General features: G+C 45.3%; 58 protein-coding genes and 3 pseudogenes (1 of these 61 only partly in view). 5 read left to right on the top strand and 56 right to left on the bottom strand.

Features of this window, described 5'->3' with window-relative positions; all coding sequences use genetic code 11:
* From flgD to QMA13_RS12855, 20 genes and pseudogenes are all read right to left on the bottom strand, one after another.
* Positions 1 to 286, bottom strand: the 5' portion of a protein-coding gene (gene flgD, locus QMA13_RS12950; RefSeq protein ID WP_282941814.1) for a flagellar hook assembly protein FlgD. 164 nt of this gene lie to the left of the window's left edge; only the first 286 of its 450 coding nucleotides appear in the window; its start codon is at positions 284 to 286; the stop codon falls past the left edge of the window.
* A gap of 33 nt (positions 287 to 319) precedes the next feature.
* A complete protein-coding gene (locus QMA13_RS12945) occupies positions 320 to 1780 on the bottom strand; it encodes a flagellar hook-length control protein FliK (RefSeq protein ID WP_282941813.1) in 1461 nt (486 codons plus the stop codon).
* A 27-nt stretch (positions 1781 to 1807) separates the two neighbouring features.
* Positions 1808 to 2731 carry a MotE family protein gene (locus QMA13_RS12940; RefSeq protein ID WP_282941812.1) on the bottom strand — a complete coding sequence of 308 codons (924 nt, stop codon included), beginning with the start codon at positions 2729 to 2731 and terminating at the stop codon, positions 1808 to 1810.
* Positions 2732 to 2755: 24 nt separating this feature from the next.
* Positions 2756 to 3196, bottom strand: coding sequence for a flagellar export protein FliJ (gene fliJ, locus QMA13_RS12935; RefSeq protein ID WP_282941811.1), 441 nt, complete (start codon positions 3194 to 3196; stop codon positions 2756 to 2758).
* Between the two features lie 9 nt (positions 3197 to 3205).
* Positions 3206 to 4528 carry a flagellar protein export ATPase FliI gene (gene fliI, locus QMA13_RS12930; protein ID WP_282941809.1) on the bottom strand — a complete coding sequence of 441 codons (1323 nt, stop codon included), beginning with the start codon at positions 4526 to 4528 and terminating at the stop codon, positions 3206 to 3208.
* Positions 4529 to 5347 (bottom strand): FliH/SctL family protein, encoded by an 819-nt coding sequence (locus QMA13_RS12925; RefSeq protein WP_282941808.1) that lies wholly within the window; start codon positions 5345 to 5347, stop codon positions 4529 to 4531.
* Entirely contained in the window at positions 5340 to 6356 is a 1017-nt protein-coding gene (fliG, locus tag QMA13_RS12920) for a flagellar motor switch protein FliG (RefSeq protein ID WP_079910269.1), read from the bottom strand. The genes QMA13_RS12925 and fliG overlap by 8 nt, the downstream gene beginning before the upstream one ends.
* A gap of 11 nt (positions 6357 to 6367) precedes the next feature.
* Entirely contained in the window at positions 6368 to 7960 is a 1593-nt protein-coding gene (fliF, locus tag QMA13_RS12915; protein ID WP_282941805.1) for a flagellar basal-body MS-ring/collar protein FliF, read from the bottom strand.
* Between the two features lie 49 nt (positions 7961 to 8009).
* Positions 8010 to 8309: a flagellar hook-basal body complex protein FliE gene (gene fliE / locus QMA13_RS12910; RefSeq protein ID WP_282941804.1), complete on the bottom strand. Its 300-nt coding sequence runs from the start codon at positions 8307 to 8309 to the stop codon at positions 8010 to 8012.
* Between the two features lie 35 nt (positions 8310 to 8344).
* A pseudogene (gene flgC, locus QMA13_RS12905) lies at positions 8345 to 8790 on the bottom strand (flagellar basal body rod protein FlgC).
* A 3-nt stretch (positions 8791 to 8793) separates the two neighbouring features.
* Positions 8794 to 9198 (bottom strand): flagellar basal body rod protein FlgB, encoded by a 405-nt coding sequence (flgB, locus tag QMA13_RS12900; protein ID WP_282941803.1) that lies wholly within the window; start codon positions 9196 to 9198, stop codon positions 8794 to 8796.
* 217 nt (positions 9199 to 9415) lie between these two features.
* Entirely contained in the window at positions 9416 to 10189 is a 774-nt protein-coding gene (codY, locus tag QMA13_RS12895) for a GTP-sensing pleiotropic transcriptional regulator CodY (protein ID WP_282941802.1), read from the bottom strand.
* A 51-nt stretch (positions 10190 to 10240) separates the two neighbouring features.
* Positions 10241 to 11635 carry an ATP-dependent protease ATPase subunit HslU gene (hslU, locus tag QMA13_RS12890; RefSeq protein ID WP_282941800.1) on the bottom strand — a complete coding sequence of 465 codons (1395 nt, stop codon included), beginning with the start codon at positions 11633 to 11635 and terminating at the stop codon, positions 10241 to 10243.
* 22 nt (positions 11636 to 11657) lie between these two features.
* The gene (hslV, locus tag QMA13_RS12885; RefSeq protein ID WP_282941799.1) at positions 11658 to 12203 is read right to left on the bottom strand and encodes an ATP-dependent protease subunit HslV; all 546 of its coding nucleotides are present in this window, start codon (positions 12201 to 12203) and stop codon (positions 11658 to 11660) included.
* A 217-nt stretch (positions 12204 to 12420) separates the two neighbouring features.
* Positions 12421 to 13749: an FADH(2)-oxidizing methylenetetrahydrofolate--tRNA-(uracil(54)-C(5))-methyltransferase TrmFO gene (gene trmFO, locus QMA13_RS12880; protein WP_282941798.1), complete on the bottom strand. Its 1329-nt coding sequence runs from the start codon at positions 13747 to 13749 to the stop codon at positions 12421 to 12423.
* 31 nt (positions 13750 to 13780) lie between these two features.
* Positions 13781 to 15865 carry a type I DNA topoisomerase gene (gene topA / locus QMA13_RS12875; protein WP_282941796.1) on the bottom strand — a complete coding sequence of 695 codons (2085 nt, stop codon included), beginning with the start codon at positions 15863 to 15865 and terminating at the stop codon, positions 13781 to 13783.
* Positions 15866 to 15907: 42 nt separating this feature from the next.
* Positions 15908 to 17011: a DNA-processing protein DprA gene (dprA, locus tag QMA13_RS12870; RefSeq protein ID WP_282941794.1), complete on the bottom strand. Its 1104-nt coding sequence runs from the start codon at positions 17009 to 17011 to the stop codon at positions 15908 to 15910.
* 115 nt (positions 17012 to 17126) lie between these two features.
* The gene (gene sucD / locus QMA13_RS12865; protein ID WP_282941792.1) at positions 17127 to 18056 is read right to left on the bottom strand and encodes a succinate--CoA ligase subunit alpha; all 930 of its coding nucleotides are present in this window, start codon (positions 18054 to 18056) and stop codon (positions 17127 to 17129) included.
* A gap of 61 nt (positions 18057 to 18117) precedes the next feature.
* Positions 18118 to 19278, bottom strand: a complete 1161-nt coding sequence (gene sucC, locus QMA13_RS12860) for an ADP-forming succinate--CoA ligase subunit beta (RefSeq protein WP_282941790.1) — start codon at positions 19276 to 19278, stop codon at positions 18118 to 18120.
* 340 nt (positions 19279 to 19618) lie between these two features.
* A complete protein-coding gene (locus tag QMA13_RS12855; protein ID WP_282941788.1) occupies positions 19619 to 19879 on the bottom strand; it encodes a hypothetical protein in 261 nt (86 codons plus the stop codon).
* A 166-nt stretch (positions 19880 to 20045) separates the two neighbouring features.
* Here QMA13_RS12855 and QMA13_RS12850 point away from each other — a divergent pair, with 166 nt between their 5' ends.
* Positions 20046 to 21602, top strand: a complete 1557-nt coding sequence (locus QMA13_RS12850; protein ID WP_282941787.1) for a YifB family Mg chelatase-like AAA ATPase — start codon at positions 20046 to 20048, stop codon at positions 21600 to 21602.
* 93 nt (positions 21603 to 21695) lie between these two features.
* On the opposite strand, the gene QMA13_RS12845 is transcribed toward QMA13_RS12850, so the two are convergent.
* The 25 genes from QMA13_RS12845 to QMA13_RS12725 form a co-directional block, all read right to left on the bottom strand.
* The gene (locus QMA13_RS12845; RefSeq protein ID WP_282941786.1) at positions 21696 to 22070 is read right to left on the bottom strand and encodes a YraN family protein; all 375 of its coding nucleotides are present in this window, start codon (positions 22068 to 22070) and stop codon (positions 21696 to 21698) included.
* Positions 22063 to 22392 (bottom strand): EscU/YscU/HrcU family type III secretion system export apparatus switch protein, encoded by a 330-nt coding sequence (locus QMA13_RS12840; protein ID WP_282941779.1) that lies wholly within the window; start codon positions 22390 to 22392, stop codon positions 22063 to 22065. The genes QMA13_RS12845 and QMA13_RS12840 overlap by 8 nt, the downstream gene beginning before the upstream one ends.
* On the bottom strand, positions 22389 to 24461 hold the full coding sequence (locus QMA13_RS12835; RefSeq protein ID WP_282941778.1) for a hypothetical protein: 2073 nt from the start codon (positions 24459 to 24461) through the stop codon (positions 22389 to 22391). The genes QMA13_RS12840 and QMA13_RS12835 overlap by 4 nt, the downstream gene beginning before the upstream one ends.
* Before the next feature lie 117 nt (positions 24462 to 24578).
* Positions 24579 to 25208 carry a ribonuclease HII gene (locus tag QMA13_RS12830; protein ID WP_481858217.1) on the bottom strand — a complete coding sequence of 210 codons (630 nt, stop codon included), beginning with the start codon at positions 25206 to 25208 and terminating at the stop codon, positions 24579 to 24581.
* Between the two features lie 107 nt (positions 25209 to 25315).
* Positions 25316 to 26203, bottom strand: coding sequence for a ribosome biogenesis GTPase YlqF (gene ylqF, locus QMA13_RS12825; RefSeq protein WP_282941775.1), 888 nt, complete (start codon positions 26201 to 26203; stop codon positions 25316 to 25318).
* 34 nt (positions 26204 to 26237) lie between these two features.
* A complete protein-coding gene (lepB, locus tag QMA13_RS12820; protein WP_282941774.1) occupies positions 26238 to 26810 on the bottom strand; it encodes a signal peptidase I in 573 nt (190 codons plus the stop codon).
* An 86-nt stretch (positions 26811 to 26896) separates the two neighbouring features.
* Positions 26897 to 27238: a 50S ribosomal protein L19 gene (gene rplS, locus QMA13_RS12815; protein ID WP_282941773.1), complete on the bottom strand. Its 342-nt coding sequence runs from the start codon at positions 27236 to 27238 to the stop codon at positions 26897 to 26899.
* Positions 27239 to 27420: 182 nt separating this feature from the next.
* Positions 27421 to 28170, bottom strand: coding sequence for a tRNA (guanosine(37)-N1)-methyltransferase TrmD (trmD, locus tag QMA13_RS12810; RefSeq protein ID WP_282941771.1), 750 nt, complete (start codon positions 28168 to 28170; stop codon positions 27421 to 27423).
* Positions 28170 to 28691 carry a ribosome maturation factor RimM gene (rimM, locus tag QMA13_RS12805; protein ID WP_282941770.1) on the bottom strand — a complete coding sequence of 174 codons (522 nt, stop codon included), beginning with the start codon at positions 28689 to 28691 and terminating at the stop codon, positions 28170 to 28172. Before rimM ends, trmD begins: the two co-directional genes overlap by 1 nt.
* 175 nt (positions 28692 to 28866) lie before the next feature.
* Positions 28867 to 29097 carry a KH domain-containing protein gene (locus tag QMA13_RS12800; RefSeq protein WP_028550398.1) on the bottom strand — a complete coding sequence of 77 codons (231 nt, stop codon included), beginning with the start codon at positions 29095 to 29097 and terminating at the stop codon, positions 28867 to 28869.
* Positions 29098 to 29118: 21 nt separating this feature from the next.
* Positions 29119 to 29391 carry a 30S ribosomal protein S16 gene (rpsP, locus tag QMA13_RS12795; protein WP_282941768.1) on the bottom strand — a complete coding sequence of 91 codons (273 nt, stop codon included), beginning with the start codon at positions 29389 to 29391 and terminating at the stop codon, positions 29119 to 29121.
* A gap of 57 nt (positions 29392 to 29448) precedes the next feature.
* The gene (gene ffh / locus QMA13_RS12790; RefSeq protein WP_282941767.1) at positions 29449 to 30822 is read right to left on the bottom strand and encodes a signal recognition particle protein; all 1374 of its coding nucleotides are present in this window, start codon (positions 30820 to 30822) and stop codon (positions 29449 to 29451) included.
* 74 nt (positions 30823 to 30896) lie between these two features.
* Complete coding sequence (locus QMA13_RS12785; RefSeq protein ID WP_282941765.1) at positions 30897 to 31247, bottom strand: putative DNA-binding protein; 351 nt, start codon at positions 31245 to 31247, stop codon at positions 30897 to 30899.
* Positions 31248 to 31363: 116 nt separating this feature from the next.
* Entirely contained in the window at positions 31364 to 32371 is a 1008-nt protein-coding gene (gene ftsY / locus QMA13_RS12780; RefSeq protein ID WP_282941764.1) for a signal recognition particle-docking protein FtsY, read from the bottom strand.
* Between the two features lie 69 nt (positions 32372 to 32440).
* Positions 32441 to 36013, bottom strand: coding sequence for a chromosome segregation protein SMC (smc, locus tag QMA13_RS12775; protein WP_282941763.1), 3573 nt, complete (start codon positions 36011 to 36013; stop codon positions 32441 to 32443).
* A 228-nt stretch (positions 36014 to 36241) separates the two neighbouring features.
* Complete coding sequence (gene rnc, locus QMA13_RS12770) at positions 36242 to 36940, bottom strand: ribonuclease III (RefSeq protein ID WP_282941761.1); 699 nt, start codon at positions 36938 to 36940, stop codon at positions 36242 to 36244.
* A 66-nt stretch (positions 36941 to 37006) separates the two neighbouring features.
* Positions 37007 to 38242 carry a beta-ketoacyl-ACP synthase II gene (gene fabF / locus QMA13_RS12765; protein WP_282941760.1) on the bottom strand — a complete coding sequence of 412 codons (1236 nt, stop codon included), beginning with the start codon at positions 38240 to 38242 and terminating at the stop codon, positions 37007 to 37009.
* Between the two features lie 133 nt (positions 38243 to 38375).
* Positions 38376 to 38609: an acyl carrier protein gene (acpP, locus tag QMA13_RS12760; RefSeq protein ID WP_028550390.1), complete on the bottom strand. Its 234-nt coding sequence runs from the start codon at positions 38607 to 38609 to the stop codon at positions 38376 to 38378.
* A gap of 126 nt (positions 38610 to 38735) precedes the next feature.
* Complete coding sequence (gene fabG, locus QMA13_RS12755; protein ID WP_282941759.1) at positions 38736 to 39476, bottom strand: 3-oxoacyl-[acyl-carrier-protein] reductase; 741 nt, start codon at positions 39474 to 39476, stop codon at positions 38736 to 38738.
* Positions 39477 to 39541: 65 nt separating this feature from the next.
* Entirely contained in the window at positions 39542 to 40468 is a 927-nt protein-coding gene (gene fabD, locus QMA13_RS12750) for an ACP S-malonyltransferase (RefSeq protein ID WP_282941757.1), read from the bottom strand.
* 73 nt (positions 40469 to 40541) lie between these two features.
* A complete protein-coding gene (locus tag QMA13_RS12745) occupies positions 40542 to 41528 on the bottom strand; it encodes a beta-ketoacyl-ACP synthase III (RefSeq protein ID WP_282941755.1) in 987 nt (328 codons plus the stop codon).
* 3 nt (positions 41529 to 41531) lie between these two features.
* A complete protein-coding gene (gene plsX, locus QMA13_RS12740; RefSeq protein ID WP_282941753.1) occupies positions 41532 to 42530 on the bottom strand; it encodes a phosphate acyltransferase PlsX in 999 nt (332 codons plus the stop codon).
* A complete protein-coding gene (gene fapR / locus QMA13_RS12735; protein ID WP_282941751.1) occupies positions 42514 to 43140 on the bottom strand; it encodes a transcription factor FapR in 627 nt (208 codons plus the stop codon). The genes plsX and fapR overlap by 17 nt, the downstream gene beginning before the upstream one ends.
* Positions 43141 to 43445: 305 nt before the next feature.
* Positions 43446 to 43619, bottom strand: coding sequence for a 50S ribosomal protein L32 (gene rpmF, locus QMA13_RS12730; RefSeq protein WP_028550384.1), 174 nt, complete (start codon positions 43617 to 43619; stop codon positions 43446 to 43448).
* A 39-nt stretch (positions 43620 to 43658) separates the two neighbouring features.
* On the bottom strand, positions 43659 to 44168 hold the full coding sequence (locus tag QMA13_RS12725) for a YceD family protein (RefSeq protein WP_282941748.1): 510 nt from the start codon (positions 44166 to 44168) through the stop codon (positions 43659 to 43661).
* A 124-nt stretch (positions 44169 to 44292) separates the two neighbouring features.
* On the opposite strand from QMA13_RS12725, the gene QMA13_RS12720 reads away from it, so the two are divergent.
* On the top strand, positions 44293 to 45528 hold the full coding sequence (locus QMA13_RS12720; protein ID WP_282941747.1) for a nucleotidyltransferase: 1236 nt from the start codon (positions 44293 to 44295) through the stop codon (positions 45526 to 45528).
* On the opposite strand, the gene QMA13_RS12715 is transcribed toward QMA13_RS12720, so the two are convergent.
* Positions 45525 to 46628 carry a SepM family pheromone-processing serine protease gene (locus QMA13_RS12715; RefSeq protein ID WP_282941746.1) on the bottom strand — a complete coding sequence of 368 codons (1104 nt, stop codon included), beginning with the start codon at positions 46626 to 46628 and terminating at the stop codon, positions 45525 to 45527. The two genes, QMA13_RS12720 and QMA13_RS12715, sit on opposite strands and share 4 nt — an antisense overlap.
* Before the next feature lie 134 nt (positions 46629 to 46762).
* On the opposite strand from QMA13_RS12715, the gene QMA13_RS12710 reads away from it, so the two are divergent.
* A complete protein-coding gene (locus QMA13_RS12710; RefSeq protein WP_282941745.1) occupies positions 46763 to 48061 on the top strand; it encodes a nucleoside recognition domain-containing protein in 1299 nt (432 codons plus the stop codon).
* On the opposite strand, the gene coaD is transcribed toward QMA13_RS12710, so the two are convergent.
* Positions 48058 to 48564 (bottom strand): pantetheine-phosphate adenylyltransferase, encoded by a 507-nt coding sequence (gene coaD, locus QMA13_RS12705; protein WP_481858166.1) that lies wholly within the window; start codon positions 48562 to 48564, stop codon positions 48058 to 48060. The genes QMA13_RS12710 and coaD overlap by 4 nt on opposite strands.
* Positions 48565 to 48600: 36 nt before the next feature.
* Positions 48601 to 49161 (bottom strand): 16S rRNA (guanine(966)-N(2))-methyltransferase RsmD, encoded by a 561-nt coding sequence (rsmD, locus tag QMA13_RS12700; protein ID WP_282941744.1) that lies wholly within the window; start codon positions 49159 to 49161, stop codon positions 48601 to 48603.
* Positions 49162 to 49655: 494 nt separating this feature from the next.
* On the opposite strand from rsmD, the gene QMA13_RS12695 reads away from it, so the two are divergent.
* Positions 49656 to 50318, top strand: a complete 663-nt coding sequence (locus tag QMA13_RS12695; protein WP_282941743.1) for an SOS response-associated peptidase family protein — start codon at positions 49656 to 49658, stop codon at positions 50316 to 50318.
* Between the two features lie 205 nt (positions 50319 to 50523).
* On the opposite strand, the gene QMA13_RS12690 is transcribed toward QMA13_RS12695, so the two are convergent.
* The 7 genes and pseudogenes from QMA13_RS12690 to QMA13_RS12660 all read right to left on the bottom strand — a co-directional run bounded on the left by QMA13_RS12690 (position 50524) and on the right by QMA13_RS12660 (position 55572).
* Positions 50524 to 50898 (bottom strand): transposase, encoded by a 375-nt coding sequence (locus QMA13_RS12690; RefSeq protein WP_481858165.1) that lies wholly within the window; start codon positions 50896 to 50898, stop codon positions 50524 to 50526.
* Positions 50862 to 51845, bottom strand: coding sequence for a transposase (locus QMA13_RS12685; protein WP_282941741.1), 984 nt, complete (start codon positions 51843 to 51845; stop codon positions 50862 to 50864). Before QMA13_RS12685 ends, QMA13_RS12690 begins: the two co-directional genes overlap by 37 nt.
* A 171-nt stretch (positions 51846 to 52016) precedes the next feature.
* Positions 52017 to 52904, bottom strand: a complete 888-nt coding sequence (locus tag QMA13_RS12680) for a sigma-70 family RNA polymerase sigma factor (protein ID WP_282941740.1) — start codon at positions 52902 to 52904, stop codon at positions 52017 to 52019.
* Between the two features lie 35 nt (positions 52905 to 52939).
* A complete protein-coding gene (locus tag QMA13_RS12675; RefSeq protein ID WP_282941739.1) occupies positions 52940 to 53374 on the bottom strand; it encodes a DUF350 domain-containing protein in 435 nt (144 codons plus the stop codon).
* Positions 53371 to 54659, bottom strand: a pseudogene (locus tag QMA13_RS12670) (glutathionylspermidine synthase family protein). Before QMA13_RS12670 ends, QMA13_RS12675 begins: the two are co-directional and overlap by 4 nt.
* A 14-nt stretch (positions 54660 to 54673) precedes the next feature.
* The gene (locus QMA13_RS12665) at positions 54674 to 54961 is read right to left on the bottom strand and encodes a hypothetical protein (RefSeq protein WP_282941738.1); all 288 of its coding nucleotides are present in this window, start codon (positions 54959 to 54961) and stop codon (positions 54674 to 54676) included.
* 149 nt (positions 54962 to 55110) lie between these two features.
* Entirely contained in the window at positions 55111 to 55572 is a 462-nt protein-coding gene (locus QMA13_RS12660; protein WP_282941737.1) for a hypothetical protein, read from the bottom strand.
* A gap of 282 nt (positions 55573 to 55854) precedes the next feature.
* On the opposite strand from QMA13_RS12660, the pseudogene QMA13_RS12655 reads away from it, so the two are divergent.
* Positions 55855 to 56348: pseudogene (locus QMA13_RS12655) on the top strand (Crp/Fnr family transcriptional regulator).
* Positions 56349 to 56359: 11 nt separating this feature from the next.
* Here the strand turns inward: QMA13_RS12655 and hmpA are convergent.
* Positions 56360 to 57607, bottom strand: coding sequence for an NO-inducible flavohemoprotein (gene hmpA / locus QMA13_RS12650; RefSeq protein ID WP_282941736.1), 1248 nt, complete (start codon positions 57605 to 57607; stop codon positions 56360 to 56362).
* Positions 57608 to 57671 lie beyond the last annotated feature (64 nt).

The following is a 57671-nucleotide window of genomic DNA, read 5'->3' as shown; positions in this document are numbered from 1 at the left end:
ATTTGCCAATGAGACCTGAAGCAAAACCTAACGATTGCCGCAGCAATTTCATTTCATTACTCATATTGGTCAGCTGTTCAACAGAAGTGAACTGAGCCATCTGAGCAATGAATTCCTTATCCTGCAGTGGTTGCGATGGATCCTGGTTTTTCAACTGAGCGATCAGAATCTTCAAGAACTGGTCTTTCCCTAGATCATTGCTTTTCGTTTCTTTTGCCACGTTGCTTACATTTGTTTTTGCATAATAGGGCCAAACATTTTTGGTGCTTACGGATGAATCCGACACGGTTTCACCTCCCAGGCGTTCACATAGCTTTCTTTATGCCGTTACATCGATTGAAGTTCGTCCCATCCCAGATAGGATTTGGGCAGCCTTCGTTTCTTGCTCTAGCTCTTCTTCAAGAGAAACGGCTTTGTTCGTATTATTATTTTTTTGTTGTTTAGCAAATTGCTGCTGCTGTTGTCTCTGTTCCTGGAATAAGCTTGATTGTAAAGATGGACTTTGTGTTACTTCCAGCTTATCTACTTGAATGCCTTGATTTTGCAGCGTTGCTCTAAGCTGTGACATTTGACTTTCAAGCATTTCTTTACCACTCATGCTTTCTGCAACGAACTGAGCAATTAATTGTCCGTTATGCATAGTAAGCTTGACATCAACTTGACCCAAATGCTGTGGATAAAGCGACAACTTCGCTTCCGTAATCCCTTCAGCAATCGCATTAACTGTAAACGACTTCATAACGAATTGACTCATATCTTCGGTAAATGTAGGAGCCTGCATCAACAAAACCGGAGTTTTAGCAGCATGAGTGCCACTAGAGACTTGCTTAAGATATTCATGCATCGGAACAGCAGGGCTATCCGAAGCTGCTTCAGCAAGATCCACCAACGGTTCAAAAAGCGGTCCATCATTCATGTCTTGTGGTACTTCGACCTTCAAAGGAGCCGTCTTTGCGGCCAAATATTCAAGATTGGCGTTAACCGCCGGTGCAGCTACTGCTTGCTGCAGGGTGTTATCCTGAACAGGCTGTACGAGAACATTATGGCTGTTTACGATATTTTTCAAACCTGTAACGATATTCTGCAACGATGGAGAGTTTGTTTTAGTTTGAATCGTTGCTTGATCTTTCCCGGGTTCAAGAAGCTGCTTAAGATCCTTTAGAATGTCCTTCGCTTCTTGTTTGGAAATAGGCTTAAGCATTTGCTCTACCGCAACAGCAGGCTGCTGCTCAAGCACAGTTTCAGTGTCTAGCGGAATGAATAATGCTTGCGCTGTACCAGCATTTTTACCCGCTTCAGCAACTTCTGTTGAAGGATCAAGAAGAAGATCAGAACTTGAATCGTCATTAGATAGCTGAGATGTAACTGCTTGAGGTTGCTGTTGTAGCAATAATGCTTGGATTTGCGAGAGCCAAGCTTGTACATCGGGATTTTGCAGTAAAGCCGCAGCATCCTCCGAATTTGAATTCAAAAGATCTATTAAAGCATCAAGCTGCTTCAATGAATCTTCGGAAACTGGCGATTGCTGTGGTGCAGCATTGGCCGTTGTGCTCCCCAACTGTTGAATCAAAGCATTCAAACCAGGAATTAACGCTTGAGCCGCAGTACCTTCCGCAGCAGCTGCTCCCGAAATCATTCCAACTAAGGCAGCCGAGAAGCCTCCTGAGGCTTGACCAGATGTTGAATTCGATAATCCTGCACCAGCCGCATTGGTACCTGCACTTGCACTAGAAGAACCAGATGTCGTAACATTGGCTGGCATCTGAGCTTGAATTTCCATTATGTGTATTCACCTCCTTCCCCTTATTTATTGTACGAGTCGAGCCGAAATGAGCGCTGCTGTTTCTTTAGATTGTTCGGATATTGCCGTTAACACTTTGGAACGTCCAGCGCTATCCATTGAGCTCAAAATCGAGATCACTTTGTCAGAATTCGAAGTTTGCATTTCCAACAATACGGTTGCTGCACTCTTAGGTGTCATATTGGAAAAGGTCGCTCCCAGATCATCTTTGCTAATTTTTTGCGTGGCTTTCGGATCTGGCACCGCTACTTGTTTCAATCTTTCCTGCAATGCAGCTATTTCACGATCCTTTACCGGTGTCTGATCCTTTAACAAAATCGATGCATCCGCTGCTTTTTTCGGATCCATTTTTTCCAATACTTTCACCCGGTCATCCGTTTTCATCATGCTCAGAACCAGCACGAGCTCAGAGGTTAACAATTCCTCCATTATAGGTGCCGATTTTGAAGGAGTCATCTTAGCGTACATCGATGCTAATTGTTGAATTTGTGTTGCATACTCGTCATCCGAGAGTGTCTTACTTTTTACTTGTTCCTCAAGGGTACTGTTTTTCAACTGCAGCTCTTTAATCGCTTGATCCCGTTGATTGAGCAAGCTGTTCGTTTTGCTAATTTCTTGATCTTTTTCGTTCAGTTTTGCATTTAATGCCTGGATCGTGTCTTCCTGAGACTGAGCAGGCGCCGCATCCTGTCCTGCTGATCCTGTTGCTGCTTTATTATCCGTCCCTTTAGTTTTTGGTTCGGGAACAATACTGCTGATTACCGGAATTTTGTTCGCTGTTCGCAGCACATTATTCATGACATCGTAATCAAAAATAGTCAACAATACGCCAAGAAGTACAGCTGTAAAAACAAACGGGATTAAAAACCAGATGAGAAACCGTTCCATTGCCCCATACGAAGAGGTATTTTCCACATCCATATCTGACATTATCCTCACCTCCATGTCCTTGGGTTATGACAATCTCCGGAACCGGTTCGTTGCCATTTCGTCCAGTTGATCCTGCTCTTTTTTCAGAACATTCATTGTAAATCGCTGATAGGCCTTTTCCTTCGCTTTGCTCCAAACCTTTTCTTCCAATACTCTTCCAGCCAATACATCTTGCTTTACATTGACAACTTGCTTGGCTTGTATAAGATCTTCATTCTTCAAAACAATTTGTTGGTCGATATGCTCAACATACTGCTGAAGCAGCAACATCTGTGAAATCGTAGCCTTATTGGCGGAAACTTCATGAATCTGCTCATACACTCCGTCTTTAGCTGTATGCAGCTCGGATAAGCTCGATTCCTCCTCGCGCATTTTGCCAATGGCTTGTGACAATAACCATTCCGCTTGCGTCTTTTCATTGGTTTTCAGATCGACAATTTTTTGAAATGCATAACGGAAACGCATAGATTATGTTCACCCTTTGCTAAATTCTACAATAAGTCTTTCCTGAGCTTCGCTAAATGTGAGCTTTTCATCGACTGTCTGCTTGGTATAATCCCATATGGATTGTATATATTGCAGCGAAGTATCAATTTCCGGATTTGAACCTTTTTGGTACGCCCCTATATTAATCAAATCCTCCGAATCCTTGTAAATAGATAAGAGACGTTTTAGATTTTCCGCTGCCAGTTGATGCTCCTTGGAAACAATTTCCTTCATGACACGACTGACACTGGATAATACATCAATGGCTGGATAATGGCCTCGGTTGGCAATGTTACGATCAAGCACAATGTGCCCATCTAAAATACCGCGAACCGCATCAGCAATAGGCTCATTCATGTCGTCTCCATCCACCAGCACAGTATAAAATGCCGTAATGGAACCTTTTGGCCCCGTACCTGACCGCTCAAGTAGCTTAGGTAATGTAGCAAATACGGAAGGTGTATAACCGCGAGTTGCAGGCGGTTCACCGACAGCCAATCCAACCTCACGCTGAGCCATAGCGTAACGTGTAACCGAATCCATCATCAGCATGACATTCAATCCGCGATCTCTAAAATATTCAGCAATACTCGTGGCAATCAATGCACCTTTGATTCGGATTAATGCAGGTTGATCAGATGTAGCAACGATGACGACGGATCGAGCAAGCCCTTCCGGGCCAAGATCTCGTTCGATGAAATCCAATACTTCCCGGCCACGCTCCCCGATAAGGGCGATTACGTTAACGTCGGCTGAAGTATTTCTCGCAATCATGCCCATGAGAGTACTCTTACCAACACCCGATCCGGCAAATATACCTACACGCTGACCTTTACCGATAGTAAGCAGTCCATCGATACAGCGTACTCCAACACTGATCGGATCGAGCACACGAGGGCGTTTTAGCGGATTGCTTGGCGCATTGTGTGTTGAATACTGTGTCATTCTCGATGACAAGAAAGTACCGTCCAGCGGTTGCCCAAGGCCATCGAGCACTTTGCCTAATAATTCATGACCAACCTGTACGGTCAGCGGCTTTCCAGTCCCTACTACATCGCAACCAGGTCCGATGGAATGCAGCTCGCCTAGAGGCATTAGCAAAACCTTGTTATTTTTAAATCCAACGACTTCCGCTTTCAAAGGCTCGCTCGACTTTAATGGGTAAATATAGCATACATCGCCAATACTGGCATCGGGTCCTTCCGATTCAACCGTAAGTCCGATAACCTGCGTTACCTTTCCGTTCACTCGAACAGGATCAATTTGTCTCAGATGTTCGATATATTTGAATACGTCTGGCACCTGATTCATCTATGCTCCCTCGTTTCTAACCGCAAGATGCTGAAGTACATTCTTAATTTCATTTAATTGCGTATCTATCTTCGCATCGATACTGCCAAAATTAGAACGGACAACGCAGCCATGATCATGTACGGAAGGATCTGGGATGATCTGTAATTCCGCTTGAGAATCAATATGCAGCAGCAATTCTTCACGGGCATCCTGAATATAGGAGAAGTGTGCCGGTGCTACGCAAAGCGTTATGATTCCTTTTTCTCTCCTGCGGGATAAAATGGATTGAATCAACTCAATAATCCATTCAGGCTCCACGGTCAGCTGTCGAGAAATGATTTTCTCAGCAATCGCACAGCTTAACTGAATAAGAAAAGGCTCTGCTTCTTGTATGATTTGCTGTTTTAAGCGATACGCTTGATCCAATATTTGCGATGCTTCCTGGAGCATTTCGTTATACTGCTCTCGAAGATGCTCTTCCGACTCTTTCAAACCATTTTCATAGCCTTGTCGGAAACCATCATCTTTTAATTGTACTTGCAGTTGCTCATCATTCTCACGCTGTTCATTCCACCATTGCTGGATTTCTGTTTGAGCTTGCTCACGAACTGCTGCCGCTTCATCCATAGCTGCACGAACCTGTTCTTCGGCAAACGTCTGAGCATCTTGCAGTAATTGCTCCTTCAATTCCTGAAGCTCGTTCCATTCACGCTGCTGCTCTTCGTTCAAACCGTCCGATGAAACGTAATCTTCAGTCAAATGTTGTTTTTGCGCAACTTCGACGATCTTTTTATCGTCTAACGATATGTACTGTGCATACTTGATGACATTAGACAATAATATCATCTCCTCCACCGCGGGCTATGATGATCTCACCAGCTTCTTCTAGACGGCGAATAGTTGCAACGATACGCGTTTGTGCCTCTTCCACATCACGTAAACGAACAGGTCCCATAAATTCCATTTCTTCTTTGAACGTTTCGGCCATTCGTTTGGACATATTTTTGAATATGGCATCTCGCACTTCTTCGCTGGCCACTTTGAGCGCCAACTGTAAGTCTGCATTTTCAATATCACGGATAATTCTTTGAATAGAGCGGTTGTCGATATTGACGATATCTTCGAAGACGAACATTCTTTTCTTGATCTCTTCTGCCAATTCAGGATCTTGGATTTCCAAGGAATCCAGAATCGTTCTTTCCGTACCGCGATCAACGCCATTCAATATTTGAACGATTGCAGCAATACCGCCTGCATTGGTATAGTCTTGTGTTACGGTTGCGGAAAGCTTCTGCTCCAACACTCGTTCAACTTGACTAATAACTTCTGGAGATGTGCTATCCATTAATGCGATACGTTTCGCAACATCCGCTTGTTTATCCTGCGGTAACGAAGACAAAATAATGGATGATTGCTCCGGCTGCAAGTAAGCAAGAACTAAAGCAATAGTTTGAGAATTCTCATTTTGGATAAAATTCAATATTTGAGCCGGGTCTGCTTTTCTTGCAAAATCAAAAGGTCTGACTTGCAGCGTCGCAGTTAACCGATTAATAATATCCAACGCCTTTTGAGATCCAAGGGCCTTTTCCAAAATGTCTTTTGCATAAGCGATGCCGCCCTGTGAGATGAATTCCTGCGCCAAGCATATTTGGTGAAACTCGGCTAAAATCGATTCTTTCTCAATACTGTCGACCTTTCTAACGTTCGCGATCTCTAAAGTCAGCTGTTCAATCTCTTCATCGCGTAGATGTTTAAAGATTTGAGCTGAAACTTCCGGACCGAGACTGATCAACAGAATAGCAGCTTTTTGACGACCCGTTAATACTTGCTGCTGCACTTTAGCCAACGATCACACCTCTATTCATCTACTAACCATGTACGAAGCAGGTTGACAAATTCCTCCGGTTTTCTTTTCGCCAAGGTTTCCAACTGCTTGCGAACTTGATTATCATTAGTCACATTATCAATATCAATGGTCGGGAATTCCAGCTTTGTTGGTTCCGCTTCGAGATCCTCGAGAGCTTCTTCCTTAGCTTTACGACGTCTCATCCAAATGAATGCCCCTGCCGCAAGAAGCGCTAGTGCAAGTCCGCCTAAACCACCATACAACAGTAATGAATTGTTATTATCTAATTGATTTTGTGTAGTCCGCGCGAATGAATGCGGGAATACCGAAACTTTTTGCAACAAATCCGCTTCTGTCAGCGTTTGCTTATTATCAGCTAGTGACGCTCTAACCACGTTGACCAAGATTCGTTGAACTGCATCTCTAGTTTCTTGAGTCAAAGAATTCGGATCTGCCGGATTTGGTGGTTCAATTCCTACGTTAATGGTTAAATCTTTAACAACGTAGGGTGTTGAAATAATATCGTTCGTAATCCGGTTCACTTCGGAGTTCACAGTCTTTTGAAGTTCCTCGGATTTGGACTTGCCGTTATTGTTGCTGCCAGGATAACCTGGAACATCTGTTTGCCCTGTACCCGGTACGCCACCGGTTGAAGCCGTTCCATCACTGGTATAATTCTTCTGAATTTCCTGAACGGAAATTTCCAAGCCTTTTTGATCTACTGTATTCGGTGCGGTAACCAACTGCTGGTGACTGTTCATTTGGTCAAAGTTCATAGTCGAGAATACTTGAACAATAACTTTATCCTTACCGAGAATAGCCGCCAACATCGACTGCACATTTTTCTGAATATCGTTTTTGAATTGGTTATTAATTTCAAAATTCTGCAGAGCTGCGTTAGCGTTTGTGATTTTACCGTTACCCTTCGAATATTCCAGCGGTTCACCGTTTTGATCCGAAATCGTTATGTTCTCTACCGGTAATCCTTTTACACTATGTGAGACCAAATTGTACATCGTGTCGATTTTGGCCTGATCTAATTGATAGCCTGGCTTAACATTTAGAACTACGGAAGCGGAAGCCTTCTCTTTATCAGCGCCTTTAGGTAAAAACACGCTTTCTTCCGGGATATTGATCAGGACTTTGGAACTGCTAACCGCATTATTGGAATTGATCAACTGCTGCAGCTCACCTTGGACTGCATTAATATATTTGACGTTAAATTCCTTGTCCGTCGTTCCGAAGGTACTGCTTTTCCCGAACTCTCCGTAACCAATGCTGCCATTTTTGTTTAGCCCTTGGGATTCAACACCCAATTTCACATTAGCTACTTCGCTGCGAGGAACTCCGATGTTTTTGCCGTCTTCGCTTAGTTGATAAGGAATTTTGGCACTATCTAGATATCCTTTAATGGCTGCCGCATCACTCGGCTGGAGATTCGTATACGCTAGTGCGTATTCAGTCTTCGAAAAATTATAGCTGATGATCCCGAGTGTTAATATGACAAGGATCACTGTCGCTGAAAAAGTTATCTTTTGTGCTTTACTGAATTGATTCCAGTATTGCTTGACTCGATTCCAATACTGGGTAATATTCTCGTTCACTATTTCACCCCATCTGAATGACCGTCGCTAGTGATCCTCATAGTACGTTTTAGACTTGCGTTCTCATGATCTCTTGGTACGCCTCGACGACTTTATTGCGCACTTGAACTGTAAGCTCTAGCCCCAAAGACGCCTTTTCCGACGCGATCATAATCTGGTGTACGTCTGATGTTTCACCTTTTGCAAACTGATTATTCAACTTGTCGACTTCCACCTGCTGTTCCTTCAATTTGTTCATAGCATCGGTTAAGAATTGGCCGAACTGTTCGGATACTTCTGCAGCACTTTTGCTTTTAGGAGTCGATGGTGCTGAAGCTTGCAACGGCTGTAGACCCAGTTTTTCAATCATGATAACTATTCTCCTTTAACTAAATGAGTTGTTCGTTATTTACCAATCTCCAAAGCTTTTGAAATGAAGGATTTTGAAGCATTCAGTGCAGTTACATTCGCTTCATAGGATCGAGTTGCAGATATCATATCTACCATTTCTTTAAGCACGTCAACATTCGGCATCATGACAAATCCATTCTCGTCAGCATCGGGGTGAGTCGGATTGTAAACCTGCTTAAAGGAGAAGTATCATCAATGATTTTAGTAACTTTGACCCCTTCTCCAACTGAATCCGATTGGGCGTTTTTAAGCGCTTGATCAAATGAAGGCTGCTTAGGCTCAATAGTAACTAGCTTTCTTTGATAAGGAACCCATTTGCCGTTAACCATCTTGGCTCTAGTGGAATCGGCATTGGCTATGTTGGATGATATCACATCCATTCGGAAGCGCTGTGCTGTTAATGCAGAAGAACTTATGTCAAAGCCATTCGTTAGTTTCATCTATTAAACTCGCCCTCCAATAGCCGTTCTCGCTTTTTTGATTTCACCGCTGACTTCTTGAATCATAACGTTATATCTAAGTTGATTTTTTGCTAACAGAGACATTTCGTAATCCACATCGACGTTGTTTAAGTTGTTGTTAATTGCCGACGAATTATCCCGTACAATCTGAGGATCCGGTGCTGCAGAACGTCCGATGTAGAAATGACGTGGATCCGTTCTGTAACCCTGTAGAGAGGAACTTCCATTTAGCTCATTTTGTAATAATTCCTCAAAACGCACATCTGACCGTTTGAAGAGCGGTGTATCCACATTGGCGACATTGTCCGCAATAACACGTTGACGCATTGAAGCTGCATCCAGTGAACGTTCTAGCTGATTAAATGACGGCTTATTAAGAATATTCATACACGATCCTACCTTCATGGTGATGTTTAGTTTGTACTATTCAACAGATTATCTCCAATATCCTCCTTTCTTCGACATATTCATCGAAAAATAATGTGGATAATTGGAATAAAATGTAGTCGCCCAGAACTATTTCTATAATGAAGATATTAGCATTTTATTACAATATGAAAAAAGCCCTATATTTGAGCTATAGGGCTTAAAACCTGCATATTTACTATATTTTTAAACTTTGAATGCCTTGTATGAGCTGGTCGTTTAATACGCGTATATAGGTCCCCTTCATTCCTAGGGAGCGTGTTTCGATGACACCGGCACTTTCCAATTTCCTTAGTGCATTAACAATAACCGACCTCGTTATTCCGACACGATCCGCTATTTTACTCGCTACCAGCAAGCCTTCCGAGCCTTCCAATTGTTCAAAAATATGTTCAACCGCTTCCAGTTCGCTGAATGAAAGCGAGCCAACAGCTACTTGAACCACGGCTTTGCTTCTTGCTTCAATCTCAACCTGCTCGGCCTTTTCTCTCAATATTTCCATGGCTACAACCGTCGAACCATATTCTGCTACAATCAGATCGTCGTCGATAAATCCACCCGCACGCCTGGTTAAAATCAAGGTTCCCAAACGGTCTCCGCCGCCGATTACCGGTACAATGGTTATGTAAATGCCATCTTCCGGTACTCTATCGCTAAATACATTATAATCACTCAAGGCAGTCATATTGGAAGAGGTTTCCTCTACCTTTAACAACAGCTGATTATATTCATGAGGAAAACGATTCTCAAACAATACGGTTTCATTCAAGCTTTCGCCGGATTCTGAATCGGTTAGGGCTTTTCCTAGTACTTTCCCTTTCCTGCTTACAACAAAAATATCCGCCTGCAATATATCCCCAAGCACTTCAGCCATATTCATAAAGCTAACCGGATTCCCTGCTTCCTTCTGAAGCAATTTATTTAATCTTCTTGTCTTCGTCAACAATGTCATGATACTGCCTCCCAAAGCGACTAGCTTAAAGTGCCGCGCACCTTTTAATCTTTATAATATATACTGGCTTAAGTCGCGGTTCTGCACGATGTCCGTCAGCTTTTCACGAACATATTCCGGTGTAATTACAATTTGTTCTAATGTAATTTCTGGTGCCTCGAACGATAAATCCTCAAGCAGCTTCTCCAATATCGTATGCAGTCTTCTAGCACCGATATTATCCGTATTCTGATTCACATCCGCTGCAATTTTAGCTATTTCTTCAATAGCCTCATCCGAGAATTGAACCTGAATTCCTTCGGTTTCCAGCAATGCCGTATACTGTTTAGTTAAGGCATGTTTTGGTTCTTTCAAAATGAGTACAAAGTCCTGTTGCGTTAAGCTGCTTAGTTCTACTCGAATAGGAAAACGCCCTTGAAGCTCCGGAATTAGGTCTGAAGGCTTAGATACATGGAACGCCCCTGCTGCTATGAATAAAATATAATCCGTTTGGATTGGACCGTATTTGGTCATGATCGTAGAACCTTCGACGATAGGAAGAATATCTCGCTGTACGCCCTCTCTTGAGACGTCAGGCCCGCCGCTGCGACCACTACTGCAAATTTTATCAATCTCATCAATAAAAATAATGCCGTGCTGTTCCGCAAGCGCAACTGCATCTTGAATCACTTCGTCCATATCCAATAGCTTTTGAGCTTCCTCTTGGATTAAAAGCTTGCGAGCCTCTTTTATCGGCAACTTACGCTTTTTCGTTTTTTTGGGCATAAAATTACCGAACAGCTCTTGCATATTCATACCAGCTTGCTCGTTGCCTTGACCGGATAGCATATCCAACATAGACGGAGAATTGTCCTCGATCTCAATCTCAATGATTTGCTGCTCGAGTTCTCCCTTAGCTAAACGTTCTTTAACCTCATGTCTACGCGCTTGAACGTTCTGATCCGCCTCAGGCTCGTGAGTCTCGTTGGAAGATTGGTTACCGAACAGCATTTCAAGTGGGTTACGCTGCGTCTTCGATTTGGATGATCCCGGTACGAGGATGGCTACGATTCTCTCATTGGCCATCTGCTCCGCCTTGTCCTTCAGCTTATCCGTCCGTTCAGCCTTGACCATACGAATGGAGGTTTCAACCAAATCTCTGACCATTGCTTCCACATCGCGGCCGACATATCCCACTTCTGTAAATTTTGTTGCTTCCACTTTGATGAATGGGGCATTGACCAACTTTGCGAGTCTACGAGCAATTTCCGTTTTCCCTACACCGGTTGGTCCAATCATGAGTATATTTTTAGGCACAATCTCATTGCGAATCGTTTCATCCAGTAGACTTCGACGATACCGGTTACGCAAGGCAACAGCCACTGATTTTTTGGCTTTTTTTTGTCCGATAATATATTTGTCCAGTTGGGCGACAATCTCTTTTGGTGTCAATGCGGTATGCTTCAAGGGATTCCCTCCTAATTGTCGTCTACTCGATTTCTTCAACAATAATATTGTGATTGGTAAATACACATATTTCTGCTGCCATAGTTAATGCGGCATGAGCAATTTCTTTAGCACTCATTTGCGGTGCATATCTATGAAGTGCTCTTCCCGCTGCCAAGGCAAAGCTGCCTCCTGAGCCTATCGCTAGAATGCCGTCATCCGGTTCGATAATCTCACCATTGCCGGATATTAAAAGCACACCGTTCGCATCCATCACGATCATCATCGCTTCAAGTCTTCTCAATACACGGTCTGAACGCCATTCTTTGGCGAGCTCAACCGCAGAACGCTGCAAATTGCCATGATGCTCCTCAAGCTTAGCTTCAAATTTCTCAAACAATGTAATAGCGTCCGCAACCGAGCCGGCAAATCCGGCAATTACTTTACCACGGTATAGTCTGCGAACCTTTTTAGCTGAATTTTTCATTATCATACTGTTTCCGAACGTTACCTGACCATCTCCGGCAATAGCAGACTTTCCATTATGACGTATGGCAAATATTGTAGTAGCGTGAAAGGTTTGTTCCATGTAAGATATACCTCCATAAGAAAACAGTTTTCCGGCAAATTTGCAATGATAAACTTGTTTCATGCTTCCTTTTATTCAGGTATTCAATAGAAAAACCTCGTTCGAGGACGCACAAACAGAGCAGCCGCGATGCAGAGGTTCGTTAAATCAAGTATCCAATTTAAAGCAACATGATACAAACGTTCAAAAACAATTTTATAGTATCATAGTAAAGCTTTTACTTACAAGTGGAATTGTATTCGTTTTGGGAAAAATTCTGAATTTTCTCAATTGCACGTAAAGCAATTTTTTCATAACGCGTTTTCTTCACTTTGATCCTCTCATCAAGAGGTGGAAGCAAGCCGAAATTCGCGTTCATTGGTTGAAAATGCTTGAAATCAGCTGTAGTAATATAATGTGCCATGCTGCCCAGAGTCGTATCTGGAGGAAGCACTAGGCAATCCAATCCTTTAGCATAGCGAGCTGCGTTCATACCTGCAATTAATCCGGATGCAGCTGATTCTACGTAGCCTTCTACACCGGTCATTTGGCCTGCAAAAAATAAGTTCTCACGCTTCACAAATTGATAAGTAGGCTTAAGCAGCTTGGGAGAATTAATAAATGTATTCCTATGCATGACGCCGTAACGAACAAACTCTGCATTCTCAAGCCCTGGAATTAACGAGAATACCCGCTTCTGCTCTCCCCACTTCAAGTGAGTCTGGAAACCTACCAGATTGTATAACGTGCCTGCTGCGTTATCCTGGCGAAGCTGAACAACGGCATAGGGAAGCTCATTCGTATGCGGGTTCATCAAACCTACCGGCTTCATAGGCCCGTACAGAGCGGTTTGCTTACCTCTTTTGGCCATGACTTCAATAGGCATGCAGCCTTCAAAGTAAATTTCCTTCTCAAATTCTTTAATGGGTGCGACCTCGGCAGAAATCAAAGCTTCGTAGAAGATGTTAAACTCCTCTTCCGACATTGGACAGTTAAGGTAAGCTGCCTCACCTTTATCATAACGGGAAGCCAAGTACACTTTGCTCATGTCGATCGAATCTTTCTCCACAATTGGAGCAGCCGCATCATAAAAGTATAAATATTCTTCTCCCATCAAGGACTGCAAATGGGCTGAAAGCGATGGAGAAGTCAATGGGCCTGTAGCCACAACAGTAATGCCTTCTGGTAGTTCCTGAAGCTCTTCATTACGCACTTCAATAAGTGGATGGTTACGAAGCATCGAAGTGACTTCAGCTGAGAACCCATCCCTGTCTACAGCAAGAGCCCCACCGGCAGGTACCGCATGCTTGTCCGCACTGCGCAAAATGAGTGAATTCAAAATGCGCATTTCTTCCTTAAGCACACCCACGGCATTAGTCAACCCGTTAGCGCGGAGCGAATTGCTGCACACCAGCTCGGCGAATTGATCGGAAATATGGGCCGGTGTCTTTTTTACCGGACGCATTTCATATAGAATAACGGGCACTCCCTGACTGGCAATTTGCCATGCGGCTTCGCTGCCAGCCAGACCGGCTCCGATTACAGTTACTTTCTGTATTTCTGACAAGATGCTTACCTCCTGAAAATCACAAACTTAGTTACTCTTTCTCTTGTACTTCTTCCTTAAAATCACATTGAATGCATTGATGAAACACACCGTTCTTATTTCGCTTCTCTATCACTAAAGAACCGCATTTAGGGCAAGGCTGCTCCACCGGCTTATCCCATGATACAAACTCACATTCCGGGTAACGGTCACAGCCATAGAACACGCGTCCTTTTTTACTGCGCCGCTCGATAATATGACCTTCCTTGCAGCTTGGACAAGTGACTCCGATATCCTTCACGATCGGTTTCGTATTACGGCAGTCAGGGAATCCCGAACAGGCCAGAAATTTACCGAAGCGACCCATTTTATACACCAGATGGCGGCCGCATTTCTCGCAAATTTCATCCGAAACCTCGTCTTGAATTTCGATTTTTTCCATTTCCTCTTCGGCTACTTCAAGACGCTTCTCAAATGATTGATAGAATGAGCTCAACACTTTGACCCAGTCCTCTTTGCCCTCTTCCACATTGTCAAGTTCCTCTTCCATATGAGCCGTAAACTCAACGTCCAATATCTCAGGGAAAAATTCGATCATTTGTTGAATGACCAGTTCCCCCAGCTCTGTAGGGACGAACTTTTTTTCCTCGATGGCTACATAGCCACGTCTTTGGATCGTTTCCAGTGTTGGAGCATACGTACTTGGCCGTCCGATTCCCATTTCTTCAAGTGCACGAACTAGCCTTGCTTCCGTATAGCGTGGCGGAGGTTGGGTGAAATGCTGCTTCGGATCTATCTGTTTTTTCTTCACCTTATCTCCTTGTTTTAAAGGAGGCAGAAGCTTATCCTCTTCCGTCGTACCATCGTCGTTGCCTTCAACATATACCTTCATAAACCCAGGGAACTTCATTTTAGAGCCGACAGCTCTAAATACGTTATCTCCGGCGGCAATATCGACAGTCATCGTATCCAGTACAGCAGATGCCATTTGACTTGCAACAAATCGTTCCCATACAAGTTTGTACAAACGGAACTGGTCACGGCTCAAATGGTCTTTAATTTGATCCGGTTCACGCAGCACAGAGCTTGGACGAATGGCTTCATGCGCATCTTGAGCGTTAGCTGCTTTTTTAAGATAAACACGAGGTGTTTCCGGGTAGTAGCTTTCACCGAATTTGCCTACGATAAACTCTTTGGCCTCTTCTTGGGCTACCGGAGATATCCGCGTGGAATCCGTACGCATATAGGTAATTAAACCTACCGTTCCTTCGCTTCCCAAGTCGATACCTTCATATAACTGCTGTGCTACGGACATGGTTTTGGAGGCGCGGAAATTAAGCTTCCTAGCAGCTTCCTGCTGCAATGAACTCGTAATGAATGGAGGAGAAGGATTACGCAAGCGTTCCTTTTCTTTTACTTCATTAATAGTAAAATTCGCTTTATTGACAGAAGCCAATATTTCATTAACTTCCTGCTCGTTTTTCAGCTCTTTTTTCTCACCATTGACACTATGGAATTTAGCCTCGAATTCAGACGAGCCAGCCAAGAGCTTGGCTGTGATAGACCAGTACTCTTCCGGTACGAACGCTTTGATTTCGTTCTCCCGATCGTAAATCAGCTTGACGGCTACGGATTGCACACGCCCTGCTGAAAGTCCTTTTTTCACTTTTTTCCAAAGCAGCGGACTGATCTTGTAACCAACCAATCGATCGAGAATTCTTCTTGCCTGTTGGGCATTCACTAGATCTATATTGATTTTCCGCGGTGTTTTGAAAGCATCCTTTACGGCCTGTTTCGTTATTTCATTAAATACAACACGGCACGCTTCTGTCTCCCCAAGCTCCAAATAATGAGCCAAGTGCCAAGCAATAGCTTCCCCTTCGCGATCCGGGTCAGCCGCCAGATATACTTTTTTTACTTTTTTCCGGGCGTCCTTCAATTCCTTCAATACGGAACCTTTGCCGCGGATCGTAATATATTTAGGCTCAAAATTTTTCTGTATCTCAACACCAATTTGGCTCTTTGGAAGATCGCGAATATGGCCCATAGATGCTTTGACAATAAACTTGCTGCCTAGATATTTGCCGATGGTTTTTGCTTTTGCGGGTGACTCCACAATGACTAATGAATCTGCCATAGGCGCCTTCCCCCTTCATTTATAAAATAGACTCCATTATCGTTAACATATAGCGTATACAGAACCTGGTAATTGTTCCACTCGTTTAGTCATTAGTAAATTTAACAGAACTGAGTGCAAATGTCCAAAGTTAAATTGACTATGTGTAAGCAGCTCATCAATGGTCATGGCTTGTTTATGCAAAAGATCGATGATCGTCTTCTCATCCTTAGAAAGAGCTGGTTGAGTGGAAGGATTAGCATTAATGTGTGTCAATGTGTCCAAGGATATCCAATGAGGGTATTCTTCTAATATATCTTCCACACAAGTGACCAGCTTAGCTCCTTGCTTAATCAAGGCTAATGCTCCCTGACTTTTCGGGGATGTAATAGGACCTGGTAGAGCAAATACATCTCTGGATTCCTCTAACGCCTGATCCGCCGTAATAAGAGACCCGCTCTTCAATGCAGCCTCTATTACAAGAACTCCTGCACTTAATCCGGCAATGATCCTATTCCTCTGAGGAAACAATCCGGGATGAGACTTCATGTGCAGCGGGTATTCACTTAGAATCAAGCCTTGCTCGGCAATTCGTTGGTACAATCCCTTATTTTCCGGGGGATATACTTGATCAATACTGCAGCCAAGCACCGCTACCGTACTTCCCGTTCCCTTCAAGGCACCTTCATGAGCCGCACTATCGATACCTCTTGCCAGTCCGCTGACTACGCACACTTCTGCGGAAGACAAAGACACAGACAGTTGCTCTGCCGCTCTTCTGCCGTAAGTCGTAGGCGTTCGTGTACCAACAACTCCAATGCATAATCTATTCAATATATCGGCTGCTCCCTTGTAATACAGCACCCAAGGAGGCTGAGCGGTTTGCTTTAATATTGAAGGATACTCATCATCCCAAATCGTCATGATACCGATGTCTTTGGTGGTGTATGCAGCCAAGATCTGTTTTGTTCGTTCGGCATCAAGATCTTTCAATCCCTTTGCAAGTACATTCGCGCGGGTGCTCGAAATGCCAAGTTCTTGCCAATCGTTGATGTCTAGTTGAGCCGCTTCGGACAACTGAGGAAAGCATCTCGTGATGCGCTGAATCGTTTTCCAGCCTATCCCTTCCAACTGGTGAAGCGCAATTAAAATGGTTCTATTGTTCATTTAGTATATATCACTCCTTCGTCAAGAACAACTTTTGCTAAATCTGCACCTAAAAAAATGAAAAAGCCTCCCACTCCCTTAAAGGGAATGGAAGGCTGCTTGCCTGTCCGATTCTTTACTTAGTGATACATTTATCAAGCAATCCTTTTTCTTCCAAAACGCTCACCAATGTGGATCCCATTTCGGAAGGTGTAGGAGCTACTTTAATACCGCAACGTTCCATGGTAGCTACTTTCTCTGCTGCAGTACCTTTACCGCCGGAAATGATGGCGCCTGCATGACCCATACGTTTTCCTGGAGGAGCAGTTTGTCCGCCGATGAAGCCAACAACCGGTTTGGTCATGTTAGCTGCGATCCATTCAGCTGCTTCTTCTTCCGCAGTACCGCCGATTTCACCGATCATGATAACAGCGTAAGTTTCTGGATCTTCGTTGAACAATTTCAAAATATCGATGAACTCGGAGCCTTTAACAGGGTCTCCGCCGATACCTACAGCAGAAGATTGTCCAATGTTACGAGTAGTCAATTGATGAACGGCTTCATAAGTCAAGGTTCCGCTACGGGAAACTACGCCTACGTGACCTGGAGTATGGATGTATCCAGGCATGATACCGATTTTGCATTCGCCCGGAGTGATAACGCCTGGGCAGTTTGGTCCGATCAAGCGAGTTTTTTTGCCTTCCATGTAACGGGCCACTTTAACCATGTCCAATACAGGGATACCTTCAGTAATACAAATCGTAAGATCCAATTCTGCATCAACAGCTTCCATGATAGCATCCGCTGCGAAAGCAGGTGGAACATAGATTACGGAAACCGTAGCGCCAGTTGCAGCTTTAGCTTCTGCTACTGTGTTGAATACAGGAAGAGATTTAACCGATCCGTCTTCCAAAGTGATGTCGATGTTCGTGCCACCTTTACCAGGAGTTACGCCACCTACCATTTGCGTACCGTAGTCAAGGCCACCTTTTGTGTGGAACATACCTACGGAACCTGTAATACCTTGTGTGATTACTTTCGTATCTTTATTCACTAAAATACTCATTTGTATAGTTCACATCCCTTGAATTATTTGAAGATGAATACGCGTTGGCTCCGAACGGACATTACTTAACAAGAGCAACGATTTTTTGTGCTCCGTCTGCCATGGAGTCTGCAGCCACAATGTTCAAGCCGGATTCGTTCAAGATTTTCTTACCAAGCTCTACGTTCGTACCTTCCAAACGTACAACCAGCGGACGAGTCAGACCCAATTCTTTTGCTGCTGCCACAACGCCATCAGCGATAACATCACATTTCATGATTCCGCCAAAGATATTTACGAAAATACCTTTAACCGCTTCATCGGAAAGGATGATTTTGAAAGCTTCAGTAACTTTCTCTTTTGTAGCACCGCCCCCTACATCTAGGAAGTTTGCAGGGTCTCCGCCGTAGTATTTAATAATATCCATGGTCGCCATAGCAAGGCCTGCGCCGTTAACCATGCAGCCGATGTTGCCATCAAGCGCTATGTAGCTCAAATCGAATTTGGACGCTTGGATCTCTTTTTCATCTTCTTCTTCAAGGTCACGAAGAGCTTGAATGTCTTTGTGACGGTACAAAGCGTTGGAATCAAAGTTCAGCTTCGCATCCAATGCCATTACATCTCCGCCGCCTGTAACAACCAAAGGATTGATTTCCGCGATGGAGCAATCTTTGTCTACGAACGCAGTATAAAGAGCAATCATGAATTTAACTGCTTTATTAACCAATTCAGTAGGAATGTTGATAGCATAAGCCAATTTGCGTGCTTGGAATGCTTGCAGACCTACAGCAGGATCGATAACTTCTTTGAAGATTTTTTCAGGCGAGTGAGCAGCCACTTCTTCAATTTCAGTTCCGCCTTCTTCGGATGCCATCATAACTACACGGCCAGTAGCACGGTCAACGACTACGCCCACATAGTATTCTTTTTTAATATCGCAGCCTTGCTCGATGAGAAGACGCTTTACTTCTTTACCTTCAGGGCCTGTTTGGTGAGTAACTAGTACTTTACCCAAAATTTGTTCAGCGTAAGTACGCACTTCATCCAAGTTTTTCGCAACTTTTACGCCGCCCGCTTTACCGCGACCGCCGGCATGAATTTGCGCTTTAACTACAACGACAGAAGTTCCAAGCTGTTTTGCAGCTTCTACAGCTTCATCAACTGTGAAAGCAACTTTTCCTTCAGGTACGGCAACACCATACTGTTTCAGCACTTCTTTGCCTTGGTACTCATGAATATTCATTTAGCAAAATCCTCCTATCAGTGATAGCTTTCTATATGAACCAGAACTGGACGTTTTCACACGTCAAGCCCCGCATCAAACGAAAAAGAGTTCGATATGATGCATTATTTTTCCTGCTTGCCACGCTAATCGCAGCAAACATTCACTATTGTACCACTTTTTTTCGACACTTTCCTTAAATTTTCGGTTAATGCCTCCTTTTTTCAATCAAACTTTTTTATGCCTCTGAAAAATTTCCCGTATTATAGCATTCCCAAGGACATGGAAAGCAAACAAAAAGACGCACCTTTTCCCAGTATTTCAAGAAATAGTGCGTCTATTTGGAATCATGTACCATACATTACATATAGGTTGGATTGGTCGGCGTCATAGTACGCGGTTCACGCTCCGCCTGTTTGATAAATCTTAATTCATTTCCCGTGAAATTACAGACTAGACATTGAATCATTGGCTCTGAGTCTTGTATTTGCTGCGGGTCATTCACCTCTTGAACTGTACCGGAGATGGCATCCTTCAGAAATCGTTGTGAAAAGCTCGAAATCACGCTGAATTTGATTCGGTTGGAACGGCAATTTGGACAAAAGTAAGGTTTTTCCTGCATCGCTTTCACCCCCTTACCTTGTATATCCATTTTGCGTTAGGTTTATCCATTTCGCTTTACGTTTGCCAATACCGCTCAATACTTGTACAATATATAAAAATAGGGTTGATAAGGAAGCACCTTTACCCAATGGACTGATGATCCTAAGGGGAGGGTGTATTTTGATATGTATGGAAAAGTAATGAGCGCTTGTTTACATGGAGTTGAAGGAAAGCTTGTCGAGGTGGAGGTTGACTTGAGCAACGGCTTGCCTCAGATGAGTATCGTTGGTCTCCCCGATAGCGCAGTAAAAGAGTCCATGGAAAGAGTCCGGGCTGCCATCAAAAACTGCGGCTTCACATTCCCATTGCAGCGTATCACGGTAAATTTGGCTCCAGCCGATATACGCAAGGAAGGGGCCGCTTTCGATTTGGCCATAGCTATTGGCATTCTTGTAACTAGCGGCCAGCTAAAGATTAACCAGCCTGAGTCCACATTAATTCTTGGAGAATTAGCACTTGACGGCTCGATTCGTCCTGTTCCCGGGGTACTCTCCATGCTGGCTACCGCTAAAGAAAATGATATTTCCCGAGCCATCGTGCCGATTCATAATGATCGCGAAGCAAGCTTGATTGGAGAGATGGAGATAGGTTCGTTAGCTCATATTAGCAATCTTCAAACTAACCCCGATACTTTGTTTCATACTATGCTAAAGCATTCCGATCGAAATATAAAACTCGGGAGCAATTCAATAAACACCCCTATCCACACTCAAAACTTCAGCGATGTTCACGGGCAGCTTCACGCCAAACGGGCTCTAATGATTTGTGCCGCTGGGATGCATAATATTCTTCTGCTCGGCCCACCGGGGACAGGTAAAACTATGCTTGCTAAAAGGTTGCCTAGCATCCTTCCCGATATGTCCGAAAAGGAAGCCCTTGACGTTACCAAAATATATAGCGCTTCGGGTAAATTCGCAGATCGCAGCAGCCTTATTAGCGAGAGACCGTTTCGCATGCCCCATCATTCTATATCCGCCGCAGGTCTTGTAGGTGGAGGCACCATTCCGAAGCCTGGGGAAATTAGTTTGGCTCATCGAGGCGTTCTATTCCTTGACGAGCTGCCGGAGTTTTCCAGAGCCGTATTGGAGGTTCTTAGACAGCCCTTAGAGGATCGTTTTGTTACGATTGGCCGTGCAAGAGCCGTCTATCGATTCCCCTCTCACTTCATTCTGGCCACCTCGATGAACCCCTGCCCGTGTGGATATTACGGAGCAGAGTCTTCATCTCATCCATGCACATGCAGTCCCTTGAAAATCGAGCATTACCGATCGAAAATATCCGGTCCGCTTCTTGATCGAATCGATCTTCAAATAGAGGTCCCCCGCATCGATTACAGCCAGATTATGGACTCGCTGCCGCAGCTATCTTCTGAAGATATGAAAGACCAGGTTGATCGTGCAAGACAGATTCAATTGGAACGATACTCCGAATCCGGCATTATGTTTAATAGCGAGCTACATGGGAAGCTGCTCCGATCCCACTGCAAGCTTCAGAGCGATGCCGAGTCGATGCTGCGAAAATCATTTGAAATTCTGGGACTCAGCGTCAGAGCCTATGATCGAATTCTTAAAATCTCGCGAACAATTGCTGATCTGGAAGGAAGCACACGAATTGAAACTCCGCATCTCGCCGAAGCACTTCAGTATCGGAGCTTGGATAAAAAGACTCTCATCTCGGGTTAAACCGCCTCTACTATCTAAACTGCCTCTATGGATCAATAAAAGATCAGGGGCTTTTTCTTTTCAAACAAAAAACGCACCTGCGGGTATTGCCCGTCAAAATGCGTTCGTGATTTGATCTAAAGAAATTAGATTGCCAGCTTTATTTGTTACTATAGAAATGACATCAAAACGAATTTGATAGTTTTGCAATCGTTGCGTATGAACATAAACCTGCGCCGTTTCCATTACCTGTGCGCACTTTTTATAGTCGACGGACTCCGCAGGCGTCCCGAAGCGAAGCGTGCTGCTGCGTGTACGGACTTCTACAAATACTAGCAAATCTCCGTCCCATGCTATCAAATCTAGCTCGCCTGTCCGGCAGCGCCAGTTTTGTCCAGCAATACGATACCCTTTCTGCTCTAAATGCTCAAGTGCATATCGCTCCCCAAGTGCCCCCAACTGTTTGCGGTTCATGACTTGGTCATTCATACGAATTCTCCTTAATCTGCTTCGCACGTTGATCCGAACGGTAAATAAAGCTCAAGATCTCCGCCACAAGCTTGTACAACTCTGGTGGAATTTCTTGATCCAGATCCAGCTTGGAGAGCACCTCAACCAATGATGAATCTTCCTGAATAGGTACCCCGTTATCGATAGCCTTCTTCAAAATAGCTTCCGCAATATGCCCTTTCCCTTTGGCTATCAATACGGGAGCCTTTGATTGATCCGGGGCATATTTAAGTGCTACCGCTTTTTTAATGGACGTTTGAACCGTTGCAGTGTCTGTCTGTCTTTTACTTTCTTGACTCATACCTTAACGTCCATTCCCTTGTACTGTTTACTTCCGTATAAGTCAAGTAGTCTTGCTGGTAATGAAGCCTCTTGAAGGTTGGAAGGCGTTGAAGACTCCTCTGCAGCTAACCCTTTTTCTGGATATGGGCTGCATTTCAAAGAAATAAACTGGTATCCGATTCCTGAGAGACTTGAAGCTATCTCCTCTCGATAAGAATCCAGCAAATTATGTAAAAAGGGCTGATCATTCATGACCTGCAAACTTACAATTCGGTCAACAACCTTCACATCTACCATCGTATCACCCAGAGCTTTCATGCGCAGATCGAACACTAGGCGGCAATTTTGAGCGTCGATTTCTCCCCGCTTCCCTTTACGGGATTGAATATGGATCGCAGCTGTCTGTTCCCCATTGGCATTCAACAGCGGGACGAACATCGTAATATGTGTGAACATGGAGCTGCGATCCGAATTTAGCATCAGCTGCTGTCCTGTAATTTGCTGTACAGCTTGCTGAACCGTTTCTTTCATAGCAGGCGGAATGTCCTGGGACTGACTTAACTGCATTAGCACGCTTTTAAGCGAATCCGCCATTTTTAATTGCTCATGGTTCAAGCCAGCTGACTGCACACCCGATTGAGGCTGCAGTGATGCTCCGTCCATTCGAACCGGGTTTTCATTGGCCTTCATTTCCGGCAGCTTGAAGAGCTGACTCTCATGATCTACTCCAAGAGCCTTCATCAGCTTCGGAATCCAATGCTCGGAGGCTTGGCCTCCTTTAGGAGAAGTAAGAACTCCCTCATTTGCATCAGTTGTTGATCGAGATACAGCTGTCGATGATTGTTCCTCTTTCAATTCCACTGATGCAGACGCTGCACTACCTCCTGTTGGATGAGGGGGAGTATTATTAGATCGAACTATCTCATTCTTGGCTTGCTCATTTACAAATGGTGACTTTTTATCATTTTGCGCACCAGAGAACGTTTGTTCGTTAATCGATTGTGCAGCAGTTGTCTGACTACTTACGCTACGAGCCTCTTGACCTCCAGGATTCATCTTTTGCACAGGTTCTGAACCATTGGCTGGCGCAGTAGCCATAGCCGTTCCCTTTGGATCTGACATAAGCTGCTGTTCCGGCACAGGATTTGACGAATTTGCTGCTACAGGTGTCCCAGTGGTTGCCGTTCTTATAGACGTCTGAGCTGCTTGTTCCATGCTTCTTGCGGTCCCAGCCGTTTGTGCCATTTCATTTTCCACAGAACCGGCTTGTTGGCCTGCAGCAGACGCAGTCGTGAATGAACTAGCTTGATTATTGTTGTTTATGGTTGGTGCCGAAGCCTGTCTGCTTTCTTGAGGAACCTGGCTTTTAAGATTGTTTAATGTATCTTCAGCAGTCGTGGACTGAGGAAGCAGCTGTGTAGACATTTCTCTCACCGATGCCATCAGTAGTTTAAATGTATCAATAGCCACCTTGGTTGAAGCAGATATGCCTGGGTTGTCGCTCAATAGCTTGGACACTTGAGAATCCAACTGCTGCAGCGTTTCATGAAATGCAGGACCCGCTACGGCGGCACGGACGGCATTCACGCTTTCTGGAGTTAGAGGAATCCCTTTTTGCTGGGCTATTATTGCAGATGGCAGCCATTCCTCCTGAGCGATGGATGCAGGAAGCTGGCTTTGCAGCTGTGCTAAGGCTTTTATGGTTTCCTTATTTAATGTAATACCAGCCTGATGAAGCGCTTGAATCAATTGTCTATTGCTTGCTGTATCCGCCAAACCTACGTTTTTTAATATTTCAACAAGAGATCCGTCGGCGATTTTCACTACAGAAGCATCCAGAGGTTTGAGAACGATTTGTCCTGACGCTGATTCTGGCTGTACTTGCAGCATAGTCACTTCACCTTGTTTTAACGGAGTCTCCAGTTTAGCTCTAACCTGAACCCCACCAATATTGAGGATGGCATCCTGCTCCGACAACACCTGCATGACCATGCCCTTCACAACTTCTCCCGATTTGAGCTCCAGCGTCTTAGGCTCGGATGGTTGCGCATCTCCGAGAAAACTTTTAATTAATCCGCTTATGTTCACAGATCTCCTCCTCCCGGGGCTGCATCATTTAACATCTCATAACTTGTTATTATATATATCGGCAGCTTCACTGCACCATTTCAGTACGAAAATCTCGCCATTTGAATATTGGCTGTTTTAAAATAACTCCTGCTGCTGCACCAAAATATTTTTCAAAAAAGTTTTTCTATGCAGCGGACTCGCCCCATACTCTACAATTCGTTCCCTATGGAGCTTTGTTGCATAACCTTTATGAAGCGCAATGCCATACTCCGGGTACTCTATATCCCAATGAAGGCACATACGGTCACGCGTAACCTTAGCAATAATGGAGGCGGCTGCAATCGATTGGCTAAGTGCATCTCCATGAATAAGTGCCATCTGGGGCAACGGGGAATCAACCTTTTCAGCATCAACCAATAAATACTCTGCTCCAGGGTTCAATTGTTCTACCGCCTGTTTCATCGCAAGCCTTGCCGCTTGCTTAATATTGATCGATTCTATCATGTGGACATCTACAATTCCTACTCCAATAGAGATCGCTTCTTTTTGAATGACCTCGAACAATTCCTCGCGCTTTTTATGACTTAATTTCTTCGAATCATTCACTTCCTCCAGCACAAGACCCGGCGGCAAAATAACAGCCGCTGCCACAACGTCACCGAACAGACAGCCTCTGCCTACCTCGTCTACGCCAGCTATATATTGGACGCCCTCGTTCCAGAGCGTACGCTCATTTTCTAACATATGTATGAATTCCTTTCTAATCTAGCACTCGTATTACATTATTATACTAGAAACGATCTCTAGCGGATACGAAACGAACAAAATATTCGACAAGATCCGCTCTGAAAAAGAAAAAGCCACCCTATCCATTAGAGTGGCTGCTGATCCTTATAGTCATCCGGTGTTTCCAAGCTGATTCTGCCCATCTTCCCTGCACGAAGCTCCCTCAAGATCGTTAAGGATGCCTTTTCCAGGTCAACACGACCGCCGCTCATTAGAGCGCCTCTTTTGCGTCCTATCGCTTCCATAACTTCTACTATGGCGTCAGTATCATTTGGATCCTCGGGAAGCTTATCAATGCCGAATCGCTCCTTAAGAGAGGTTCCATACTGAACGGTGAGATATTTCATTGTATTGAATGCAATATCTACTGTGTTCAATAATTCTTCCTTGATCGCACCGGTAGCAGCAAGCCGCAAACCAACCTGCTGATCCTCGAATTTCGGCCACAAAATACCAGGAGTGTCGAGGAGTTCCATCTCGGAACCAACCTTGATCCATTGCTGTCCTTTGGTTACACCAGGCTTATCTCCTGTGGCTGCAATTTTACGACCTGCGAGGCGGTTAATCAGTGTCGATTTCCCAACATTGGGAATCCCTACGATCAAAGCACGGATCGCTCTAGGTTTAATTCCTTTACGAAGCTGCGCCTCGATTTTAGTGGACATGAGCTGCTTGCAGCGAGCCATGATTTCCTTCATCTGGTTCCCGTTAGCTGCATCGACAGGTAGAGCCTGGAGCTCCTGCTCTGCAAAATAAGCAACCCATTTCTCAGTCGCAGCTGGGTCGGCCAAATCGTTTTTGTTCAGCAGCACCAATCGTGGCTTGTTCTGCAAAATTTCATCAATCATCGGGTTTCTGCTGGATAATGGAATTCGTGCATCCAACAGCTCAATCACAACGTCAATCAACTTCAGCTTATCCTGAATTTGACGACGGGCTCTTGTCATGTGACCTGGAAACCATTGAATCGTCATACGGTCACCTCAACTTCTTTTCCATAGCTATTTTCTAAAAATGAACCAAGCTTATTTTGTTATACGGCCAAAAAATTAAATCGGCGCGTCCAACAATCTGCTCAAACTTGACTGGACCGATATCGCGGCTGTCTGAGCTATTCGATCGATTATCCCCCATAACAAAAACCGTTCCTTCCGGAATCAATTTTTCTGGGAAATTTCTTGAATTATAGGGTATCCCTTTTTTTGCAGCGTCATCCAGTGCCTTCTGCAAATAAGGTTCATCCAGCGCTTTGTTGTTGACATACACCTTATCGCCTTCCACCTTTACGGTTTCTCCAGGCAATGCAATGACTCTTTTTATGTAATCTTTCTCTTTGGTGGCATGAAATACGACCACCTCGCCTCTCTCAGGCTTGCGTATATCGTAAATGATTTTGTTTACAATCAAGCGTTCACCGGTATAAAAGTTAGGCTCCATGGACGGCCCTTCCACAATAAACGGGGCAAAAATCAACCAGCGGATAAAAAAGACGAGAGCTGCGGCAATGAGCAGCGCTTTAACCCATTCCCAAACTTCGTTCTTGACTGGATTCGGTTTGTCTACGGTTTGTTCTTGCTCCATAAAGACCTGCCCTTTCTTCCATAAATTTCAGTCCTCGATAAAAAACGAAAAGGAGCTTGGTAAACAAGCCCCCGTTTGTTTTCGTCTTAACGAATTTCTTGAATTCTTGCCGCTTTACCGCGAAGACCACGCAAGTAGTATAGCTTCGCGCGACGAACTTTACCACGGCGAGCCACCTCAAGCTTATCAATCTTCGGTGAATTTACCGGAAACGTTCTTTCAACGCCAACACCGTAAGAAATTTTTCTAACGGTAAAAGTTTCGCTTATTCCGCCGCCGCGGCGTTTAATTACAACACCTTCGAACAGCTGAATACGTTCGCGGGAACCCTCGATAACTTTAACGTGAACTTTCACTGTATCGCCTGGGCGAAAGCTTGGCAAATCTTGGCGTAATTGTTCCTTAGTAATCTCCTGGATTAGACTCATGTATGACTCCCTCCTTCCACACAGGTGTTCATTCCGCCTCTGATGTCGATTCTCTTGTTGTTATGCGTAGAGGACCACCGTAATCGGGCAAATTGCCACAACGTTGTATATAATATCATAACTGAGAGGCAAACACAACTTGAATTTATCAATATCATTAAGATAATAGAAAAGCAGCCTATTTACTCTGTTTTTCTCTCAAATTCTTGCTGAATCTCCTTCAACCATTGCTGTTCTTCCTTAGTAAGTGGATACGACTCCAATAAATCAGGCCGTTTTTGCCATGTACGTAAAATAGCCTGGCGCTTTCGCCACTTCTCAATATTCGCGTGGTGACCGGACAGTAAAATATCCGGAACCTCCCACTCTCGAAACTGAACAGGTCGGGTATAGTGAGGATATTCCAACAAACCAGTGCTGAATGAGTCTGTGACCGCCGATGTTTCGTTGCCCAGCACTCCTGGAAGCAGTCTTGCTACACTATCAATAACGACCATGGCAGGCAGCTCACCGCCCGTCAGCACATAATCGCCTATGGATAGCTCGTCTGTCACTAAATGCTCGCGAATCCGTTCATCATAGCCCTCGTAATGACCGCAAACGAAGATCAAGTGCTCTTCTTTGGCCAATTCCTCCGCTTTACGCTGTGTAAACGGTTCTCCCTGTGGACACATGAGGACGATCCTAGGTCGACTCGACAACGGCTCTGTCAAAGCTTCTACGGCCATAAATATCGGCTCTGGCTTTAACACCATACCTCCACCGCCGCCGTACGGGTAATCGTCAACCGTATTATGTTTATTATTGGAATAATCACGAAAATTAACTGTGTTGAGCTCGACGATTCCTTTTTCACGAGCTTTCCCTAAAATACTGGAGGAAAACACGCCGTCGAACATAGCAGGAAATAAAGTGAGTACATCGATTCTCATCAATCCAGCAGGCCTTCCATCAGGGATACCTTCACCCGTTTTTCTTTTACATCTACTTCAAGTACCACATCATCAATATATGGAATCAATACCGGTTTGCCGGATTCACGATCTACTACCCACACATCATTAGCACCAGGAGACAAAATCTCACTTATAATACCAAGCTTCTCTCCTTCGTCCGTAAACACAACGCATCCGATAATTTCATGATAATAAAATTCATCGTCAGAAAGCTCGCTCAAATACTTTTCTTCCACTTTCAGAAGCCAGCCCTTGTACTTTTCTACATCATTAATATTTTCGAAGCCTTTAAACTTTATCATGAACATTTTTTTATGCTCACGCGCCGATTCTACCGTCACAGGGAATGTAGTTTCTTTTTGCGGGTCAAAAAATACAAGAGTACTCCCTTTAGCGAAACGCTCATCAGGAAAATCTGTCTCAGGAACGATTTTCAGTTCCCCCCGTATTCCGTGTGTATTGACTATTTTGCCGACCGTATACAATTTCTCGCTCATTTTGCCCTCCAACTCCGTACATCAAATCATTATGTATAAAGTAAACTCTCTAACGCCGTCCTCTCAAATTGATAATGAGCTTCATGGTATTAGAGAGGTTATAGGATCTAATTGAATATTCTTTTTTCAGAAGAAAAGAAAGAGCTAGGATTTCTCCTAACTCTCATGGTGTCCATTATGACACGATTTCAACCGAAACACGCTTGCTTTCTTTTACTGCAGCCGAGGTGACTACGGTACGAAGTGCTTTGGCAATGCGCCCTTGCTTACCGATCACTTTACCGACATCGTCGGGATGAACAGAAAGTTCGAACGTGATGCTGCGGTCATCCTCCACCGTATTCACTTTTACTTCTTCGGGATGATCAACCAACGCCTTAGCGATAACGGTTATTAGATCTTTCATAACACCCTCCGAATCGGCAGATTACTTCTGCAGTTTGGACTCATGGAACTTCTTCATGATGCCAGCTTGACTGAACAGGTTGCGAACAGTATCAGAAGCTTGAGCACCGGTTTGAAGCCATTTCAGCGCTTTTTCCTCGTCGATATTAACAACGGCTGGTTGTGCAACCGGGTTGTAAGTACCAATCTCTTCGATGAAACGACCGTCACGTGGGGAACGGGAATCCGAAACTACCACACGGTAAAAAGGAGCTTTGTGAGCACCCATACGTTTAAGACGAATACGAGTTGCCATTAGAAAATCACCTCCAACATAGAATAAACAATAATTATATATCATTCCACGATCGGATCAACCGAACGGGAACTTCATTCCTTTTCCAAGCTTGCCCTTCAGGTTTTTCAAAGCTTTAGGTCCTTTAGGTCCCATCATGCTTGAAAACTGCTTCATCATTTTACGCATATCGTCAAACTGCTTAATGAATCGGTTCACATCCTGCACGGAGTTTCCGCTTCCCGCAGCAAGCCGTTTACGTCTGCTTGGACTCAGCATGTCCGGATTTTGCCGTTCTTCCTTCGTCATAGATTTAACGATGGCGGCGATCCGAGCCATTTGCTTGTCATCCACCTTGAGATCCTTCATGCCCTTCATCTTATTAGCTCCAGGCAGCATATCCAAGATTTGATCCAATGGGCCTAGCTTCTTCACCTGCTCCATTTGGTCAAGGAAGTCATCGAAGGTAAACTCCGCGGTACGCATTTTGCGTTCCATTTCCTTGGCCTTCTCAGCATCGATACCAGCTTGAGCTTTCTCGATCAATGTGAGCATGTCGCCCATACCGAGAATCCGTGAAGCCATCCGGTCTGGATGGAAAGGTTCAAGCGCATCCAGCTTCTCACCAATACCGGCGAATTTAATCGGGCATCCTGTTACGGCTTTAACCGAAATGGCCGCACCGCCACGTGTATCTCCATCGAGCTTGGTCAGCACCACACCGGTTAGTTCAAGCTGCTTATGGAAGCTCTCCGCAACGTTTACTGCATCCTGCCCTGTCATAGCATCTACGACTAACAAAATCTCATCCGGACTAATAGCTGTAACAATCTGCTTCAGCTCATCCATTAGAGCCTCGTCAATATGCAGTCGTCCTGCCGTATCGACGATCAAATAATCGTTACCATTATCCTTGGCATGCTGCAAAGCGTTCTTTGCAATTTCTACAGGGCTCACTTGATCTCCCATAGTGAATACGGGAACCTTCAATTGCTCGCCGAGTACTTGCAGCTGCTTAATGGCTGCCGGACGGTAAATATCGCCTGCGGCCAGAAGTGGACGATGGTTTTGCTGAAGAAGCATTTTGGCAAGCTTACCGGTTGCTGTAGTCTTACCTGCACCCTGCAGCCCGACCATCAACACTACTGTCGGTGGCCGATTCGACCGTGCCAGCTTACTCTGCGAGCCGCCCATAAGGTCCGTGAGCTCTTTATTCACGATATCGACGACGACCATAGCCGGTGTAAAGCTCTCAAGGACTTCCTGTCCGATAGCGCGTTCCTTCACCTTAGCGATGAATTCCTTCACTACCTTAAAGTTCACATCCGCCTCAAGAAGCGCGAGACGAACTTCACGCAGCGCCTCATTAACATCGTCTTCCGTTAGCTTTCCTTTGCCTCTCAGCTTGCTGAACACATTCTGCAATCGGGTCGCTAATCCTTCGAATGCCATGCGAATTCACCTCTTGAGCGTTACTTATCTATCTTTATACATTTATATCATCGTTTAAGTTTGTTGCAAACCGGTCAATCAAGATTACTTAATCGCCCCAACAGCGCTTGCGCTTGCTTCCTCTCTTCACCAGCTAATCCGGTTAAAAGAGAATCAAACTGTTGAGTCAACTGCTGCCGTTCTTCATGCTTAGCTAACAGTTGCAGCTTAATCTCATAATCCTCCAATACGGACTCCGAACGTTTTATATGCTCATATACTGCTTGACGGCTGATCTTGAATTCTGCAGCAATTTCGCCAAGCGAATAATCATCGTGAAAATATAGCTTGCAAAACAATTGCTGTTTCTCAGTCAACAGCTTCTCATAAAAGTCAAACAGCAGATTAATCCGGTTTGTCTTCATCAATGCATTTTCTTCCGTCACAGTGCCCCGCCTCCGTTAAGGTAAAACACTTTACAGGACCAACAAGACCTATAATACCCAAAACGGAGAATGATGTCAAGCTCTTTTCCTTGTCACACTATTTTAAGTGAAACAAACTATGGTTTTGCCGGCTCATCCTGTTGTTTTTCTCCTTCAGGAATCCAGCGGCTGAACAAAGCATGAACAAATTGATCGGAGTCAAACGGCTGCAAATCGTCCATTTTTTCACCAAGTCCTACGAACTTCACAGGTAGATTCAGCTCCTGACGAATCGCAACGACGATTCCGCCTTTTGCTGTACTATCGAGCTTAGTCAAAACCAACCCAGTAAGGCCTGTCTTCTCATCAAAAAGCTTCGCCTGACTCAATGCATTTTGACCCGTCGTAGCGTCGAGCACAAGGAGCACCTCATGCGGAGCTTCAGGAACCTCACGTCGAATAACGCGGTATATTTTATTCAGCTCGTCCATCAGGTTCACTTTGTTTTGCAATCGTCCGGCTGTATCGCACAGCAGAACGTCCACACCGCGGTTTTTGGCTGCGTGAAGCGCATCGAACATGACGGCTGCGGGATCTGATCCCGCTTGCTGCTTGATAACATCAACACCAACGCGCTGCCCCCATACTTCCAACTGCTCGATTGCCCCTGCACGGAATGTGTCCCCTGCAGCAAGAAGAACTTTTTTGCCCTGCGACTTCAAATGATGAGCCAGCTTACCGATGGTTGTCGTCTTGCCCACCCCGTTCACACCTACGAATAAGATGACGGTAAGTCCCGAATCCGCCATTTTCAGAGAAGCGTTCTCTTCACCCTTCAGCAGTTGAATAATCATTTCAGTCAAAATAGGCTGCAGCTCGCTCGGCTCCTCGATTTTCCGTTTGCGAACTTCCGCACGAAGATCCTCGACCAGCTTCATCACCGTGTTGACCCCTACGTCAGCACCGATCAGAATTTCTTCCAGCTCCTCATAGAAGTCTTCGTCGATCTTTTTGCGCCTGCTGAACAAATCTTCTACCCGCTCAACCAATACGTCACGTGTTTTGGATAAGCCTTCTTTAAATTTATTCGTAACCGCTTCGGCTTTGGTGGAAATACTTTCTTTTAATCGTTTAAAAAAACTCATTGGGCGGTAGCCCCTTTCCCTATACTTTTCTCTTTAACCTTTTCAGAACATGCATAATCAAGGACGGGTTTAGCTGGCTATGATTGCTTCATCCTCTTCCAGTCGGACGGAGACAAGCTTGGACACGCCGCCTTCCTCCATTGTCACACCGTACAGCACATCCGCTTCTTCCATTGTACCTTTACGGTGGGTTACAACAATAAATTGGGTTTGCTCAGAAAACTCACGCAAATATTCTGCAAAACGCGAAACGTTCGCCTCGTCCAAAGCTGCCTCAACCTCATCAAGCACACAGAACGGCACCGGCTTCACGCGGATGATCGAGAATAAAAGAGCAATAGCTGTGAGTGCTCTTTCCCCCCCTGACAGCAGCTGCAGATTTTGCAGCTTCTTTCCTGGTGGCTGTGCGACAATTTCAATGCCCGTATCGAGCAGGTTGTCCGGCTCGGATAAAATCAGATCAGCACGGCCTCCGCCAAACAATTTGGCAAACACGACAACAAAATGCGAACGGATGGCATCGAAGGTAGTCCGGAACCTTTTCGACATCTCCTCATCCATTTCTCGGATGACTTGATACAATGTTGTTTTGGCTTCCACCAAATCATTCTTCTGCTCGCTTAAAAACTGGAATCGCTCATTCACTCTAGCAAACTCTTCAACGGCTCCCAGGTTAACCTCTCCGAGCACGGCAATATCGCGTTTAAGCTCTCGCACCTGGTTTTGGGCACCAAGCACGTCCTCAGGAACTGGATAGCGCTCTTTAGCTAATTCATAGCTAAGCTCGTAATCATCAGCCAGCTTCTTCAGCAGATTTTCAAGCTCAACATCAAGACGATTCACACGAACTTCCGCCTGGTGCAGATGCTCTTCCGTCTGGCGCAGCTGGTTGCGTTCTTCCCTTGTCTTGTTCTCCTCTTGCTCCAGCTTGGCCTGCCATTGCGCACGTTCAGCACGCTTTAGCTCCAGCTGCTCGGTACAATCCTGCTTCTTCAGTTTGATACTGTTCAACAGCTCGATTTGGGTAACCGATTCTTGCTCATGATTGGCCATGTCCTGATCCAACTGCACAACCAATCTTCGATTCAGATCCAGTTCATTATGTAATTGCGTCAACTCCGAAAGACTACGCCGCTCCTGATCTAATAAAGATTGCTTTTCTTGGGATTGAGAGGCGACCTTGACTTTCAAATCAGTCAATTGAGTTTGAAGCTCCTCCTTGGCAAGTTCACCTGCTTTACGCGCAAGCTCTGCTTCGCGAATAGCCTGCTGGATAACGGATTCCTCCTGAGTTAATCTCTCAAGATTTTTCAAAGCAACAGCTTGACGATCCGTCAGCTCCTTGCGTTCGGTATCCATTGCATCACCATCTTCGCTGTAAAGTGCCAACTGTTCAGCAACCTGCTTCGCCTCCTGCTCCATGGGCTGAAGTCCAGCACGGATTTGCTGCTCTTCAATACGAAGAGTTTCTCCCTCTTGACGCAGTTCCTCCAATAAAACAGAATCTGAACCAATCTCCTTGCGAACTTGTTCGGCCTTCATTCGAAGCTGTTTGAGCTGTTCTTCAGAAACATTAATTTCTTTATCCATTTCTTCAATTTGCCGCTGGCGACTCAGAAGGCTAGATGTTTTCTTCTGCTGACTTCCGCCCGTCATCGAACCCCCAGGGTTTACGACATCACCTTCAAGCGTTACAACCCGATAGCGGTATTGGATCTTCGCTGCAATCCGGTTGGCAATCTCTAACTGGCTGGCAATGATCACATTGCCAAGCAAGCTGCCGACAATTTGGCGGTAAGTGTCATCAAATTGAACCAAATCGACACCAATGCCGACGAAACCTTCCATCCCTTCTATCGCTCTTCTTTCCGAATCTGGAATCGAGCGACCGCGAATAACATCCAATGGCAAGAAGGTAGCTCGTCCCAATTGTCGACGTTTCAAGAATGCAATTGCCTCGCGCCCATTAGCTTCACTATCGACAACTACGTGCTGTAGCGCTCCTCCTAATGCCGTTTCAACGGCAATCTCTACATCGGCGGGAACTTTAACCAGCTCGGCTACAGCACCGCGTATTCCGCGCAGATCCTGACGATCCTTTGCCTTGAGGACTTCCTTTACCCCATGCATAAACCCGTCATAATCATTTGCCATTTCACGCATAGTATCACGACGTGAGATCATCGCATCCAGCTTTTGTTCCCACTTGCGAACGGTTGACTGCGATTCCTCGGACAAGATTTGCTTCGACTTTAAACCTTGACTCAGCTCCAGATACCGATTGCGAGCATCCTCAATTTTCCCTAGCACTGTGGACAAACGCTCTTCAAGACCGCGTTTACGCTCAGTTATGCTATCTTGCTGGTCCTTCCACTTACGATGCTCGTCACCTAGTCGGTCAAGCCTCTTGGACAACCCCTCGAGCTGCTGCTCTGCATATCGGACCTCGTTGCGGGCATTAGCCATCTGATTCAACGTTTCCAATAGCTCGCCCTTCAACCGGTCTTCTTCAGCGCTGCTGATTCCACCTGCGACACCAAGCAGCCGGTCCTCCTCAGCCTTAAGCTTTGTTTGAAATTGAAGCAAATCAGCAGATATGGCCGCAAGCTTCTCCCTTAAGGCAGAAAGTTCCGCCTCCTTCTCGGTCGAACGGGCTTCTTGCTGCGTCACATTCTGACTGAGCTGGGCTTGATTGGATGCGTAGTTTTTTTTACGCTCCTTAAGAACCTCTCCTTGACCTTCGCACTTCTCGAAATCTTCACTAAGTTGCAATAGCTGAGCCTGAAGCCGTTCAATATCTTCCTCCAGCCTGCGGGTCTCCCACCGATGTTTCTCTAAGTGGGCATCGTGCTGCCCAACGATCGTCGAGAACTCCAGCTGTTCTTGCTTCAGCTTGTCCAGCTTTGTATTTGTCTCTGTCCATGAATTGTATATTTGCTCAATTTGATAGACATACATCGCTATTTCATTCTTCTTCAGTTGCTCTCTCAGTTCTTTGAAGCGGATCGCTTTTTCAGACTGAATCCGCAGTGGCTCAATTTGATCCTCAAGCTCAACAACCAAATCATGAATACGAAGCAGGTTTTGCTCCGTTTCCTGAAGCTTCTTTTCCGTCTCGCGTTTTCTTGATTTATATTTTACGATCCCAGAGGCCTCTTCAAATATGCCGCGGCGATCCTCCGATTTCGTGCTTAAAATCTCTTCGATTCGTCCTTGACCAATGATCGAATAGGCTTCTTTTCCGATCCCGGTATCCATAAACAACTCCGTGATGTCCTTTAAACGACATGCCTGTTTATTAATAAGATATTCGCTGTCCCCACTGCGATGTACGCGCCGGGTCACAGTCACTTCATTAAAATCAAGCGATAGCGATTGATCCGTATTATCCAGGGTGAGCGATACTTCACCATAGTTGACCGCCTTACGAGCGTCACTTCCGGCAAAAATAATATCCTCCATTTTTCCACCACGTAAGCTGCGGGCGCTTTGCTCTCCCAGCACCCAACGAATGCCGTCGGAAATGTTGCTTTTACCACTGCCGTTCGGACCGACTACGGCTGTAATTCCTTGTACGAATTCGAGCTCAGTTCGATCGGCGAACGATTTAAAACCGGAAAGCTCAATACGCTTTAAAAACATCGTCTCACCTCAACGCTATTGTACCACACATTCCCTGTTCGTAGAATAAACTCCCTAGTGAATCTAATCCTTGCTCCATTTGGACTTAACAAGAGTAAGCCAGGACTTATCCATGAGGAAAACGACCTGGTTCGTGGTCTTTCGAAATGTCCTTTAACTAGCAAACAGAAAATGCAGCAGCGGCAACCCTTAAGCTGCCACTGCTGCATCCCTCTTGCTCTGTTGCGTTTATTGAATATGGACTTTCAACGCTTCTAACGCTTGGGCAGCTGCATGCTGTTCGGCTTCTTTCTTCGAACGGCCGGAGCCTTGCCCCAAAAGCGAATCGCTCACATGTACCTGTGCTACAAACTCCCGTTCATGTGCAGGTCCGCGCTCATCAACAATTCGGTACTCAAGTACCCCCATGTTGTGCTGCTGCGTATATTCCTGCAAATGGGTTTTGAAATCAACCGTAAGCAGTTTACCTTGATGCGGCAGATTCGGGAATACATGCTTCCTGAGGAAGGCTGTAACTACCTGAAGACCTTGATCTAAGTACAAAGCACCGATGAATGACTCAAATACATCAGCAAGAAGTGCTGGCCTTGTTCTGCCACCAGTCAGCTCCTCACCTTTTCCCAGCAGCACATAAGAACCGAATTCCAGTTCTTCGGCAAATCCGACTAAAGATGGCTCGCATACGATCGAAGCTCTTAACTTAGTCAATTCTCCTTCGGAACGCTCCGGGTAAGTATCGAATAAATATTCGGATACCGTGAGTTCCAGGACTGCATCACCCAAAAATTCCAACCGCTCATTATCCTTGTAATTACCGACTCGATGTTCGTTTACATAGGAAGAGTGGGTAAACGCCTGCCTTAATAGCTCGGGTTTGCGAAACGTAATATTTAACGCCGCCTGAAGCTGCTTCAGGTTTCGATGCATGCCTTCACCACCTAATCGGACATTCCCGTTCATTAGTTTCATCACGCGTCGCGCGGCGGGGTGATATTATTGCTCGAACTTTTTCAGAATAATGGTGGCATTGTGGCCGCCAAAACCGAATGAGTTCGACATTGCAACCTTCACATTCGCTTGACGCGGTGTATTCGGTACATAATCCAGATCACATTCAGGATCTTGGTTGTCCAAATTAATTGTCGGAGGAATAAACCCGTTTTTCAAGGTTAATCCGCAGATCAGTGCTTCAACACCGCCTGCTGCGCCCAATAAATGCCCTGTCATCGATTTGGTAGAGCTGACAGCCACTTTGTATGCGTGATCACCCAGCGCCTTCTTGATAGCCGTCGTTTCAGAACGGTCACCGACTGGTGTGGATGTACCATGCGCATTAATGTAATCAATTTCTTCTGGGGCAATACCAGCATCTTTAATGGCTTTTGCCATGCAGCGGGCAGCTCCATCCGGATCAGGATCGGTCATATGATAAGCGTCGCCGCTCATACCATAACCAATAACCTCTCCATAGATTTTGGCGCCGCGCTTTTGTGCGTGCTCCAAGGATTCGAGAACCAGAATTCCGGATCCTTCACCCATCACGAATCCGTCCCGATCCGTATCGAATGGACGGCTCGCTTTTGCAGGCTCTTCATTGCGGGTTGACATGGCGCGCAGTGCACAGAAGCCTGCTACGCCTGTAGGAGTGATTGTCGCTTCGGCACCACCGCAGATCATTACGTCGGCATCACCGCGCTGAATCATTTTGTAGGAGTCGCCGATAGAATGTGTTCCTGTCGCACAAGCGGTTACCGCTGTACTGTTTGGTCCTTTAGCTCCGGTGATCATTGAGATTTGGCCAGATGCCATATTCGCAATCATCATCGGAATAAAGAATGGACTTACTCGCTTCGGTCCTTTTTCCAACAATATTTTGTGCTGTTCTTCCCATGTCGACAAACCGCCGATACCGGAACCTACGTAGACACCGACACGCTCAGGATCTGTATCTTCCTTAACGTTAAGACCAGCATCTTGCAGCGCGGACAAACTGGCCGCAACGGCAAATTGTACGAAACGATCCATACGACGAGCTTCCTTCTTATCGAAATACTGCTCAGGATTAAAGTCTTTGATCTCAGAAGCAATGCGCGTTGGATATTCGCTCACATCGAACAATTCAATCATACCTACTCCGGATTTACCTTCCATTAGGTTTCCCCAGAATGTTTCAAGATCATGTCCTAAGGAGGTCATGACACCCATACCTGTTATGACAACTCTTTGCATCCTTTAATCCACCTCTATCTAAAATAACAATGTTATGAATTTATTCGTTAAGTGTTGCTTTAATTGTCTGATTTGCCACTAAGTCTGAATGGAGATAAGTCCCGTCTAAATAACATAACGGGACTTATACCAATTAAGTATGAGATTTTATGTACTCAACTACTTGACCTACTGTAGTTATTCTCTCTGCATCTTCATCAGAGATTTCCATATCAAACTCATCTTCCAGTTCCATGACAAGCTCTACAACATCTAGAGAATCAGCGCCTAAATCATCTTTAAAAGATGCTTCGAGGGACACTTCTGCCTCATCAACACCAAGACGATCGATGACGATACGTTTCACGCGATCTAAAACATCGGACATCCGGTTCACCTCCTCCTTTGGTATTATACTTAACTTATGGACAAATTGCCAGAGCAAGCGCAAGTTCCGCAGAAAAAAACAATTTTTGCGAATTTTCACACAATGGCTCGAAAACAATTTTCACCCTTACATATACATGCCGCCATCCACATGAATCGTTTGGCCGGTCATGTAAGAAGCATCATCGGATGCTAGGAAACGTACCGCTTTGGCGATATCCCCCGGCTGTCCAAGACGCGCCAAAGGAATCTGTTGAAGCAGTTGGGAACGGGTATCCTCAGATAATTTATCTGTCATATCCGTCTCGATGAATCCAGGCGCTACCGCGTTAACGGTAATACCTCTGGAGGATAGCTCCTTGGCAGTCGCCTTTGTCATGCCAATAACGCCCGCTTTCGCAGCGACATAATTGGCTTGTCCCGGATTACCAAGCGCCCCGACCACGGAAGAAATATTAATAATACGGCCGTAACGCTGCTTCATCATTGGACGCGTTGCTGCTTTAACGCAGTTGAATACACCCTTCAGATTCGTAGCGATGACCTCATCAAACTCTTCTTCCTTCATACGCATAATCAAATTATCTCTCGTGATACCCGCATTATTCACTAAAATATCCAGTTTGCCGAAGGTTTCCAGGACCTGTTTGAACATGTCCTCAACTTCTTGAGAAGATGCGACATTAGCTTTTATCTTGAAAGCTTTACGCCCCATCCCCTCGATCAAGCTGACAACCTCAGCTGCTGCAGCTTCACTTCCGGCGTAGTTCACTGCGACATCGGCTCCTGCTTCAGCCAGCGTAAGTGCTATAGCTCGACCAATTCCTCTTGACGCACCCGTAACTAATGCTACTTTTCCTGTTAACATCGTACCCCTCCTTTACTACCACATTGATTCATAACATGAAAATTCCATACACCCTAGTTGGATGTTTACAGCTGGAATTGATCCAATGCTTCTTTGCTGTTGATCGAATAGATTTTGAGGGACTTATCGATTTTTTTGATCAAGCCTGCTAATACAGTTCCAGATCCGATCTCCACGAACGTATCCACACCTTGTTCGATCAGCCAAGCAACACTGTCCTCCCATAATACGGAGGAATGCACCTGCTCTACGAGCAGCTCACGGATGGATTCAGGCTCTTGCACGGGACGTGCAGTCACATTAGCAACCACAGGTACCGACGCCGTCTGCATTGGTACGGCAGACAGCACATCCGACAACCGCTCGGAGGCGGGTTTCATTAGAGAAGAGTGGAACGGTCCGCTGACTTCCAGTGGAATAACTCGTTTGGCACCTATCTCTTTGCCACGTTCCACAATCCCCTGTACGCCCTCTTTGCTGCCCGATATAACGATTTGACCAGGGCAGTTCAAGTTAGCAAGCTCAACCACTCCAACCTCGGCTGTCACCGCTTCACAAAGCTGTTGAAGGGCTTGTCTTTCGCCACCGAGTACAGCAGCCATAGCGCCTTGACCGCTAGGTACAGCCTGTTCCATAAACTCGCCGCGAGCACGCACTGTGCGCACTGCGTCTTCAAAGCTCAACACTCCAGCAGCGACTAATGCACTGTACTCTCCCAAGCTGTGTCCAGCCAAAAAGTCCGGCTGCAGCCCTTTTGCTTTAAACAGCTCCAGATAGGCAATGCTTGTCGTGAGCAAAGCAGGCTGGGTATGATATGTAATTTTCAATTCCGCATCCGGCCCTTCAAAAATAAGGGAGGATAACGAATAACCAAGAGCGCTGTCCGCTCTATCAAAGACGGTTTTTGCCGCTGCATCTGATTCATAAATGTCTTTACCCATGCCTACGGCTTGAGCGCCTTGTCCTGGAAATACAAAAGCCACTTTTCCCAACTGTAACAATCTCCTTTCACTGCGCCCCGCCCGAGTGGTTAACAGCCCCAACCGGGCACAACGACACTTTTATTTACCAGACTATAACGGAGGCTCCCCAAGTCAGTCCGCCGCCAAAGCCAACCAATACGATACAATCGCCAACGTTAACTCTTCCTAGCTCCACGGCTTCCGCAAGCGCAATAGGAATGGAAGCTGCCGAAACATTGCCATATTTGTCCAAGTTAATCATACACTTGTCTTCGCTCAAATCCAAGCGGTTTAAAGCCGATTGAATAATCCGGATATTCGCTTGGTGAGGAACCAATAAATCGATGTCCTTTTTCTCCATACCCGCTTTGCGCAGAGCTTCTTCAGCTGCGTTACCCATTATCCGCACCGCAAACTTGAAGACCTCACTGCCCGCCATATATATAAAATGCTGCTTATTTTCAATGGATTGAGGAGATACAGGACAGCGCGATCCGCCGCCGCTAATTCGAAGCAGCTCGCCGCCTGAACCATCCGCGCCTAATTCAAAGGATTTGAACCCGCGACCTTCGGGTACAGCTCCCAATACAACCGCTCCCGCTCCATCGCCGAACAGAATACATGTGTTGCGATCGGTATAATCCGTAATTTTGGATAAGCATTCCGCACCGACAACTAAAGCATATTTATAAGTCCCTAATGCGATAAAATTGGATGCATTGGCCAAGCCGTAAATAAATCCTGAACAAGCCGCAGACAAATCGAACGCCGCTGCTTTCTTAGCACCGAGCTTTTCTTGTAAAATGCATGCCGTAGAAGGAAAAGACATGTCCGGAGTAATCGTAGCTACGATAATTAAGTCGAGCTGTTCAGCACTTATACCGGCAGCATTCAATGCTTTAAGTGAAGCCTCGTATGCCAAGTCGGATGACGCTTGGTCGGCATTAACCAACCTGCGCTCACGAATCCCTGTACGCGTAACGATCCATTCGTCATTAGTCTCAACCATTTGTTCCAATTCTTGATTCGTTAGTACCCGATCAGGTACATATTTTCCTGTTCCGATAATGCCCACCGGTATTGAGCTCATAGGTCACATCTCACTTCCATTACTAATTTCCTTAGAAATACTTGGCACCAGATCATTCTGGATAGCGATACGCGCTTGGCGAACCGCATTTTTGATAGCCATTGCATTGGAAGAACCATGGCTTTTCAATACAAGGCCGTCTATTCCCAGCAAAGGTGCAGCGCCATGCTCGGCATAATCAAACGAACTGCGGAATTTCATCAAGCCCGGTTTAAGAATGACCGCCGCCAATTTTGTCAAAACATTTTTTTTCAACTCCGTTTTTAAAGCGGAGAAGATAGTGGATGCTGCTCCCTCTATGGACTTCAGCATGATGTTGCCGGCAAATCCATCACAAACCAAAACATCACACGGTCCGTTGAGCACTTCTCTGGATTCTACATTCCCTACAAAATGAATAGGAGCTTGTTCCAGTAGCGCATAGGCAGCTTTGGTCAACTCGTTGCCTTTCATGGCTTCCGTACCTACATTGAGCAGTCCAACTCGTGGCTTGGCGATGCCTTCTACCTGTTTGCGGTAGATACTTCCCATAATGGCATACTGCATCAACTCTTCGGCGCTCGAGTCCATATTGGCACCTAAATCTAGTGCAAGCATCCCTTTACCGTCCAACGTAGGAATCATTGGCGCCAGTGCTGGTCTGCTAATACCCTTCATACGTCCAACAACGAGAACTCCCATTGTCATCAGTGCGCCTGTATTGCCTGCAGAAATCATCGCATCGGCTTCTTTTTCACGAACCATCCGGCCTGCTACGACCATCGAAGCGTCTTTTTTACGTCTTACCGCCTTTACTGGCTCATCATCGGATTCAATCTTTTCACTCGCATGACGAACTTCAAGATTAGCAAGTTTGACATTTCCCAGAATTGCTTCTATCCGTGCTGAATCCCCAACTAGAATAACGGTAGTGTCGCTCCATTCACGAGCCGCTTCAATGGCTCCCGCTACTACGACATCGGGGGCATGGTCTCCGCCCATTGCATCAATCGCAATCCGCATCAGGCTCTCCTCCCTCCGATCGATCTCTTGTTGAGTGATATATTATAAAATTGCCTTGGAAAACAACTTCTTCCCCGATGTAAGTAAATACTTCCACCTTGGCCTTGCCTTTGGAGATGGAACGAACGTATGCTTTGGCCACACACTTTTCTCCCAGCTTAACTGAGCGGACAAAACGAATATCAGCCGCTGCCGTTAAAGCAATCTGATCATTGATTAGAGCCACAGCAAGTGAATTCGCTTGAGAGAAAATATGATGTCCACGAGCGATCTTCGTCCTTGAAAAAACGTGTTCTTCTTTGATTTCGAACATGGAAATACCGCTCTTGTCCAGCTGCAGATCGATTACATCACCAATGACCTCATGCAGCGGCAAAGAACGCACTTGATCGTACGATTGCTCGGCCATCAACTTAATCCGTTCACGAAGCTCTGGAATACCGAGCTCCAAGCGGTCCAACCGAATCGTCTGAATACTGACTTGGAAGGTTCGCATCAATTCTTCATCCGTTATAAAAGGGTTTTCCTCAATGGCTCCGGCCAACTGCTGCTGGCGTTGTCGTTTAGGAAGGCGTTCGATGTCCGACACCACCTTTACCTTAGTATACATCCCATGATCATTTATATCTTGAACAGGAATTCTCAAATAATCCCTGTATAAGTATCTTGCTCCTGACTCCAGCGGTTGCGATATGCAGTCCTTGCATTCCTTCTCGCGTGAGCCTGTACTTCCCTATTTCCGATAAAACGTGTGTTATAACCGTCAAACGGATCTTGGTACTCTGAGCTGGATAACACTATATCTTATGACCAAGTAATAAGAGATAGTATAATGGATTGTATGGCAAAAGGGAAGCACAAAAATAGCACTTCACCCTAAAAGATGAAGTGCTACCCTTTTGCTGATATCATCGATTATTGCTTGATGATCTCTCTTTTTTTGTAAGAACCACACACTTTACAAACGCGGTGAGCCAATTTCAATTCACCACAATTGTCACACTTTACCATGCCTGGAACTACTAATTTAAAGTGAGTACGGCGCTTGTCGCGACGTGTCTTGGATGTTCTCCTTTGAGGTACTGCCATATTCCCACCTCCTTCAACTAATTCAAACCTTATTGCTTGTTATTGCTTAAAAAAATCCGCCAGTCCGGCTAGCCTCGGATCCGTCGTGTCCTGCTTGCAGCCGCAAGCCCGCTCATTCCGGTTCTCACCGCAAACAGGGCATAAACCTAAGCACCCTTCCTCGCAAAGCGGTACGTACGGCAAAGCTACCAGTACATTTTCAATCAAGTAGGGCGTCAACTCTATCTTCTCATCCGTAACGAAGATGGTATCCTCTTCCTCGTTAACCGGTTCCGATTCATCTGCAGCGAGAGCAAACGTTTCATGAAAAGGAATTTCTAGCCTTTGCTTCACCGGCTCCAAGCAGCGGGAACATGGTTGTTCCACATCAATCCCCAGATCTCCGGATACCTCAGCCGCTTCGCCGTTATGACGAGCTTGCAGTTTAACCTGCAATGGACCGAAGCTGAGCAAATCAGTGCGATTCTTCAAAACATCGGTCAAATCGATGGCTTCATCAATATGTACCGTTTCTGCTTTCTTCGCCAATTCTTTTAAACGAATGAACATGAGTATCACCCCAAACAAACAAAGATTATTATAGCGATAATCCTTCTATTTTGTCAACATTTTCAGATCATGCTATAGTGAAAACATAAGAAATCATTACCAAAGTGTGTACAAGGAGCGCATTATGAAAACGGTCGGACTAGTCGTTGAATACAACCCCCTGCATAACGGACATCATTATCATTTCCAACAATCGAAAATAGAATCTGGAGCCGACGCCGTAATTGCTATTATGAGCGGCAACTTCCTACAGCGTGGTGAGCCTGCTATGGTTAATAAATGGGCTCGTGCTGAAATGGCTCTGCGTATGGGAGTAGATCTAGTACTTGAGCTTCCTGTCGCCTATTCAACACAGCCTGCCGAATGGTTTGCATTCGGTGCTGTCTCTGCTCTGGATTCAACCGGTGTAGTCGACAGCCTGTGCTTTGGAAGTGAGAGCGGCGATATTCGTTGGCTTCACCGTGTCGCCAATGCTCAATTCGAAGAATCCATCCAGTTCCATGAGCTTCTTCAGAGTGAATTGAAGGCAGGTATCCCTTATCCCGCCGCTTACGGAAAAGCTGTAGCCCGATATGTTCCGGGAACCGATGAAATCGATCTTGCCAAGCCTAACAATACGCTCGGCCTCCATTATCTCATAGCCCTTAAACGTTTGCATAGCCGTATTGTACCCCTCACCATAACACGTCAAAAAGCAGAATACAATCAGACAGACATTACGGATCAGCAAATTGCTAGCGCGACTGCTTTAAGGCACATGCTCTTTGAGCAGCAGTCGCTCGAAGACATAGCACCTTTTGTGCCGACAAGCACCCTAGAAGTGCTGCGGCGCGAGTGGAGCAAAGGTCATGCCCCTATTGGATGGGAGCACTATGCCAAGCCTCTTCTGCTGCAGCTGATGAACCATAGTGCTGGTGAGCTGGCTCAGTATCATGAAGTCACCGAAGGACTCGAGCACCGCATTAAACAGTCTCTGTCCTCTCTTACGACGAACACACAGCATACAGTTGAGGACTTGATAGGATTGCTTAAAACAAAGCGTTACACACGTACAAAGCTGCAGAGGATGCTTCTGAGAATTTTACTTAACCATTCAAAGCCTAAGCTGTCAGCTGATGTTCTTGGACATGGAGTCCCTTACTTAAGGGTCCTTGGATTCAGCGATAAAGGTCGCGAGCTGCTCAGAATAATGAAAAAAACGGCGAGAGTTCCGATCGTTACCAAAGTAACTTCGTTGTCCGAACCTTCGCCGATGCTTGATTTAGATATTCAAGCCACATCTGTTTACTCGCTTGCCTATCCTTCAGCCTCCGAGCGAGACCTGTTCCGGGACTATTACGAACCTCCGGTGCAGATTTAACTTGATTTTGCGGCTTTGGGCGGAAGAGTGTTCATATACTGCAGCGCATCTTCCAAAGTTCCTACAGGAACGATTTTCATGGAAGTATGAATGTCTTCCGCCCTCTTGACCGCATCCGTGTAATTATTAACCCGTTGCTTTCCATCCGGAGTCACATAATCTTTTGGGGCAAAAAATATTTCGGCTCCAGCTTTGTCTGCCGCAATAATTTTGTGTTGAATCCCGCCGATAACTCCTACGGTCCCTTTTTCGTCAATTGTCCCCGTTCCAGCAACTCTATACCCTTTTGTAATATCCTCAGGGGTCAGTTTATTGATAATTTCCATAGTAAACATCAGTCCAGCTGATGGCCCTCCGATATCGCCCGCTCTAATTGTTACTTGCTTCGTTTCGTCATCCGCTTTTACACTCTGCACATTTGCAGGCACTACACCAAGACCTACTCGACGGTTTTCTTGACTTGAACCTTCGTCAGGCGGGAGCAGAGCCAACTGAATAGATTCGGTTTTTGTTACTTTTTTCCTCTTGTAGGTGATGGACACCGAGTCGCCTTCTTTTTTGCTTTTCAAAATCGATTGAAGCTCTTCTTTTGCATGAATCGGCGCGTCGTCCACTTTTACGATGTAGTCACCTGATTGAAGCACCTCATGAGCAGGAAAATCTTTAAACACCTGAACGATAAGCACACCATCGGTGGTGATTTTATAAGGAATGCCCAGATTATGATAAGCCGCCTGAATAGCACTTGATTGAGAAGAGAGCATGTTCACTTCCTGTCGCTGTGAATACTCTTCCTCGGACTCATTCTTTTGCAGCAGCTCCGTTTTCAAATGCAGCTCCTCATAAGGACGAATAAACGAAAGCAAGTAGCTGAATACCGTAGCATCGCTCACTCTTACCGTCGTTAACATAAAGGTGCCTTGCTCCTCATAGTTGTTATTCTGCTTTACATGAACCATTGGTTTTATAACTTCAGCCGTACCGGCAGAAAAAATAAATAACGGAAGCGGCATAAAATACACACCGTATACAAGTGCAATTGCAATAAAAACGGAAACGACGACTCGTGAAGCACGTTTCATATGTCTGGTATCTTCCATCTTTCTCCCCCTCAAGTCCGTATGACTGAAGGCCTTTTGCTAACAGGCTTTCTTTGTAGGGTTGACCTGCTTGGTCTAAACCATACGGACAAAGCGTAAACATGTACCATCCTATAAATCCGGAGTTGGTCTCTATGGCTAGTACGAAACCATTATCCTCTCCGCGCCTAACTACAATGATCTTAGGCTGTTTGGCGCTGCTCTTGGTGATCAGTATTATTTTGTTTCCCGATCAAGCTTTCAAATCTTCGCTGCAGGGCTTAAAGATTTGGTGGGAGCTTGTGTTTCCTGCGCTGCTGCCTTTTCTCATCATAACCGAAATTGCTCGCGGTATGGGTGTTATACATGCCTTAGGTGCCTTGCTTGAGCCGCTCTTACGCCTGCTGTTCCGATTACCAGGCATTGCCGGATGGGCTATTGCCATTGGCTTCACAGCAGGCTCACCTTCAGGAGCCGTCGCTGTAGGTAGCATGAGAAAAGACAAGCTCATCAGCAGAGAAGAAGCCGAGAGGTTACTTACTCTAAGTCATGTATCCAGTCCCGTATTCCTTGTATCGGTTGTTGGTGTCGGCTTTCTGCATAATGCCCAAAGCGGTTTTATCCTTGCATTACTCCATTACGGCTCCGCTCTTCTGCTGGCTTTGTGGCAGCGTTTAACACTCACCAAGCAGCACACAAACTTGACAGGTGAAGAGAAACGTGCAGTCTCGCCGTCGACGGAAGAAAGTAGCGGTATATTTAGCCGCAGCGTTATGGCATGGCGGACAGCACAAGCTAATGACGGACGAACTTTCGGCAAGCTGCTCGGAGATTCCGTCCCCCATGCAGTTCAACAGCTTCTGGCAATCGGCGGTTTAATAATGATGTTCTCCGTAATTGTCCATGCAGTTTCACAAAGTAAAATTATTCCTGCTATAGGATTTGTACTATCCGCTTGCGGTATCACAACTTCGGAACAAGCGGTAGCTCTGTTAACCTCACTGCTGCCCGGTTTGTTCGAGGCCCATTTAGGCGCTTATTCACTCGGACAAAGTCAAATCATCCCGGATTCGTGGCAATATGCTCTGCTAAGCGCTTTATTCGCCTGGGGAGGGCTATCGACTCATGCCCAAGTTAAAAGCTTCACACTCGGGACGGACATTCGTTACTCTTCCTTTTTGAAATCACGACTGATTCACGCCGCCATTTCTTTCATAGCTACAAGCGCATTTTGGAAGCCGTTGAATGCATTGTTCAGCGAGCCGCAGCTTACTTGGCTCCCATTCTCAACGCAAGCTGATAGCCCCACAAATTGGAATATGCATTATGTAAACATGTGGCCTTTATTAAGTAAGTCTATGTTATGGTTTAGCGGCATTTTGTTACTCATGCTGGTTCTTTCCGTATTCACAGCTTTCGTGTTTCGTCATGCCCGACGCGATTCCAATAACTAGCTGCGCGGATATTTGGTGCGAAGCGCCTTCTCCACATCCTCTGGGACAAGATCAGCGACAGGACCGTGAAAACGAGCAATTTCTTTTACGATGCTGGAGCTTAAATAGGAATATTGAGGCGTTGAAGTCATGAAAAAGGTTTCAAAGCTCTCGTCCAGCTTTCGGTTCGTTGAAGCCATTTGCAATTCGTATTCAAAATCAGAGACTGCTCGAAGACCGCGCACTATAAGATGCGCGTTTTTTTGCTTCATATAGTTGATAAGCAAATCCCGAAAATTGTCGATCTCGACGTTAGGTAAATCCTTCGTTACCTTTTTGAGCAGCTCTGTGCGCTCCTCAACAGTGAAAAGCGGGTTTTTACTGGAATTGTTCAAAACGGCTACAATCAGCTTATCAAATACCTTTGCAGCGCGGTGAATAATGTCCAAGTGCCCGTTTGTAACCGGGTCAAAGCTGCCGGGATATACAGCGATTTTGATCTCAAAGCGTTCTGTACTCATCATTTCAGTCAACTCCTCCAACAAGTGCACGCAACACCATTACTCTTGCGAACTATTTTTATAAATTGTAACCGCCGTGTCGCCGTATTCGGCTCTTCGAACCCACTGCAAACGGCCGATCGGATCTTGGTACACATCCTCGGCATCGTGCTCCACAACAATAGTTGCATGTGGATTCAACATATTGGCTTGATCAAGCTGTTCGATCAATTCTTGAACTACTTTTAATCGATACGGGGGATCCAAGAAGACAAGATCGAACCTGGCTTCCCGCTTCATAAGCGCCTTCAATGCTCGCGTGGCATCATTGCGGTAGATCTCCGCTTGCTCCGTTAGACCACTCACCTGCAGATTTTGCCGTATGGTGTCGATACTTTTTTTGTCAATATCGGTCAAAACGGCTCGATCCATCCCTCTGCTGAGCGCTTCAATACTTAATCCTCCTGTCCCTGCGAACAGGTCCAGTACATGTCCGCCATCGAAATACGGACCGATCATGCTGAAAATAGCCTCCTTCACCTTATCGGTGGTAGGCCGTGTGCCCATGCCAGGTACAGCCTTAAGCGACCTTCCCTTGGCACTCCCTGATATGACTCTCATTTGTTTCCACCTTCTACTGGATAGTAATGCTATCGTACCACAAACGTAAACTTTTGCACAAAATTTTCTGAATTACGTATAGATTATTCTAATTGTGTCTATCCTTATATCATCGACATCCGAAAATGTCGTAGACAACCGCGGAGAAGACTTACGTTCCCCATAAGCTCTTCGTCCGGTTTCTCCTCTCCCATGAATGAGCCTCGTCGTGAGACGGGGCTCAGTTTATTTTTTGTATCAAGCACAAAAAAAATCCCTGAAATCGTCGATGGCAGTCGACTACAGGGATAAACGTGATATATGTTGAATGTGGGATCAACACAATTTATTCTAAGGCATATATGTTAATGGAAAATGAACTTAACCTTAAAAAAACCTGAAAATACTCAGAAACATTTTCCAATTGGACGCTCTCTCTTTAATTTACACTCCTTTTCGCATGATTCTGAAGAAGAATGCAAATACTGGTAAGAAACGTAAAAGGAGTCTTCATTATGTGCGATCGTTACACACTCACAGCAGATTTGTCCGAACTCAGCGACCGATTCCGCGTCTCCAAAACCATTTTTTACTATGCTAATCAACGCAGTATGAAGCCTCAGCAGTCCATAGCCGTCATCTCGGTAAAAAATCATGAACGTACGCTCGATGAATTTCGATGGGGCTTAATGCCTTTTTGGGCGCAGGATTCCATTCTTGCCGACTACCAGTCAATTTTTGATAAACGGGCATTTGACCATCTTCTCAAGCGGCAGCGTTGTATCATTCCTGGGAGCAGCTTTGATAGAGTCACCCCCTTAAACCGAAAGGAAGAAAAAGTTAGCCGTTACATTGTGCATGAAGGCCGAACGTTCGCTATGGCCGGTGTTTTTGATGTATGGTGCGGTTCCTTTGGAGAAGAATTGAGAACATGCTCCATTCTTACTCGAAAAGTTCGAAACAAGGATACAGGAGAGTTCGAAACTGTGCCTCTTATTTTGAATGAAGAACAAAGCGATACTTGGTTGGACACCGATTTATTCGATAAGAACGCATTGTATCGTTGGATGAGATCACTGGAGAGCCCCACACTACGTGAGCTTCCTGCATCTTGGTGGGATCGGGCCGATAGTTGGGAGCCAGAGGAAGACGGTATCGCCAGTCCAAGTATAGTATAAAAGCGAAGCCCTAATGAAAAAGACCCGCCGATGCGGCAATGTCATTAAGTTAAGCTAAGAGACAAGATCGGGAAAACAAATGAAATCCGAGAAACGGCATGGGAAAAAGTCCTATGCCGTTTGTTTTTTGTGCAAGCAAGGAAAAAAGCGTACAGCAAACAAAGCGGATGGCATATCCGCTTAAAAAATGTTCATGTGAACCGAATTATGCTACTCTATAAACGAAGCTAACGACTGATTTCGAGCGGATTTTGCGCGTATTCTTCTGCCCTGGGCGAATGGGTCGAATCGGCAAAATGTTTTTGCGAATCAGCGCTTCAACATCGGGCAGGGGTTCATCGTCCCGTGAGCGCAGGAAATGTCTACAAACATGAACGGCGACCGTGAAGTTGACTTGGTAGGAGTGCCGTTTATCCATTTTCGAAATGACGACGTGCGAGGTCATCATTTCAGCGAAATTGTACATGATCATTCTTGCGAAAATCTCTTGGACGATGGACTCTTGTCTCTTTGCGTGAAAATGCGTCAGACCGACGGTGTATTTTAATGCCCTAAAAGAAGTTTCAATGCCCCATCGCATGTTATAAATGGACTTGATTTCATCGGGTGGGAAATCAGCGGCAGAAAGATTCGTAATGACGGTTTCATAAGCGCCACTGGGCAAGACGAAACGAACAACCCGAAAGGAAATCGGGTAAAACAAGTTCTCCTGCAAATCCAAAAATCAAATGTAGACGTGGAAGGGACGAACTTGTACATCTCGGGACGAGCCTTAACCGCTTTGGTTTGTTTTTTGGTGAGGGTCAGATGAACGTCCCAATCAAACGCTCCGCTAGTAGGCAAACGCAAACCCGAAAGAATACCATTGGAGTCCAAATCCTTTACCCGTATAACATAGTTCCAACCTTTGCGTTCAATATGCGCGAAATTGTTGTAACTTTCATAACCGCGATCGGCAATCACAATGGTTTTGCCCTTGATGGGGGAACGGTCAACCATAGTAGCCAGCGCCCTTCCCTCGTTCCACAACCTTCGTGGCTGAACAAGGGCATCCACGTAAAGTCTGTTGCACAAGTCATAGGCTGCGTTCAAGTGCAGAAGGTTAAAGCCTTTCGTGTTCGGTTGACTTTGAAAATAGGTGTCCGTTTCCTCAGAGTCCGTTGCGATATGCAAATCCGAGCCGTCAACGGCAAGTAATCGATACCCTCGGTAGCACTTGATATCCGCATACGATTGCGTAAATGCGTGAAACAAGAATTCCACAGCAGACGGCAGGATTTTATTTCTTTGTTGGACAAAAGCAGAAGTGGTTGCAGTGTTTACGTCATAGCCCTGCGATTCCAAGAGTTCCTTATAGATGCTGTTGCCTCCCATGGAGATCAGGAGCTGCATAACCGTTTCAAAGGGCAGCTTTTTCTTACGGGTAAAATCCTTTTCAGGATTTTTGACATAAGGTGCTGGTGCAGCTGACATTTCTCGTATGAGGGATGTCAGCGTTTTTTTAAGCGAATTCGCGTACGTATCCATTAGCGAAACCTCCTCGTTTTTTCAAGGGGCTTCGCCACATACTTTCAACTACTTGTCAAGTCTTATTTGAAAATTCGCACAAAAAAGAGCAGGCTATCTTTTCGATAGCCTGCTCTTTTTCTTGATTTTGGCCCTGCGCCTTAACTTAATGACATTGGCCGATGCGGGTCTTTATTTATGACGAATACGCCCTAATTTATCAGGATTCAATATGAAAAATATCGACTTTACGGAATCAGACTGGGGAGTAGCACCAAAACAGATAGCGAGTTTAGGACGACCCTCTTGAATCAATAACAGCCCTTGATCTCCATTGATTCGAACCTCAAGAAGTTCACCCCCAAAGGAGCCTTTGCTCTGAATCCCTTCCAGAAAGGCCTGTATGCGATCTTTTCCGAAGATCGGAAATACGGCAGCGCGTACTTTCCCTCCACCATCGCTGACAAGCGTAGCCTGCTCCGTCAACAGATGGACAAACCCTTCAAAATTGCCGGTTCTGACACCTTTCATGAAGGCTTGCACGTATAGCCCGCTGCTCTTCTGAACATCCGTTACAGTTGTTGGATTATCACCTTGGTTCAATTTTTGCTTTACACGGCTAAACATTTTTCTGCAGTTTGTCTCCGATTTATCAAGAATTTCAGCCATTTGCGAATAATCGTAGTCCAGCACTTCTCTAAGCAAAAAAATGGCCCGTTCCATCGGGGAGAGCTGTTGGAGCGTCACGAGAATAGCATAAGACACGCTCTCTTCTCTCATTACCTGTTCCTCAGGACTTAAGCTTGTGTCATACACTTCTATGTCCGGCTCAGGCAGCCATGGGCCTGTGTAGACTTCTTTTTGTTTCCTGAAGGATTTTAAATGGTTCAGGCATCGGTGGGTCACGGTCTTGAGCAAATATGCCTTGATACTGCGAATATCCTCCATATGCCCACGCTGCAAAGCAACGAAAGCATCTTGAACGATATCCTCAGCATCTGTATACGACCCTAACATGCGGTAAGCTATAGACAGGAGAAGCTTCCGATGTTCTGTATAAGCAAGTTCCAATTCAGTCAAACGGGCTGCCTCCTATCCACTTACGTATCTCTAGACTAGTAACTGATTAGCGAAGCGAGAAGCAATCCTGTCGCCAAACTAAGGCAAAATGAAAAGAGGCCAACAGAAATATTACCTTTAGGAATTTCCACAACGACTTTAAACGGCGTCAGCAGCTCGAACAAATAAAACACAATCACTTGAAAGGCTATACCGATAAGTCCCCATACAATCAAATCAACGAGCCCGAGAGAGTGATATACAGCTGAAGCGAGAACTAGGGTTTGACCTATGATTTTACCTCCAAGGTCGTAAGCCGATGCCCGTGCCGCCGCCGCTTTGGAAGGATCGGAGAGATCGCCCCCCTCACGAATCAACTTGAACTCACTATATGGCGTTGTTATAGTAAATAGAAAAATACCTAGACCTAATAAAGGCACAGTTACTCCTAAGTAAATCAAAAAATTAAGTATTGAATCCCACTGCGTCACACCATTTCCTCCTTCTCTAATATACCTGCAGGCAAATAATATGAAATATTGTTTGTGATATGACCGCCTACCCTTGCTATGACAGCTGAAGGTTTGCCGCTTATGAGAAAACATCCCCATAATAGGCGTCCGTTGGACTGCCCTTTCAATGTTTCAATATGAATCGAAGGCAGTTCTATGTATTGTTGGTAAACCATGGGTTGATCCAAGTATTCTTCTTCTCCGCTTTCCGAGAAAACATTGCCATCGGAACCTACAATGGTGACTCCGCTTCCTTCGCGACCATAAATCGGCTTAATCACGTAAGGGATAGACGTATCGGTAAAACGGTTTTCTAAATATGTCGGCAGCATATATGTCGCTATGACCTCATGCTCCTCAGCAGAATAAAATTGCCCAGCCTCATGCAAATTCCAGATGAGCGCTTGCAGCGCTTTCGTCTGCGCAGTAAAGCCTGACGGTGGGTTCACTATTGCCAGCTTTCCTTCGGCAATGAGGCGTAGGACATGCTCCCCTGTAGGATAGCCGTCCTCATCCTTATCTTCCGCCAGCTTCTCCAATGCATGCAGTCGATACAGCACATCGACAGGCGTCATGGAACCTGAATCATGAAGAACCCATAAGCGCTCATCAGCTACACGCAGATCGGAAAGCGGGACAAATGAAGCTTGAAGACCGGACTGCGCAAGCAAATACCGTGTTGTTCCGGCATCTTCTTCGTGCCAATCGAGTGCACTAAAGAATATATGCTCGACCGGATACTGAGCCTTACCATAAGCATCCACAGCCTCCTGAAACGCTTCTTTCAGCATTATAGTACAGTTAGCGTTCGGATCCACTGCTCCATAAGCGTCACACACGACTCCATTGACGTAAAAGCTTCAACTATACCCGTAGGGGTATCACTGTTGAATTCAAGCATTTTGATCTGCCCGTTATTTACGGCAAAATCAAAGCGGCCAATCACGGTCGGAGAAGGCATAGTATCGTTGACCTGCAAACGGATAGCAGCAAAAGCCGCTAATGGGATTCCAAGCTCTAGCAGCAGCGCATCATCTGCTTGCCGGACTATGTTAACGGTTTTGGCAAACACACGCCCTAAGCTTTCCGCTGCATCTCTCATTTGTCTAAGGACCTCTCGGTCTAGCTTATAAAGACTGGCCAAAGCATATTCTTCTTCGTACATGCAATCCCATACAAAGACTCCTTCAGTCTTGAGTGGTCCATAGAGAGCTTCCCTACGCTCAGGGTAGGGCAAGCTAGCTATTTTATTATTCATATTCATGACTGCCACCTGCTTTAACTTGAACTGGAGCCGCTGGTGCTCCCGATTCCACCATGAGAGGAAGAACCTTGTGATATTCCAGAAGAGCCTTCCGAAGATCCTGATTTGCCGGATGTCCCCCCATAATAGCCACGGGTGGATGAACCGCTGCTTCCACTTCCATTATCGCAATAACCGTCGCCGTTTTGATCTACACAATTAGAATTTGCCGCCGTGTTCGAACACCCTGTCGCCGCTATAAGAGAGGCTGCAACGAATAGAGTGACGAGCTTATTTGTTTTTCCATTCTTTTTTTGTTCCAATCTAACTCCTCCTAATCGGTTATCTGCAATAACAAAGTGTTAGACCTTGTTATATGAATAACAGGTTTGTAAGTCTGCTATTGAATACAATCCGATAAACAGACTGGAGTTTATGTGATATGACGATATACGAATTTTTGCTTCTTTTCTTATTGTTCTGGCTCTGATTGAACTGCATAATAGACAAAGGTTGCCCTGTCTTCATCAATCTCAGCAGACGTGCGATACCATTCCTGACCATCTACGTATAAATAATTAGCCGTAAGATAGAGCATAACATCCAAGCTATCCTCAAAATGATATGTATGTATCAATCTATAATCCGTTGTAAACTCTTTGAACTCCCGGAGTTCCATAGTAAAGCCTTGCCTCATCTCAGAATCCGGTTTATTCCACGACATGACCTTCTCATCTTCCGCCGGCTTAACATAGATCACATAACATGAGTCCTCAATCGCGCTGGATGTTTTTTCGTATACTTTTCCTTCCTTAACTAAATAATCGCATGCAAAACGTAATGCCGTTTCATCTCTCTCAATTTGGTCATAATAGTACAGCAGAGGAAAATCTTCTCCGCCTTCCTCGAACAAACGATACTCCAAACGTGCCACAATAAACTTCCCCTTCCAATTGATCCTTATTCTAATAAACTCTAAAGTAATACGCACTGCAAAGAAAAAGGGTTCGTAGGACATATTCCCCATTTTTAATATTACCGGAAGCGTTAAAGAACGTGCGTTCTCTTATCATAACATTGAATGTAACATTTCTACAAACGATTTTAATCCTAAAAAGAGCTTTTCTCCCAAAGAAGAAAAAGCCCTTTTATCTGCCTTATACCATAGATAGACGTCCATGCCTACCCATGCTAATATACTTTTGAGGTGAATAGAATGCATTTACATAAAGGTGAGATCCTGTTTAGACAAGGAGAGACAGGACCTCTATATCAAGTGGCCTATTCAAAATTATGCGTGTGCATGAGGACGGAAGTCCCTTCCTTGTCAACATTGTCGTGCCAGGAGAAACGATTCCTCATCACTCTTTAATCAGTCCAAAAGATTACCATGGTACGGCAGTTGCTCTTGTCACAAGTGAGGTGGAAATGATTTTGCCTGGTCAATGGTACAATGAACTGGAAATGAATCCATCAAAATGCCGCGACATTGCGCTCCAGTTACAAAGCAAACTAAGAATGATGCAGCAGAGAATCGATCATTTGACCCTCGTAACTCCTTTCGAGAAGCTTGAAAAGCTCGAACAATGGTTTGCAGAATATATTTCTCCCTTGTCCATTAAAGATATTTTGACCCAAGAGGAAATCGGCCAATTACTGGGACTAAGACGTGAAACCGTCAATCGATTATACCGTACCAAGCAAAGTTAGATAGTTTAATGTTACTGGGCCGATGTTGCAGTTTCTATTGGATGTTCTACCAAACTACCTGCTGGACCAAAGAACTCGTAGTGTAGGTTTTCATCCTTAACTCCCCACTCCCTTAACATGCGATTTACAGCCTTCATAAAAGGAATCGGCCCGCAAAAATAAAAGTCAGCGTCCTGGTCTGATAGTACCGACTTCAGCCATGGCAGATCGATATACCCCTCTTTGTCGTAATTTCGCGCTTCCCTATCCGTCTCGGAAGGATCTGAGTAGCATACATAGGAATGAACCTGTTCATTCTTACTTGCTAGTTCAGCAACATGCGCTTTCATAGCATGAACGTGACTGTTCCGGGCAGCATGAACAAAGGTTACTGATCGAAGCAGCTCTTGTTCCGCGATTGAGTTCAGCATGCTCACCATAGGAGTCAAACCTACACCACCACTGATAAATACTATCGGTTTATCGTCTTTCTTCAGTGTAAAATCACCGGCCGGGACAGAAAGCTCCAGTATATCGCCAACTGAAACGTCACGATGCAAGTAATTGGATACTGTACCTGCTGGCTTCCCATCTATCGCTTCTTCTCTTTTCACCGAGATTCGGTAATACGGTCTTCCCGGTGCATCAGACAAGCTGTACTGACGTATGTGAGTATAGGTTTGCCCTGGTATAGTAAGCTTGACACTAACATATTGGCCTGGCTCAAACCCAGTTATCTCCTGTTGATCCTCAGGCACCAGATAAAACGATGTTATAACGTCACTTTCCTCCACTTTGCGTTCCACAACAAAACGTCTGAACCCTTGCCAGCCCCCAGCTTGTCCTGCGGCATGATCATACATTTCTTGCTCTGTTTGAATGAACACATCCGCTATGACTCCATAAGCTTCCGCCCAAGCGGAAATGATTTCATCCGTTGCCGCCTCACCAAGAACATCTTTAATAGCTTCTAATAAATTTTGACCGACGATAGGGTAATGCTCCGCTTTAACGCCCAAACTGCAATGTTTTTGAGCTATCTGTTTCACTGTTGGCAGAATAGCGGCGAGATGATCAATATGAACCGCCGCGGCATAAACCGCGTTGGATAAAGCCGTTTGTTGTCGGCCCTGCTTTTGATTCGTATGATTAAAAATATTCAACAGCTCGGGATGACGTGTGAACAAAAGCTCGTAAAAACGTCTCGTAATAGCGGTACCGTGAACTTCCAAAACGGGGACTGTAGATTTAATTATTCGTATGGTTTGTTCGCTCAGCATAGGATCGCCCTCTCTTCAATTCATTCTGTTTCTGCTTTCAGTATAGTAGAGAAGAGCGGATCAC

Origin of the sequence: Paenibacillus sp. RC67, from assembly GCF_030020805.1 — a bacterium.
Lineage (GTDB): Bacteria > Bacillota > Bacilli > Paenibacillales > NBRC-103111 > Paenibacillus_S.
Note: the sequence above shows the minus strand (reverse complement) of the source record. Positions and strands in the feature narration are given on the sequence as shown.

Bases quoted from the DNA above. Each gene is read 5' to 3' on its own strand.
- rpsP (WP_282941768.1), bottom strand. From the start codon at position 29,391: ATGGCAACTCGTATTCGTCTTAAACGTATGGGTGCTCACAAAGCTCCT.
- hslV (WP_282941799.1), bottom strand. From the start codon at position 12,203: ATGGAACAAACCTTTCACGCTACTACAATATTTGCCATACGTCATAAT.
- QMA13_RS12685 (WP_282941741.1), bottom strand. From the start codon at position 51,845: ATGGATACGTACGCGAATTCGCTTAAAAAAACGCTGACATCCCTCATA.
- QMA13_RS12695 (WP_282941743.1), top strand. From the start codon at position 49,656: ATGTGCGATCGTTACACACTCACAGCAGATTTGTCCGAACTCAGCGAC.
- QMA13_RS12945 (WP_282941813.1), bottom strand. From the start codon at position 1,780: ATGGAAATTCAAGCTCAGATGCCAGCCAATGTTACGACATCTGGTTCT.
- QMA13_RS12720 (WP_282941747.1), top strand. From the start codon at position 44,293: ATGAAAACGGTCGGACTAGTCGTTGAATACAACCCCCTGCATAACGGA.
- fliI (WP_282941809.1), bottom strand. From the start codon at position 4,528: ATGAATCAGGTGCCAGACGTATTCAAATATATCGAACATCTGAGACAA.
- QMA13_RS12800 (WP_028550398.1), bottom strand. From the start codon at position 29,097: ATGAAAGATCTAATAACCGTTATCGCTAAGGCGTTGGTTGATCATCCC.
- fliJ (WP_282941811.1), bottom strand. From the start codon at position 3,196: ATGCGTTTCCGTTATGCATTTCAAAAAATTGTCGATCTGAAAACCAAT.
- QMA13_RS12690 (WP_481858165.1), bottom strand. From the start codon at position 50,898: ATGCGATGGGGCATTGAAACTTCTTTTAGGGCATTAAAATACACCGTC.
- QMA13_RS12855 (WP_282941788.1), bottom strand. From the start codon at position 19,879: ATGCAGGAAAAACCTTACTTTTGTCCAAATTGCCGTTCCAACCGAATC.
- smc (WP_282941763.1), bottom strand. From the start codon at position 36,013: ATGTTTTTAAAGCGTATTGAGCTTTCCGGTTTTAAATCGTTCGCCGAT.
- topA (WP_282941796.1), bottom strand. From the start codon at position 15,865: ATGGCAGATTCATTAGTCATTGTGGAGTCACCCGCAAAAGCAAAAACC.
- QMA13_RS12845 (WP_282941786.1), bottom strand. From the start codon at position 22,070: ATGAATGACCAAGTCATGAACCGCAAACAGTTGGGGGCACTTGGGGAG.
- rsmD (WP_282941744.1), bottom strand. From the start codon at position 49,161: ATGAGAGTCATATCAGGGAGTGCCAAGGGAAGGTCGCTTAAGGCTGTA.
- dprA (WP_282941794.1), bottom strand. From the start codon at position 17,011: ATGAACAATAGAACCATTTTAATTGCGCTTCACCAGTTGGAAGGGATA.
- QMA13_RS12940 (WP_282941812.1), bottom strand. From the start codon at position 2,731: ATGTCAGATATGGATGTGGAAAATACCTCTTCGTATGGGGCAATGGAA.
- QMA13_RS12715 (WP_282941746.1), bottom strand. From the start codon at position 46,628: ATGGAAGATACCAGACATATGAAACGTGCTTCACGAGTCGTCGTTTCC.
- plsX (WP_282941753.1), bottom strand. From the start codon at position 42,530: ATGCGGATTGCGATTGATGCAATGGGCGGAGACCATGCCCCCGATGTC.
- sucC (WP_282941790.1), bottom strand. From the start codon at position 19,278: ATGAATATTCATGAGTACCAAGGCAAAGAAGTGCTGAAACAGTATGGT.
- ftsY (WP_282941764.1), bottom strand. From the start codon at position 32,371: ATGAGTTTTTTTAAACGATTAAAAGAAAGTATTTCCACCAAAGCCGAA.
- ylqF (WP_282941775.1), bottom strand. From the start codon at position 26,203: ATGACGATTCAATGGTTTCCAGGTCACATGACAAGAGCCCGTCGTCAA.
- rnc (WP_282941761.1), bottom strand. From the start codon at position 36,940: ATGCATCGAAACCTGAAGCAGCTTCAGGCGGCGTTAAATATTACGTTT.
- lepB (WP_282941774.1), bottom strand. From the start codon at position 26,810: ATGGAGCAAGAACAAACCGTAGACAAACCGAATCCAGTCAAGAACGAA.
- sucD (WP_282941792.1), bottom strand. From the start codon at position 18,056: ATGAGTATTTTAGTGAATAAAGATACGAAAGTAATCACACAAGGTATT.
- fabG (WP_282941759.1), bottom strand. From the start codon at position 39,476: ATGTTAACAGGAAAAGTAGCATTAGTTACGGGTGCGTCAAGAGGAATT.
- trmD (WP_282941771.1), bottom strand. From the start codon at position 28,170: ATGAGAATCGATGTACTCACTTTATTTCCTGCTATGTTCGACGGCGTG.
- fabF (WP_282941760.1), bottom strand. From the start codon at position 38,242: ATGCAAAGAGTTGTCATAACAGGTATGGGTGTCATGACCTCCTTAGGA.
- acpP (WP_028550390.1), bottom strand. From the start codon at position 38,609: ATGTCCGATGTTTTAGATCGCGTGAAACGTATCGTCATCGATCGTCTT.
- hmpA (WP_282941736.1), bottom strand. From the start codon at position 57,607: ATGCTGAGCGAACAAACCATACGAATAATTAAATCTACAGTCCCCGTT.
- rimM (WP_282941770.1), bottom strand. From the start codon at position 28,691: ATGAGCGAGAAATTGTATACGGTCGGCAAAATAGTCAATACACACGGA.
- QMA13_RS12840 (WP_282941779.1), bottom strand. From the start codon at position 22,392: ATGAGTCAAGAAAGTAAAAGACAGACAGACACTGCAACGGTTCAAACG.
- fliE (WP_282941804.1), bottom strand. From the start codon at position 8,309: ATGATTGAAAAACTGGGTCTACAGCCGTTGCAAGCTTCAGCACCATCG.
- QMA13_RS12725 (WP_282941748.1), bottom strand. From the start codon at position 44,168: ATGTTCATTCGTTTAAAAGAATTGGCGAAGAAAGCAGAAACGGTACAT.
- codY (WP_282941802.1), bottom strand. From the start codon at position 10,189: ATGACATTGTTGACGAAGACAAGAAGATTAAATAAATTGCTTCAGAAG.
- rplS (WP_282941773.1), bottom strand. From the start codon at position 27,238: ATGAGTCTAATCCAGGAGATTACTAAGGAACAATTACGCCAAGATTTG.
- QMA13_RS12710 (WP_282941745.1), top strand. From the start codon at position 46,763: ATGGCTAGTACGAAACCATTATCCTCTCCGCGCCTAACTACAATGATC.
- rpmF (WP_028550384.1), bottom strand. From the start codon at position 43,619: ATGGCAGTACCTCAAAGGAGAACATCCAAGACACGTCGCGACAAGCGC.
- flgB (WP_282941803.1), bottom strand. From the start codon at position 9,198: ATGAATATTCTTAATAAGCCGTCATTTAATCAGCTAGAACGTTCACTG.
- fapR (WP_282941751.1), bottom strand. From the start codon at position 43,140: ATGTATACTAAGGTAAAGGTGGTGTCGGACATCGAACGCCTTCCTAAA.
- QMA13_RS12850 (WP_282941787.1), top strand. From the start codon at position 20,046: ATGTATGGAAAAGTAATGAGCGCTTGTTTACATGGAGTTGAAGGAAAG.
- QMA13_RS12745 (WP_282941755.1), bottom strand. From the start codon at position 41,528: ATGAGCTCAATACCGGTGGGCATTATCGGAACAGGAAAATATGTACCT.
- ffh (WP_282941767.1), bottom strand. From the start codon at position 30,822: ATGGCATTCGAAGGATTAGCGACCCGATTGCAGAATGTGTTCAGCAAG.
- coaD (WP_481858166.1), bottom strand. From the start codon at position 48,564: ATGATGAGTACAGAACGCTTTGAGATCAAAATCGCTGTATATCCCGGC.